This window comes from Actinotignum urematis, from assembly GCF_051264595.1.
GTDB classification, from domain to species: domain Bacteria; phylum Actinomycetota; class Actinomycetes; order Actinomycetales; family Actinomycetaceae; genus Actinotignum; species Actinotignum timonense_A.
The window spans coordinates 1-57,671 of the sequence record NZ_JBOZBG010000007.1 but is presented as its reverse complement, the minus strand read 5'-3'; the positions used below and the strand labels follow the sequence as shown (position 1 = coordinate 57,671).

Below are 57,671 nucleotides of genomic sequence, written 5' to 3'. Positions count from 1 at the left end.
ATGGTCGCGGCGGAGTACCGCGTGGTCCACTATCGCGCCGCGGTACGGCTCCCGCGCCAATACTGATGGCTTTGACCCGCTCCAGCTCAGCGCGCTCCGGAACTTGTACGAGGCAGCCCGGCGGAATCCCTATTCCAACCCCAATATTTCCCTCCGGGACCTCGGCACCGCCGCGATGGCGTACCTGCGTAACGTCCACGATGCCGGCGTTGAGCTTTACTGCGGTGATGTTGATCAGCCCTTGCGCCTGGCTCATGACCCCTGGGGTGTGCAGTTGAGCCTTTCCGCCCGCGAACCTGATAGTAATGACCTGCTTCTGCGGGTACTCCCGGAAACGCCGAACGGTACCCCCGCCGAAGTTCTTGCGGGTACCACCCCGCCTCTCGCCCTCAGTTACGAGGACGGTGCTTATATTCTGGGGCGCCTGCGCTCCACGATCCCCGATTATCTTTTCCAAGCCGCGGAAGATGCCCATCCTCTCACCATCCCGGCGGCGGATGTTCCTGTTTTTGAACTCAATCTCCTCCCGGAACTCCCGGAGGATATCCCCGTTGTTTCCCCCGACGGCGCCTTCACGCCGCACCGCTTCGCCGAACCGAATCTCCACGCGCTTATTCGCCGCCCTTCCGCTGAGGACGGCGCGCACTATCGGCACAGCGCTTTCCTCCTGGAGTGGTACTTGGGGCGGCGCATGCTGCCGGCCGATGGCAGTGAGAACCCCGCCGAATCCGAAGATCCGGAGAGCACATCCCTCTATACGGAACTGACGGTGCACCGTCTCCTGCATGAGGCGCCTCGGGAACAGCTGACCGCGGTGCGTGAAATCTGGACGAAGGCCACGAAGCTGCCACCGCTTGACCTTCTAACAACCCAAAGTTTGGACCTCAGCATCTATCAGACCCTGCGCGAAGTCGTTATTCCGGCCTGGCGCGAGGCAGGTATCACCACTACCGTCATGGAGGATGCCGATCTCACTATCGTGACCGATGCCCCGGTGTTGAGCACCAGCGTGAGCGAGGAGAACGACTGGCTTGACCTCAATATCACCGTCGACGTCGGCGAGCATCAGATACCACTCAACGTACTCTACGAGGCACTGACCAGCGGGCACGACCACCTCATCCTCGGCGATGTGCTGATCCCGCTGGGCAGCGACTTCGATGCGCTGCGCCAGCTTTTGCACGACGCCGCAGCTCTCGGCACCGTCACCCCCGAGAGTATCTCCGTGCCCAGGGCGCGTGCCCACGCCCTGGATCTTTCCGCGCTGGCCAATCCGCAGGCGCTCACCGATGCGCTCACCCAGCTTGATCACCTGGGCGAGCCGGTGCCGGTTCCCGAAACGTTCCAGGGCACCCTGCGTTCCTATCAGGAAGCCGGCTATTCCTGGCTCACCCACCTGGCAAGGGCTCATTACGGCGGGATCTTGGCCGATGATATGGGCCTGGGCAAAACCGCGCAGATGCTCGCCATGATTAGCGGCGCACGGGCGGAGGGCAAGTTGGAAGGCCCGGTGCTCGTGGTGGCTCCCACCTCCGTGGTGCCGGTCTGGCGCAGCGAAGCGGAGCGCTTCACCCCGGAGCTGCGGGTACACACCATTACCGGCTCGGGTAAACGCCGTTCACTGGCCCTGGCGAATATTGCCGCGAGCGCGGATATTGTGGTGACTTCCTATACCCTGCTGCGCCTGGAGCGCGCGGAGTACGCGAAGGTTGATTGGGGCGGGGTGATCCTCGATGAGGCCCAGGCAGTGAAGAACCCCAGCACGGTGGGTTACCACGCCGTCGCCGCGCTCACCCGCCCCTGGACCTTCGCGGTCACGGGCACCCCGGTGGAAAATAGCCTCTCGGATTTGGCGGCGCTGCTGGCCCTCACCAGCCCCGGCCTGCTCCCCGGGCACGCGCGTTTCACCGAGCAGTTCCAGAACCCCATTGAGAAATTTAATGACGAAGAGGCTGCCGCGCTGCTCACGCGCCTGGTGCGGCCCTTTATGTTACGACGCCGCAAAGCCGAGGTGGCCAAGGACCTCCCGGCCCGCACCGTGACCGAGCTGAGTGTGCCCCTCGCACCCGCCCACGCGCAGCGCTATCGCAAGCAGCTGGAACGTGAACGCCAGGAAATCCTCGGGCTTATCGATGACCCGAATGCGAATCGCATTTCGATTCTGGCTTCCCTCACCCGGTTGCGGCGCATGGCTATCGACCCGGGTCTGGTGGACGGGCGCATTACCACCCCGCCGGCGAAAACCAATCTGCTCCTTGAGCACCTCCAGCAGATTATCCCGGAAGGCCACCGGGCCCTGGTGTTCTCCCAGTTCACCACCTATCTGGAGCGTATTGCCCACCAGCTGGATCGGGAGGGTATTACCTATAGCTACCTGGATGGTTCCACCCGGGATCGCGCCGGAGCAATCGCGGCCTTCCGCGATGGCAGCGCCCCGGTGTTCCTTATTTCCCTCAAGGCGGGTGGTACCGGGCTTACCCTCACGGAAGCGGATTATGTGTACATTATGGACCCGTGGTGGAATCCGGCCGCCGAAGAGCAGGCCATTGACCGGGCCCATCGTATTGGCCAGGATAAGCCGGTCACCGTCTACCGGCTCGCCTCGGCGGATACCATCGAGGAGAAAGTCATCGCACTCCAGGCGCGCAAGCGGGAGCTGGCCGGCCTGGTTGATGAGGCGGCCCGCGGGCCCATTTCAGGGGCGGATATCCGTTCCCTTCTCGAGCTCACCGGGCCGGAGGGCCGCTAGCTGCGCCGTCGTACCGCGGGCCCGTGCCCGGCATCGCCGCGGCACGGAGCGCGGGGCGCGGCGCCGTCGTCGTTCCCCACCGAAACGAAGCGCCCGCGCTTAAGCCGAGCGGGCCGGTCACGTTTCCACGCAACCGGCCCGCTCCGCGCAAGCACACAGCCCGCAGGCCCGCTCCGCTCACCCGCGCCACGGGTAAACACCGTTTACCCACGCGGCGCAAGTAAACACCGCATACCTACTACAGCATGCAGGAGACGCAGCCTTCCACTTCGGTGCCCTGGAGGGCGGCCTGGCGGATACGCATGTAGTAGAGCGTCTTGATGCCCTTGCGCCACGCGTAAATGTAATTGCGGTTCACATCGCGCGTGGTCACGGTGTCCGGGTAGAACAGCGTGAGGGAAAGCCCCTGGTCCACGTGCTGGGTGGCCACCGCGTAGGTGTCGATGATCTTCTGCGGGCCAATTTCGTAGGCATCCTGGAAGTATTCCAGGTTGTCGTTGGTCATGTACGGTGCCGGGTAGTACACGCGCCCAATCTTGCCTTCCTTGCGGATCTCGATCTTGGACACGATCGGGTGGATCGAGGAGGTGGAATGGTTGATATAGGAGATGGAACCGGTGGGCGGAACCGCCTGGAGATTCTGGTTGTACATCCCGTATTCGGCCACGTCCGCAGCTAGCTGCGCCCAATCTTCCCGGGTGGGGATATGATGCGCGGCGAAAAGTTCGCGCACCCGCTCGGTTTGCGGGACCCACTCCTGCTCGAGGTACTTCGTGAAGTAAGCACCGTTTGCATAGGTGGAATCCTCGAAGCCGTCGAAGCGCTCCCCGCGTTCCTTGGCCAGCAGCATGGAGGAACGGATCGCGTGGTAGGCCACCGTGTAGAAGTACATATTGGTGAAGTCGAGGGCTTCCTCGCTTCCGTAGAAGATCCGCTCGCGGCCCAGGTAGCCGTGCAGGTTCATCTGCCCCAGCCCGATAGCGTGGGACATCTCATTGCCGCGCTTGACGGAGGGCACCGAATCGATGCTGGTCTGGTCGGAAACAGCCGTGAGGGCCCGCACCGCGATCTCAACGGTTTTGCCCAGATCCTCCGAATCCATGGCCTTGGCAATATTGAGGGAGCCGAGGTTGCAGGAAATATCCTTGCCCACGTGCTTGTAGGAAAGATCCGCATTGTATTCGGAGGCCTCGGAGACCTGGAGGATTTCCGAGCACAGGTTGGACATGGTAATCCGGCCCTTAATCGGGTTGGTGTTATTGACCGTATCCTCGTAAACGATGTAGGGGTAGCCGGATTCGAACTGGATCTCCGCGAGGGTCTGGAAGAACTGGCGCGCATCGATCTTCGTCTTCTTAATGCGCTTGTCATCAACCATTTCGCGGTACTTCTCGCTCACCGAGATCTCGGTGAGCGGCTTACCGTAGACCCGCTCCACATCGTAGGGAGAGAAGAGGTACATCGGCTCGCGATTCTTGGCCAGCTCGAAGGTAATATCCGGGATCACCACGCCCAGGGAGAGCGTCTTAATACGGATCTTTTCGTCCGCGTTTTCGCGCTTGGTATCCAGGAAACGCATGATATCCGGATGGTGGGCGTGCAGGTACACGGCCCCCGCGCCCTGGCGCGCCCCCAGCTGGTTCGCGTAGGAGAAGGAATCCTCCAGCAGCTTCATAACCGGGTTCACCCCGGAGGACTGGTTTTGGATGCGCTTAATCGGGGCACCCTGCTCGCGCAGATTGGTGAGGTTGAGCGCCACCCCGCCCCCGCGCTTGGAAAGCTGGAGCGCCGAGTTAATCGCGCGGGCGATGGATTCCATATTGTCTTCCACCCGCAGCAGGAAGCAGGAGACCAGTTCCCCGCGGGCCTGCTTGCCGGCATTGAGGAAGGTGGGGGTGGCCGGCTGGAACCGCCCGCTAATCATTTCTTCCATGAGGTTGGTGGCCAGCTCGGTATCCCCATCGGCCAGCGCGAGCGCCACGATGCACACCCGATCCTCGAAACGCTCCAGGTAGCGGGTGCCATCCCAAGTTTTCAGGGTGTAGGAGGTGTAGTATTTGAAGGCCCCCATGAAGGTGGGGAAGCGGAACTTATGCGCGTAAGCCTTCTTGTAGAGCTCCTTAATAAAGGCCATATCGTAGGCATCGATCACGCGCTTTTCGTAGTAGCCTTCGCGCACGAGGTACTCCAGCTTTTCTTCCAGATCGTGGAAGAACACGGTGTTCTTATTGACGTGCTGGAGGAAGTACTGCCGCACGGCTTCGTGATCCTTATCGAATTGGATCTTGCCCTCGGCATCGTACAAATTGAGCTCGGCATTGAGCGAGTGGTAATCCACGAGCGAATCACCCAGGTTTTCCGAACCGGTATCCGTTAGTGTTGCGTTGCCCAAAACTGTTCCAAACCTTCCTTAACCGTGGCGACGTCCGTGGGCGTGCCGAGCAGTTCAAAGCGATACATCATGGGGACGCCGCATTTTTCGGCGATAACATCCCCGGCGAGTCCGTAAACATCGCCAAAATTGGTATTTCCTCCGGCGATCACCCCGCGGATGAGAGCACGGTTGTGTTCGTTATTGAGGAATTTGATGACGGGGCGCGGCACGGCGCCGCGATGGTTCCCGCCACCGTAGGTGGGGCAAATAAGCACGTAGGGTTCATCCACCACGGGCGTTTCGCCGTGGATGGGGATGCGCACGGCATCGTAGCCGAGCTTTTCCACGAACCGGTGCGTGTTATTTGTTTGAGAAGAAAAATAGACGATACGTGCCATCGGTTCTTTCCTCAGCGGGCGGCACGCGGCCGCACCGCCAGCTTAGGCAGTCACCAGGGTGGGTTCCGCGGTGGCCTGCGCGCCGGCCTTGAGCGCCTTGATTTCATCGGGGCGGTAGCCGGACCAGTGATGACCGTTCGCGAAAACCACGGGCGCCGACTGGTACCCGAGGGCCTTCACCGCGGCAAGAGCCTCCGCATCCTGAGTGAGATCCACGAGCTCGTACTCCAGCCCCGCCTTATCGAGCGCGCGCTTGGTGGCATTGCACTGCACGCACGCGGGCTTGGTGTAGACGGTAATGCTCATGGGGTCTCCTCGGATTCGGATTGTCACGCTGTGTGCGTGGTGGAACGACTACAAGGCTAAACACTACACCTAGTGGCACCTAGAACAAAAGACCACTAGAACTTGTGGTTTTTACGACGACGCCGCCACTCCCACTTTGCGCCTATTTACGCGGTTTTAGGACTTTGGGCCCGCGCTTTGTGAAGCCGGTAACCACACCGCCCGGCGTGTCATGCGGGGTAGTCCGCGAGCGGGGCTGGAAGACACCCGAGGGCCACACCGGGCGCACGGAGTGCGCGGGGCGCCAGCTACATATCTAGGCACCCGCACAACGCGCCGGATCATTTAGCACATTTACTAAATTTCCGCCAGAGTAAGGAGTCCCTTACCCACCTTTTTGTAATCAACCTCACGCGAATTTTGGTGCTCTCAATTTTTATCTTGTGACCTACGTCCGTACGATTCTAATCAGACTTAAGCGGATTCGGATTCGACCGCCGTGACCAACGCTGCTCACCGACCCGTATCCGAGCCAACCTCGTGCGATGAAAAGGAGAACATCGTGGAAGCCTTTACACAAACCGCCGCGCCACTGGGGAGTCTCACCCTCTCCGCCCTCGTGGCCCTCCTGCCGCTCCTCACGGTGTTCTTCCTGCTGGGCGTCGTGCATATGAAAGCGCACTGGGCGGGGGTATGCGGCGTCGTCGTTGCGCTTGCGGTAGCGATTTTCGCTTTCCGTATGCCCGCCGGAATGGCGCTCTCCGCCGGCCTGGAAGGCGCCGTTTTCGGCATCTTCCCCATTACCTGGATCGTTCTCACCGCGATTATCCTCTTCGAGCTCACGGTGGCCTCCGGGCACCATGACACCCTCATGCAGGCCTTCGCGCGGCTTTCCCCCGATCCGCGAGCCCTGGGCATTTTCATCGCCTTCAGTTTCTGCGCCCTCCTCGAAGCGCTGGCCGGTTTCGGGGCGCCGGTGGCGATCTGCGGCGTTATGCTCCTCGCCCTCGGCTTCGCGCCCTGGAAGGCGGCGCTCACCGTGCTGGTGGGTAATACCTTCGCGGTGCCCTACGGGGCAATGGCCACGCCCGTGCTCACCGGCGCGAACCTCACCGGCATCGATGCCGCCACCCTTTCCGCCCAGATCAGCGAACAAACCAGCGTGCTCGTCTGGCTCATCCCCTTCGCGCTGCTCCTCATTATGGACGGCTGGCGCGGCCTAGCTCAGGTGTGGCCCTTGGCCCTGGCGGTGGGCGCCTCCTACGCGCTGAGCACCTGGCTCGCCGCCCGCACCCTGGCACCCGGCCTGGTCAATATGGTTCCCGCCCTGGTGAGCCTGGCGGTCGGCATCGCGCTGCTGCGCATCTGGCAACCGCGCGGCAGCCGCGCCGCGGCCGAACGCCTCACCGGCGCCGCACCCCAACCGGCCACCGAACGGATCCGCCCCGCGGCCCTGGCCTGGGCCATCTTCCCCTACGTGCTTATCGTGGCCGTTTTCGTGACCACCCAGATGGTGCCGGCAATCCGCAGTGCCCTCGCGGCCACAAACGTGACCATCCACTGGCCGGCCCTGTGGGCCGGGGGTGAGAATCTGGTGCGCGCCGCCGATGGCACGCCCGCCGCCTCCACCACCTACACCTTCGCCTGGCTGAGCTCCCCGGGCACCCTGCTGCTCCTGACCGCGCTGGTGCTGGCCGCCTGCTACCGGATGCGCCCGGGCGCGGTGGCGCGCCTCATGTTCGCCCAGGTCTACAAGCTGCGCTGGACCTTCCTCACCATCGGCTCGGTGCTCGCCCTCGCCTACGTTATGAACCTTTCCGGGCAGACCCTCACCATCGGCACCTGGATTGCCGGGGCCGGTTCCGTCTTCCCCTTCCTCGCCCCGATTCTGGGGTGGATCGGCACCGCGGTGACCGGTTCGGGAACCTCAACGACGGCGCTCTTTGCCAATCTGCAGCACACCGCCGCCACCCAGATCGGGGCGGATCCGGGGCTGCTGGTGGCCTGCAATACCGTGGGCGGGGCCGTGGGCAAAATGATTAGCCCCCAAACCCTGGCAATTGCCACCGGCGGGGTGGATATGGTCGGCGAGGAATCCGTGCTGCTGCGCAAGTCCCTGCCCTGGGCCTGCGGCCTGCTCATCCTCCTGTGTCTGCTGGTTGGGTTCCTCGCCTAAATAAATTCCCGCCCTGCCAGAGTTCCGCGGGTGGCCGGGCATAGCGCCGCGCAGCGGCGGCGTCGTCGTAATAACAACGAAAGAAAAGAGTTGATATGACCCTGATTCCCGGGCCGGAACCGCGCAAGAAAGTTGCGGTTTTCGCCACCTGTATTAACGAGGTGATGTTCCCGAATACCGTGAATAACACCGCGGTGCTGCTCGAGCGGCTCGGGTGCGAGGTGGAATTCCCGCGCGCCCAGACGTGCTGCGGCCAGATGTTCACGAATACCGGATATTTTGACCGGGCGCTGCCGAGCGTGCGGGCTTTCCTCGAAGCTTTTGAAGACTACGACTATATCGTGGGGCCCTCCGGATCCTGCGTCGGTTCGGTGCGCGAACAGCATGAGATGCTGGCCCTGGATGCCGGTGAGGATGAGCTGGCGCGGCGCGTCCACGAAGTGCAAAAACGGGTCTACGACATCAGCGAGTTCATCGTGGACGTGCTGGGAACCGTGGATGTGGGCGCGTATTTCCCGCACACGGTGACCTATCACGCCTCGTGCCATTCGCTGCGGGTGGCCGAGGTGGGCGACCGGCCCATTCGCTTGCTGCAGGCGGTGCGCGGGCTGGAATATATTCCGCTCGAAGATATGCGCCAGTGCTGTGGCTTCGGGGGCACGTTCTCCGTGAAGAACTCGGATGTATCTATCGCGCTGGGGCGGGATAAGGCCCGGCACGTGATCGAAACCGGGGCGGAATACGTGGCGAGCCTCGATAATGCCTGCCTCATGAACTTCGGCGGGATCCTGCATCGCGAGAAGAAACCCGTCCGCCCCATTCACATGGTCAATTTGCTGGTGCAGACCGCGCCGGTTGGCGCCGGTGCCGTGGGCGCGTCCGTAGCGGGTGCCGCCGGTGCCGTGACCGCAACCGGAACCGCTACCACCCCCGCCGGGAGGATCGCATGAAAACTTTGAAATTGGAACGCCTTACCCCGGCTCCGCCCGAAGGGGATCTGCTTGATTCCCCGGCCTTCCCCAAGGCCGCGGTGCGCGAGCTGGGCAACGAAACGCAGGCGAAGAATCTCCATCACGCCACCCACACGATTCGCGCGAAGCGCCAGGCGGTGGTGAGCGAGCTGGATAATTGGCAGGATATTCGCCAGGCCGGTGCCGATATTAAGAACCGGGTGGGCCGCCACCTCGATCATTATCTGGCAGAGTTTGAAAAGAACGCCACCGCCGCCGGGGCGCATGTGCACTGGGCGCGCGATGCGGAGGAAGCCAACCGGATCGTGATCGACCTGGTGCGCGCCACCGGGGAAAGTGAAGTCACCAAGGTCAAGTCCATGGTCAGCCAGGAAATTGACCTGAACGAACACCTGGAAGAGGCGCGGATCGCGGCCTGGGAAACGGATTTGGCCGAGCTTATTGTGCAGCTCGGGCACGACCGCCCCAGCCATATTCTGGTTCCCGCGATTCACCGCAATCGCAGCGAAGTGCGCGAGATTTTCCTGCGGGAGATGGGCCAGTACGGCACCCCCTGCCCGCCCGATGTGACCGACGAGCCGGCCGAGCTGGCCGCCGCGGCCCGCGTGCACCTGCGCGAAAAGTTCATGCGCACCAAAGTCGGGATTTCCGGCGCGAATTTCGCGATTGCGGAAACCGGTTCCCTGGTGGTGGTGGAATCCGAAGGCAATGGCCGCATGAACCTCACCTTGCCGGAAACCCTCATCTCCGTGGTGGGTATTGAGAAGATTCTTCCCACCTTCCAGGATCTCGAGGTGTTCTTGCAGCTGCTGCCGCGTTCGTCCACCGGCGAGCGCATGGCCCCCTACGGAACCATTTGGACGGGCGCCCGCAAAGGTGACGGCCCGCGCGATGTTCATATTATTTTGCTGGATAACGGGCGCACCAAGGTGCTCTCCGACCCGATCGGGCGCGCGGCGCTGCGCTGCATTCGCTGCTCGGCCTGCCTGAATATTTGCCCCGTGTATGAGAAGGTGGGCGGGCACGCCTACGGCTCGGTCTACCCCGGACCCATCGGCGCGATTCTCAACCCACAGATTCGCGGCCTGGAATCGGTGGTGGATCGCTCCCTGCCCTTCGCTTCCACCCTGTGCGGGGCGTGTAATGAAGTGTGCCCGGTGAAAATTCCGATCTCGAATATCCTCGTGCACCTGCGCCGCAAAGCGGTGGATAAGAAACGCGCGGAGGCCGGGCTGCGCCCGCACGTGGAGCCGATTCTCATGGCCGGCGGCGGTTGGGTTATGGGCAAGGGCTGGCGCCTGGGCGCCGCGGCGCGCATGGCCAGCGTGGGCGGGAAGATCATGGGCCTGTTCATGCATCACATCGGGAATTGGCATATTCCCGGCGTGCATCGCTGGACGCGGGCCCGCGACGTCCCGATGCTGCCCAAGCGCAGCGCCCGCGCCACGTTCGCGCGGCGCAAGAAACGCGAAGCGCGGCAGCTCAAGCGCATGCAGAAGGAGTTGCAGGGTCAGCTCGGTTGCGATCCGAGTCTGATCGACGGCGCAGCCAATTCGCCAACTGCCCCTCAGCAGTTACCGCAGCTGCCGCCCGCGGCGGGGCAAAGCGCGTCGGCGAATGCTCCGCAGCTGCCGCCGAACCCGACCTGCGCACCTGATATTTTCGGCCGCCCGACCACTGAGGAGCTGTCATGACCTCGGCACGTGATGAGATTTTCGCGCGGATTCGCTCCGCGCTCGGCGATGTGCCCAGCCAGGATCCGGAAGAATCCGCGATCAGCTGGGAATACAACCAGCCCACCGCCATCGAGGGCGACATCGTGGATTATTTCCTCGAGCTCGTGGCCGATTACAAGGCCGAGGTGGAGCGGGTGGAACCGGAAGCGGTCCCGGCGGCTATCGTCGCACACCTACACGCGATTGGCGCGCGTTCCGTGGTGCTTCCCGCGGGGCTGGATTCCGCGTGGCGCGCGGCTATTGCGGCGGATGGTTTCCAGATATACGACGACGATAACCTGACCGCCCGCCAACTCAACGAGATTGATGCGGTGGTGACGGCCGCCGCTGTCGGGGTGGCCAATACCGGCACGTTCGCCATGGACCATCGCGCTGACCAGGGCCGGCGGGCGCTCACTCTGGTACCCGATGCGCATGTGTGCATACTGCGTGCCGACCAGGTTGTTTCCAATACTCCCGAGGCGATGACTCGGCTCCAGGATTCGGTACGCGATGGCCAGCCGATTACTTTCGTGGCCGGGCCGTCCGCCACCTCGGATATCGAGCTGAGCCGCGTGGAGGGCGTGCACGGCCCGCGCCAGCTGCACGTGCTGGTCGCCGGCTAAGCAGGCGGCACTGCCCGCCAACACGGCGGCCGGGTGGCGGCGAGCGGTGCACCGCGCCGCCACCCGCAAGCCGTCAGCGCTACGCCGCCATCAGCGCGGGTGCCCATCAGTGCAGGTACCTATCAGTGGAGGCACCCATGAGCACGACGCGGCCACCCGCACACCAGGGCCCGGCCGGGATCACAATCCCGACCGGGCCCTGCGTGCTGTATGCGACTCAGCTGCGTTCCGTCACGTTAATGGTGCGCTTAGCTGGCGTTCTCTCGCCGCCGCAATGCGCTACCTCCAGCCAGGAGGAGAATCGCGAGAACGATGGGCGCCGTGAGCTCAGCACCTGTATGGCTCAGCCGCTTCGTAGATGCTGGGGCGGGTGGAACCTTGGTGTCCACGCTCGCCGTGACACCCGTGAGTTTCTCCCCACCCGGAGTCACTGCGGTGACGGTTGCGGTATTGGTTACCGTCGTTCCCTGCATCGGTGCGGTGATCTTCGCCCGGGCGTGTGCTAGAAGCGCTTCTCCCGGAGCCAATACCCCGGACGCACCCGGCCAGCTGTACTCGATGGGGCCCAGCCCGGCCATTGGATCGTCGATGGTGATGCCGGTGAGCGTCGTTGTTCCAGTATTGACCACCTCGAAACGGTAGATGATGACATCCCCATCCACCTTCGCGGTTTTCTCCATCGTCATCCCCGGGTGTCCGGTGATGGTAATGTCACCGTGGCCGCCACTGCCTGGAATTTCCGGGTCGCCCGGCTTATTCGTGATGGTATCCCCGCCCGGAGTCACCCCGGTGGCGCTGGCATCGTTGCGAACGGTACCCGCATCCACCTGCTCCTGGGTGAGCACCGAGGTTGCACTCGCACTGGCCTTCTCACCCGGAGCGAGCACCCCAGCCTCACCCGGCCAGCTGTACTCAATCTCGGACAGTCCCGGGAAGTCGTCCTGAATAACAACGTTGCGCAGGGTGGTATTTCCGGTGTTCTCCAGCGCGAAAGACCAGGTGACAATATCACCTGCGCGCGGGTTTTCCTTCTCCACGCTGCCCGTTTTCACCAGAGCGAATGAGGGACTCTGCGGGAGCACCACGGTTTCTGTGGCACTATCGCGCACCTCCAACCCACGCGGCGATGTCGCGCTCACCTTCGCGGTATTCTCCACCACGCCAGCATCAAGCAGCCCCTGAGTGACCGGCGAGGTTGCACTGGCGGTCACCGACTGCCCCGGAGCGAGGACCCCGGCCGCACCGGGCCACGCACCGAAGCTCACCGCGCTCAAGCCAGGAAGCTCATCGCGCAGTGCCACCCCACTTAGCGTGGTGGTACCGCGATTAGTGATGGTAAAGGTCCACGTGACTTCGTCACCGGCGCGCAGCATCTCGCCCGCGCGCTCCGGTACGCTCCCCTGCTTGATCACCTGGATCTGGGCGCCGTCCGGGATGCTCACGGTAGCGCTATCACTGGCTGTAACCGCTGTTCCGTGCGGATCCGTACCGGTAGCCGTGGCGGTGTTTTCCAGGCTGCCGCGGTCCACATCCGCTTGCGTCAGCGTATAAGTTCCGGTAACACGCTGAGAGGCACCGGGTGCCAGCGTTGTGATAGTACCCAGTTCCCCTCCCAGCAACGGATCAGATACGACGACGCCGCTGAGGGTCACGTTGCCGCTATTACTCACCTCAATGGAGTACTCCACGGGTTCGCCGGCACGCAGCTGGGCGGGCGTCGTCGCCGTTTTCACCAGGCGCAACACCGCGGTCCCGGGCAGCGGGGTCGTAATCGTGGCACTACCCTCCACCGCGGTACCGTGCGGGGATGCACCCGCGGCCGTGGCGGTGTTCTCCAGGCTGCCGCGGTCAATATCCGCCTGGGTGAGGGTGTAACTGCCGCTCACCGTGCCGATAGTTCCCGGGGCCAGGGTGGTGATGGTGGCAAGTTTCCCGCCGAGCAGCGGATCACTCACAACAATTCCATGCAGGGTCACATTGCCGGTATTGCGCACTGCAATGCTGTACTGCACCTGCTCACCGGCCGCGATAGTTGCCGGCGGCGTAGCGGTTTTGGTGACCGCGAGCGCCGGGGCTTCGGGGAGCTGGACGGTGGCGGTTCCCTGGGCGCTCACCGCTGTTCCGCTCGGGTCGATGCCAGTAGCCGTGGCGATATTATCCACGCCGCCGCGGTCAATATCCGCCTGGGTAAGGGTGTAGCTGCCGCTCACCTGCTGGCGTGCTCCTGGTGCGAGCGTGGAAACCGCCCCCACGGTGCCGCCGAGCAACGGGTCCGTCACCGTCACGTCACTCAGGGTGACATTGCCGGTATTGCTCACTGTAATGCTGTACTGCACCTGCTCACCCGCCGAGATAGTTGCCGGCGGCGTAGCCGTCTTGGTCACCGCGAGGGCGCCGGCTGCGGGCAACGGAGTGGTCACCGTAGCCGTGGCCTGCACCGGGGTATTCTGCGGCGAGGTTCCGGTGACTGTCGCGGTATTGTCCACGCGGCCCGCGTCGATATCGGCTTGGGTGAGAGTGGCGTGCGCGATTCCAGTGGCGACGGCGCCCGGCGCCAACGTGCCCGGTTGGGCAGCATCAGGCCAGGTCATGGCAAGGCCGCTTACCTTCGGGTCACTCAGGGCAATCTCCGTAATGGGAACGTTCCCGTTATTCGTGATGGTGAAGGTATAGGTCACGGTATCTCCGGCCGCCGCATTCGCGCCTGCATCACCGTCGGCAAGCGCAGCTGTCTTGGTGAGAGCAAGGGCGGGCTGGGCGTGGAAGAAACCAAAGTCTTGGCCGTCCAACTTGGCTGCCCGCGCCACCGTCACCACGGCACTGGTGGCTCCGTCTTTACCGGCCGGGGAGTAGCTCGGCACGTAGCTCGCACTGCCTCCCGGGGCCGGCGGGGTGACCGAGATGCGGTAGGTTCCGGCCAGTACATTATCGAAGGAATAGGTGCCGTCGGCTGCCGAGGTTGTTTCTACCGGAGCGCCGCTGGGGCTGAGGATCGGGTCGCCTGTGCTGGCATCCAGGAGGCGCACGGTGGCACCGGCCAGCGCGGTGTCATCCGCGCTTGCGCCGTCGTCGTTAATATCCACGGCAATCCGCCCGCTCACGGTTGCGGCGACCACGGTAGCGCTTTGCGGTTCGGCGGCGGTGAGCGGGAGCGGGGAATGCGAGGTGGTGCGCAGCAGGCCGGTCATGGTGTTGGCGATGACCGCGCCGGCCGGCGCCTGCGGAGCTTCCAGAGTAAGGGCGTAGCGCGCGCCGCCGGCCGGGCCGGTAGCGAAATCGTTGATGATGAAACGCAGTGCCGTGACCTGGCTAAGGTCCGTGGAAGCCGTCAGTTCCTGCCAGGTGACGCCCTCCGCCGGGGCGGCCCCGATGGTGCCGTGCGGCGCCGTCGTATATTCGGCACTCACATTAGCGGCCTCTCCCTGGAGACGTTCCACCCCGGTAAGGATCGGGGTCACGGTAGTGCCGCGCCCGTCGCCCGCGTAGGGCAGTTCGTCCACGAAAATCGCGTGCCCCATGGAATCCATGGTGGTGTTATACATTTCCAGGAGGTAGGATGCCGGCTCATTGCGCTGGATGCTGGGGGTGCGGAGCGTCTTGAGGTAGTTCGCTCCGGCAACCAGGACCATAGTGACATCGGTGGAGGTTTGGGCCTGCCAGCCGGCCTGATCGATCACATCTCTCCAATACCACTTCCGAAGGTCATCCCCGCGGAAATAGGAATCCAGATTGAGCTGGCCGGATTCGGGTAAATAGGGCCCTATGTGCAGATTGATGGGAATCTCGGGCAGCTGCTGGCCCACCGGAAGTTTGCCGCCATTGGCCACGTAATCGAAGAGGTACGGGGTGCGCCCATCCGCGCAGAGATTCGCATCGGAAGCCTTGCTCCCCCTCCACGTGGCGGCATCCACGGGAGACAGATCCACATCCACTACTTCCGCGGGAATGCACATAAGCACCTGAGCGTGTGCGGCTGTCGTTTGCGGAGAGTTGGGGACGAGGAAGGTTTCCGGGCGGACAGTGTAGCGATACTTATTATTTGTTTTCGCTACCGTGACGCGGTTGCCAGCAGATCCGTCCGAATTAATATCGGTGAACAAAGATGACCTAAAACGAGCTTCTCCAACCGCGACGAAAATGCGCCCTCCGGTGCCTTTATATTGATTTCTTCCCTGGTACTTCGACCGCATATCCACGGAGAAGCTAATACCGTCATCAACAAAAACCGCGTCCGAGCTTGCCACCGCTTGGACTGTGAAGTACATATGGTAGCGCTCTCGCGCAGCGGATGGGCCTGTGCGCATGGACAGCAAATTGCCATTATTCACTTTGGGGCGGGCTTGCAACGCATAAACGTCGCTAAAATCGCCCGAATACTCGGATAGTGGGCGGAATTCCCGCAGCTCCGGACTACCTGGTGCACCAGCCCGCACGTACAGGTCATAATCCGATTTTGGAATCTCATAGTAGCCGTTCGCTGTTTCGCCGGGCATGCCCTTGGGGTAGGGGTCCCCGGGGATATCGCTGGTTTTTACGAACAGGCGCGCGGTGCGCGGATCCATGCGTTGGTAGGCCGGATTGCCCGCGTTGAGGGTGACCTGGTTATCGACCGAGCCCACGCTTTCATACTGACCGCCCAGGCGGGTGTTATCCAGATACTGGTAAGCAACGCCGATGAGTGCATACGGAGTATTCGGCGGCACAACGCCGTTGTGCCCCAAGCTCGGCCTTGCCCGCATCGCGTCCGGGTCGGCTCCCTCTGGATGCCTGCCGTAACGCTGATTGGTATCTGTGAGGAGCCGCCCTTCCGTAGGCCGGTCGATTGTCCATGTGAGGGTTTCAGTATTATTGAGCGGGTTTGTTTCGTGGAGAGGTTGTGAGGGCGACGACGCAGAGCTGCCCCGCGGGTTTACCGGAGTGACGGAACTGCTGAAAGTAACCACCGTCTTATTAGCCAATTTCGCAAACTCAGAAGCGGGAATCCACACTCGGTATTGCACATAAGCCGCGGAATTCCCATCCCGAGCTTGGGCTCCCGTGAGAGTGAATTTTCCGAAGGAGTCCCCTTTTTCGGCAGTTATCCCCGACCGCACCGGCGCAACTGCCCATCGCTCCGGAATGAAGGGACGCGGAGCATTAGCGCCGGGTTCTTGCACCATGATCGTAAATGTGACCGCGGTGGTGAGGGGTTTCTCAAACGTCCACCTATCGGAGAAGGGGAAACTGTACTTCGGCGTGAAACCGAAGAGATTGCCTTTTTCCGTGCCGGAGCCGAAATTATAGGGGCCTTCCCCGCGGTAGGTACCCGTATCATCAACTGGATCACGGCCGTGCCCAAGATCGAAGTCGAGCTGCCCAACAACTTCAACGGAGGTGAGATCACCAGATACCGGAACAGTGCGCTCCCCCTGCGCGTCGGTCACCAGCAGTTCGGGACTGTAGGTGCTGCCCGGGCCCACTCCGGTGCCCGGCCGCGCAATAATCGGTTGGATGACCACAGCAGCGGTGCCGGAACCGCCCTCATTACTCACGGTGGCGGTGAGAGTGCGGCCATCTGCGCTCACGGTGTAGGAGCGTTCCACACCGTTCGCGGTTCCGCCCAGCACGGCGTCAAGCCCGGGGCCGGTTTCCCAGCTCCAGCCTTCCGGGAGAGTCTGCGAGATGGTGGCGGAGGTAGCATCAGATGCTACGAAAGCCCACTGGAATGAGACGCGCGATCCGTACCCAACTTTCCCGTTCTTCGGGTCGGCATCGTAATCGCCGTAGGTATCATCGCCGGTGATGCCAACGGATACATTGGTAAGAGCACCTGTTGCGGGAGCGGCGGAGGCTTGCGGGAGCGCTCCCCATCCCAAATTCAGAAGAAGGACGGTACACAGCAGCGCAATAAGCGACCGCCGTGACGCCCGTGGCATCGTGAAATGTCGATTCATCGAGCTTCCTTGCGTGAAAATGTGATGGCATATTCCATCATGATGTGACTTGTTGCTATAACAGCAATGATGAGGACCCCTGCTATAACAATCTGTAATGAATCGTATCGATGTTTTCCGAATTTTTGGCAAACTTTTATTGTCCACTTTGTGGCATCGGGCATATTTTTTGCGCATACCTAAGTCCTGAGCGCGAAACTGCTCAAAGTACTAAAATAAATAATAATATTGTTCCGGTTTTCAACTTGAAGTATCGTCGCAGCATCGCAGCTGCCTATTCCAAGGAGTGATCATGCCGCAGCCCTCCACCCGCCAGCCGCGCTCCCGCGCGCTCCTGAGTTTCCTGGCGGTTCTCTTCCTTATTCTTGGCTCGCTGATATGGATCACTCCGGGGCCGGCCCGCGCGGCTGATGCCGGCGATGCCAGCGCCACGGCCGATGCCAGCACCACGGCCGATACCAGCCCCGCGGCTGATGCGGCGTCGTCGCCGCGCGCCGTCGTGCAATGTTCGCAAGATCCCAATGACTTGACCTGCCCCGAAGCCCTCCTCACCCAGCGCATTAGCGAGGCCGGAACCACGCCCACCCGTATTATTTTGGGCGCCACGGACACGATGCTCACGCAAACCCTGAAGATTCCCGCCGGCGCGGATATCGAACTCGTCAATGGCGCCCGCGCCCCGTGGGGCACCACCACGTCGGGCCTCAACCGCGAGGACGGCTTCACCGGCACGATGGTGCAGGTGCCGGCCGGTTCCTCCCTCACTTTCGATAATTACGACGGCGGCACTTTCCACCTGCTCAGCCGCGGCGAATGGGTCCCGGGCGGCGGCACCCTTCTGGATGTGCGCGGCAGCCTCACGATTAACGGCGGGGAATTCTCCGGGGTGCGCGGGGCGAAGCAGACCTACCAGGGCGCGATCACCGTCAGCGGGAAAGACGCCAGTTTCACCCTCAATGGCGGGAAAGTTACCGATAATCATCGTGAGCTAGGTAATCCCGGCGCCGTCCAGTACGGCGCGGCTAATATCGCGGTGACCGAGGGCGCCACCTTCGTGATGAACGGCGGGGAGGTCAGCAAGGGCAAAGCTCGCGTTATCGACTCTCAAGGTTACGGTGAAGTCGGCGGGATTGGCCTCTACAAAGGTGGGAACGTCACCATTAACGGCGGAACCATCACGGAAAATTCCGGTTTCGCGGGCGGGATGGTCGCATTCACGTGGCTGTGGTCCAAATCGGATGCCACCCCCGAAAACTCTGCTCGCACCCGCGGCTATATCACGGTCAATGGCGGCACCATTTCGCGTAACCGCGCCTCTTTCTCCGGCGGTGGCATTCTTGCTTTCGGCAACGCGGATATCACTATGAACGGTGGCACCATCGATTCCAATAACGCCCCCAACGGTGGCGGCGTGGGAACGTTCAACCTCTACACCTGGGGTGCTGATGGCACTTGGCAGGAAATCCCCGGCGACGGCATGAACTGGGGTTTCACCCGTGAACAATGGTCCGAGCTTTCTCCGGGCGGTTTCACCATGAACGGCGGCACCATTTCGAATAATTCCAGCTGGCGCACCGGCGGCGGCGTGAACGTGGTGTCCAACAAGGTGCTACTCAACGGCGGCACGATCAGCGGCAATAGGGCAGGTCAGCAAGGCGGCGGTGTTTACGTTGCTACCGCCAATTACACGCTGCACCTCGCCGATACTCTGGTGACAGAAAACGCCGCTTCAGGAATTGGCGGCGGGATCTGGACCTGCCCCACCGGCAACGTGGAAGTCCACGTGGATAACGGCGCCGCTGTTTTCGACAATACAGCCAAGCGCTACGGCGCGGACCTCGCCCACGATAACCTCGGTTCGGTCAGCTCCGCACCAGTGTGGCTTTCGGATAGCATCATCGGCGGCGGCCTGGTGGATTACTACCAGGACAACGAAGGTGCCCGCTTCGATCCGGCGCAGCTGGGCCTGCCCCCGGACCAGCGGCCCTACCCACAGCTCGTCAAGGGGCGCCGTATTTCAAACGAGGGCTTCGCCGCCGTGGTTTCCGATCCCGCTAAGGACGCGGCCCGCGGCGCCGCGCGCCTGATCATTACGGGTAACGCCGCGCCGCGCGGTGCGGGTATCGGCACGAATGGCTCGGTTATTTTCGGCACGTGGGGTCGCGCGCAGGCAACGGTCACGAAACAGTGGTTCTATGAAACGACGACGACGCCAGCTGGCAGCGTGCCCAGTCCGGTACCGGCACGTCCTTCGGATATTGCCTCATCGAGCGTGCCGATGCGCCTGGTCTCCGATACGTCCGCTGAGCTCCTGAATCCGCAGGTGGTGCATGAATTCAGCGTGACGGCTGGCGAGGAGTGGACGAAGAGCTTCACCGATTTGCCCATCCGCAACGATGCCGGGGAGTTTTATGTTTACGCGGTGCAGGAGCTGGACGCGGCCGGTAAGGTCCTAAAAACCAAGGTGCTGGAGCCGTCGCAGCTGCTGGTGCAGCGTGGGGAAGAGTTGCCCGCGCGTCCGAAGTTGGCGGAAGGCATGGCCCCGCCCGAGGTGTGGTTCCTCGGGAAGGTGGCTAATGAGGTGCCCGTGCCGGTGGATATTACGGTCACGAAGCAGTGGGCCTACCGCGATTCGAGCGATCCGGTGCCGGGCGCGGCACAGCCCGAGCAGGTGGAATTCGAACTGCTGCGCGATACCAGCGCGGAGTTCACCCACCCCGAGGTGGTGCAGAGCTTCACCGTGACGAAGGCCGATAACTGGACGCGCACCCTCACCGGGCTGCCCCGCGCCAATGCGGAAGGCGTGGCCTACATGTACGGGCTACGTGAGAAGGGAGCTGGCGCGGGTGATGCTGGCGGTGCCGATGGCGCTGCCGCACCGAACGCAGGGGCGATTGTGCCGGTTCCGGCCGGGCCTGGCACACCTGGACAGCCCGGCACTCCCGAAGCTCCTGGCGCGGACGGCATTATTCATCGCGCGGTGACGGTGGTCAATACCCTGACCCCGCCCCCGCCTACTACGCCACCCACGGTGCCGCCGACGGAGCCTCCGACTCCTCCAACCACGCCGCCGTGCCCGCCCACAACTGAGCCGCCGGTACCGCCGACTACTCCCCCGGCGCCGCCAACGACGCCGCCGGCTCCCCCGACGACTCCACCTACAACGCCGCCGGTGCCGCCCACTCCGAGTGAGCCACCGACGCCGCCCACGGTTCCGCCGAGTACACCTCCGGTAACTCCGCCGGCTACACCGCCGACCGGCACACCTCCAGCTACGACTCCGCCGAGCACTCCTCCCGGAAATCCGCCGCGGATTGTGCGCACCGGCAGCGATGCCCGCACCGGAGCAGCCCTCGCGGGCTCAGCACTCCTCGCCGGCCTCGGAATTCTGGCCTGGCGCCGCATCCGCACAGACCGCTAGGCAAGCCCTGCGCCTAAGCCACGGGGGTGGTACATCGCACGCGATGTACCACCCCCGTCGTCGTTCTTCCAGATAGCCACCCAAGCCCGGCACACCCAAAGTGGTACCAGAACTACATTAACTAGATGATTTCCTGTCGTGGAGTACCACTTTGTTGGGTCACGACCGAGCCGGCTCAGTAGGTGGCAGTGTGGTTGTGAATCGTATCCTTAGGAATGGCCATAATAACTACGACACAACTACTCGGGTCTGTTTTCCACAAAAGATTCGAGGTGATCAAATATGACCGTGCCGTCAACCGTGATAACGATACGTGCCGATAGCGAATTACCGTTAAAGGGGTCTTTCTCGTCTTCGCCGAACTCGTCTCCATACCATGTTACTTCGATATCATCAGCAGTAAGCTCTCGGGGAGACATTACTTTGTAGCGGTGAGGTTCGTCAGGCTTAACATCCACTTTGGAGTACGTCAAGACATGAACATCATCCGCATCTTGCCATATAGAGACAGTGTCGTAAAAGGATTCAATGGAGCATATAAAATCTCCCGGAATAGGTTCTCCCGGCGAAAGTCGAAATGGACCTTCCTGGGTGGAGCACGAGGCAAGGAGACCGGCGAGGAACATAAAACCTGCGGCAATCAGCCTTCGTTTATATTGCTTCACCGCGGTCTCCTTACCCCTAGCATGTGACACTCAACTCGTTGGTATATTTTTACCCCACCGGCCCGAACGAGGAAATGCCATGAAGAGGATCGTGCTCCTTTTTATATCCGCGGGGGCCGGGGCGTAGGCCGCCGGATCCGGTATGTATTTTCCGAGATGTACTGCCGATGTCGTACATACGAAGTACAGCTCAGCAAACACATAGGGCCCCCGCAGGTGCTGGTGTTACTCCTGAGGTTCGACTTATGGATCCTCGGCTTACGGAACCCTTGGAAGGACCGGGGCTAAATGCGCGTTTTAGGAAGCAATTTTATGGGCGTATTTTTGGAAAGCGCCCTGCCGGGAAAGATGGAGATGTTCCCCGATCTGCTCCCATGTAAGACCGTCTTCGCGAGCTTTACGCACGGCCTCAAGTGAGGCTATTTGCGCTTGCTGAGTTGCTATGCGAGCTTTTTCCAGTGCAATAGCAGCCGTATTGGCCTCCATGGTATCGAAGTCGGCCAGCGTGCAGTTCTCAAACCAGTTCGCCATTTCTTCAATGCTCATTTGAGTAGAGTCCATGATTCCTCCTCGCCCTACGTTAACACTTGTTTACCCCAGGGGTCATGGATGGTTTAATCTAGCGGCCGCCACCGCGAAATTATGCTCGCTGGCCGGCGGCGTAGAGGCGCAGGGCGCGCTCGGCGGCGTTTTCCAGGTTCGCCGCGCCCTCCGCGAGCGCCTCATCAAGCGTGCAGGGCCGATCAACAATCGGCACCAGGCCAACGAAACCATGCTCGTACAGGTCCTCGACGCCTTCGCCGAGCTTCCCCGCGAAAGCAATAATCGGCACACCCGTATGCGCGCCCGCGCCAGCCGCCGCGGCGAGCCGCGCCACCCCGGAAAGCGTTTTACCCATGAGGGTTTGGCGATCCATGGCGCCCTCCCCGGTCAGGACCAGATCCGCGCCGGCCATCGCCTCGGCCAGCCCCACGGTTTCCATCACCAGATCCACCCCGGATTCCAGGCTGGCGCCCAGCAGCAAAAACGCGAAACCGAGGCCGCCGGCCGCCCCCGCGCCCGGCGTCTCCTGCACGTCCATCTTCCCGGCAACGGTCGCAAAATTACGCAGCACTCGGTCCAGGAATTCCACGTCCTCCGGCGAAGCGCCCTTCTGCGGCCCGTAAATCGCGGAAGCCCCGCGCTCGCCGAGCAGCGGATTATCCACATCACAGGCCACCCGGATGGTCACGCCAGCCAGGCGAGGATCCAGACCGCTGAAATCCGCCCGCGCCAGCCGCACCATTTCCGCCGGGGTGGTGCCCAGCTCGGTGGCGGCGTCGTCGTAAAAACGTGCGCCGAGTGCGGCGAGCATCCCGGCACCGCCGTCGTTCGTGGCGGAACCACCCAGGCCCACCAGAATTTCGGTGGCGCCCTCGTCAAGCGCCCGCGCAATAAGTTGCCCCACCCCGGTGCTATCCGAGCGGCGAATATCGCGTTCCTCGGGGCGCAGCTGATCCAAGCCCACCGCGGCGGCGCTTTCAAAAATGGCGCGCTCCCCCGCGAGCGCCAGCTCGGCCGTCACGGTAGCCCCGCGCACCCCGGCCACCGGAAGCGTAATCACGCGGGCGCCCAGCGCATCGGCAATGGCGCGGGCGAAACCTTCGCCGCCGTCCGCCATGGGAACCTCCACGCATTGCGCATCGGGAATAGCCCGCCGCGCCCCGGCCGCGAGCGCCGCGGCCGCCCGGGCCGCCGTCATGGATTCTTTGAAGCTATCGGGGCAGCACACAATTTTCATGGCAGAGCCTTTCACACTGGTATCTACGGTTTCGCCGTGCTGAGTCACGCTGATGCTAAAACTATCGAAAGCTACAGAAGCGCTCTCGAAACGCTATCGAAAAATACGCGGGGCACGCGAACGCGAGGAAATGGAGAAAACCCGCGCCCGCGCACCCCGCGCGATAGGAACACTGGTCGCTAGGAACTAGCGTATGCGGTCGCCGACTTAGCGCACCAGTGCTGGCTTCTTATTGTCGAACTTCCAGCCGGGGATGAGGTACTGCATGCCGATGGCGTCGTTGCGCGCCCCGCCGCCTTCCACCTTCTCCTTGTAGAGTTCGTGCGCCGCGAGGATCTGGTCCATATCGGGCTCGATGCCCAGGCCCGGGCGCTGCGGGATCGTGAGCTTGCCGTCCACGATCTTCAGCGGTTCCTTGGTGAGGCGCTCCACGCCTTCCTGCCAGATCCAGTGGGTATCCAGCGCGTTGTATTCGCCCGGGGCCGCCGCGCCGCAGTGGGCGATCTGGGCCAGGGAAATATCGAAGTGGTTATTGGAGTGGCAGCCCCAGGTCATGCCCATATCGTGGCAGAGCTGGGCCACGCGCACCGAGCCGCGCATCGTCCAGAAGTGCGGGTCGGCCAGCGGGATGTCCACGGATTGCAGGGTCAGCGAGTGGGTCATCTGGCGCCAGTCGGTATTAACCATATTGGTGGCGGTGGGCAGGCCGGTGGCCTTGCGGAACTCGTTGAGGATCTCGCGGCCGGAGAACCCATTTTCGGCACCGCAGGGATCCTCGGCGTAGGTGAGGATGCCGACCTTGTCCTTGCACAGCTCGATGGCTTCCTTGAGGGACCACGCGCCGTTGGGGTCAAGGGTGATGCGGGCCTCGGGGAAGCGTTTCTTGAGGGCCACAATCGCCTTCATTTCTTCGGCGCCTTCCAGCACGCCGCCCTTGAGCTTGAAGTCCTGGAATCCGTAGAGATCGTGGGTGGCTTCCGCGAATTTCACGATCGCTTCGGGGGTGAGGGCTTCTTCGTGGCGGATGCGGTACCATTCCACATCCGAATCCTTTTCGCGCAGGTAGGGCAGGTCCGTTTTATCCGGGTCGCCCACGTAGAAGAGGTAGCCGAGGGCCCGCACCTGGTCGCGCTGCTGGCCTTCGCCCAGGAGCGCGGCCACCGGCACGTTGAGGAACTGGCCGAAAAGATCCAGAGTGGCTGCTTCCAGCGCGGTGACGGCGTGGACGGTGGTGCGCAGATCGAAGGTTTGCAGGCCGCGCCCGCCGGCATCGCGATCCGCGAAGCGCTCGCCCACTTCGCGCAGGAAATTATTGTAATCGGCGAGGGAACGCCCCAGCACAATATCTTTGGCGTCCTCGATGGTGCGGGTAATTTTCTCACCGCCGGGGACTTCGCCGATACCAACGTTTCCGCTGGAATCTTCCATCACCACCACGTTACGGGTGAAGTAGGGGCCGTGCGCGCCCGAGAGGTTGAGTTCCATGCAGTCGTGGCCGGCAACCGGGTAAACATCGATTTTCTTAATTGTGGGAACTGACATCGTTGTCTTTCTTGTTTGGGCGCTGCGCGGATTGTGCGCGCGGCGCGGGTGGGTACGTGGGTGGTACGTGTAGTGCGGGTAATACGGGTAGTACGGGTAGTACGGGTAGTACGACGACGCCGCCAGCTGGCCGCCGGCCGGCCGGTCAGGGGAGGTTCCTTTCCGGCCGGGCCGGCGCGGTAGCCAGCCGCATCATGCCGGCCGCGCGGCTAGGAGTCACATTCCCGCGGCCAGCGGGGGCTTTACTCGGGCAGGCCCGGGTGCAGCTCGATATTCGCGAGCTTCTCGTAGAAGCGCACGAGGGAGGAGTGGTCCTCACCGGCATGGTCATCGCCCTCGAGTACCGACATCATCTCGCGCACCTGGGCGGTGAGCGGAAGCGCGGAATTGACCCCGTGGCCGGTGTCCATCACGTTATTGAGGTCCTTGATATGCAGGTTGATGCGGAAGCCCGGCTTGAAATTGCGGGCCAGCATCATGGGAACCTTGGCGTCCATCACCGTGGAGCCAGCCAGCCCGCCGCGGATGGCGCGGTACACGGCTTCCGGATCCACCCCGGCCTTCTGGGCCATGGTGAAGGCTTCGGCGCAGGCGGCAATATTGATCGCCACGATGGCCTGGTTGGCCAGCTTGGCAATATTGCCGGCCCCGATGGGCCCCACGTAGGTAACATCCCCGGCCATCACGCCGAGCACGTCCTTGACCTCGTTGAAGAGTTCTTCTTCACCGCCGACCATCACGGACATGGTGCCGTCGATGGCCTTCGGTTCGCCGCCGGAGACCGGGGCGTCCAGCATCCGCACGCCGGCCTTTTCCAGGCCCGCGGCCACTTCGCGCGAGGCGAGGGGCGCGATGGAGGACATATCAACGTAGATGAGCCCTTCGCGAGCGCCTTCGATAATGCCGCCTTCGCCCAGGGCCACCGCCTTGACGTGGGGGGAATTCGGAAGCATGGTGATGACCAGGTCGGCCTTCTCCGCCGCTTCCTTACCATTGGCAACGGCGGTCGCTCCGGCTTCCACCACCTCGGCAACAGCTTCGGCATTGTGGTCGTTCACGAAGAGTTCGTGGCCGGCCTTGAGGAGGTTCTTCGCCATGGGCTTGCCCATAATGCCAAGACCGATAAATCCGATCTTCATGGAGTTTTTCCTTCCTTTTTGTATGATCGTCAGGTTGGTGTTTCCAACGGGCGGAGCGTGTCACGTGGGGTGGGGCGCTCCGTTTTTATGCACACCATTCCTCGCGAGGGTGGGCCGACGACGCAGCTGCGCCGTCGTACCCCCTATTTCTCCAGCGTTAAGCCGGAACCACGAGGCTCAGCAACAGGCAGGCGCCCAAGCCGAGCACGGAGAGCAGGGAGGTGTAGGTGGTGCGGACCTTGATGGTTTCCGCCACCGAGAGCCCGAGGAATTCCTTGAACATCCAGAACCCGGGGTCGTTCACGTGCGAGGCCATAATGGAACCGCACGCGGTCGCCAGGGTCATGATTTCGGGGCTCACCCCGCCGCCGGCGATCATCGGCACCGCGATACCGGCCGCGGCCACCACGGCCACCGAAGCCGAACCGAGGGCCACGCGCATAAGCGCGGCAATAAGCCAAGCGATAATAATCGGGGAGAGGCTGAGGTTTTCGGTAATGGAAAGAATGTAATCGGAAATGCCGCCGTTCTTGAGCACGGCCGCGAAGGCGCCGCCACCGCCGATGATGAACACAATCATCGCGATGGACTTCACCGAAGCCGCGCAGGACGCCATGATCTTATCCATCGGTACCTTGCGGACCAGGCCGAAGTAGGCCACCGCCACCAGCAGGGAGATCATGAGGGCGAACCAGTCGTGGCCGATGAAGGCCATCACTTTGGTGACCGCGTGCTCGTGGCCCAGGGTCACTTCGAGGATGGCGTGCCCGCCGATGAGGATAACCGGGAGGGCGGTGATGCACAGCGAGGCCCAGAAGCCCGGCATTTCTTCGTCGGTCCATTCCTTTTCGTTGACCAGGCCGGCCGGCGGGCGGGCGGTCACGGACTTGACGAAGGGCAGGCGCGGCCACATGATCGCGACCACGGCGCCCAGCGGAATGGCGAAGATAAGGCCGTAAAGCATGGTCAGGCCGATGGAGGCGTCGTACATATTCGCCACGGCCGAGGGGCCCGGGTGGGGCGGAAGGAAGGAGTGCATCGTGGACAGCGCGATCGCCATGGGCATCGCCAGCCACATGACCGGGATCTTGTAGGCCCGGCACACGGCGAAGACGATGGGGATGATGATGACGAAGGCGGTCTCGTAGAAGAGCACAACGCCCACGAGGAAGGACACGATAACAATCGCGAGCTGGGAATGCTTGATTCCGAACTTGTTAATCATGGTGGTGGCGAGGCGGTTCGCCGCGCCCATATCCGCCATGAAAACGCCGAGCATGGCGCCGAAGCCGAGGAGCAGCACGAGTTTACCGGTCTGCCCGCCCACGCCCGATTGGATGACGTCAAGGAGTCCCTTGACCTTCTCACCCTTATCGTCGACGGTTGCCAGGAGAGGCATACCCTGCGCCATGCCCACCACGACCGAGACGATGACGAGGGCAATAAAGCCATTCATCTTCAGCACGATCATGAGGAACAGGAGAAGAGCAATGCCAAGTGCGAGGATTACTAGTGGCATGGTTTTTCCTTAGTTTCCAATCTCATCACTGAGAGAGCCGGATGCGGCGCTGCGGTTTTCCCGCGGCGAGGCGTGCTACAGGCACAGCTACTCCGCAGGCACCGGCAGAACCGCGCGGCATGTTGAGCCGCGAGCGGCTTAGATATTGGTGACCGCTTCGACGGCCTTTTCGAGCGCCGGGCGGAATTCGGGGGCAAGTTCACGGGCCGGTGCGAAGCAGTAGCCCGCTTCCACACCAGCCATGCGCAGGCCTTCCTTGAGGACCACCGGGAAGGTGGCCACGTCCACGAGGTTGCGCAGCGGCGAGAGCGCATTTTGCAATTCGAGGGCGCGTTCGCGGTTGCCGGCGCGGTATTCGTTGTAAATGCTGGAAACGAGCTTGGGCGCAATATTCGCGGTGGAGGCGATGGCGCCGGCGGCTCCCAGGCACAGGGCCGGGTAGATGAGGGTATCGCGGCCCATGATCACATCGAAGTCATCGGGGAGTTCGCGGATATAGTCCCCGGTCAGGGTTAGGTTTCCGGCGGAATCCTTGATGCCGATGATATTGGGGACATCCACCAATTCGAGCATGGTCTTCAGGGCCACTGGGACCTGGGTGCGCCCCGGATTGGAGTACACCAGGATGGGCAGATCGGTTTCCGCCGCGATGTTCTTATAGTGTTCGACCAGTTCGGACTGGGTGGGGGTCATGAAGTAGGGGGTGAGGACCGAAAGAGCGGATACCCCGCCCACTTCCTGGACCATATGCGCGGTTTTAATGCAATCGCGCGTGGTAATTTCCGAGGCGCCGGCGTAGACCGGGACCCGGCCATTGGCTTGCTCCACGGCGATTTCAACAACGCGGCGCTTTTGGGCATTATCGAGGCCGTAGATTTCGCCGGAGCTGCCGAGCACGAAAATACCGTGCACGCCGTTGGTAATCGTGTAGTCAATGACGTCGCGCAGACCCTGCTCCAGCAAGTTTCCTTCGCGATCTAAGGGAGTGACGAGAGCGGGAATCACGCCTTCTGCATGGAACTCCATAGTTCTCCTTGGTTGCGGCTTCAGTTTCGACTTCAGCAACGAAGTTCGAAACTTTGTGGACAGTCAGCTACGTATGTAGACACTAGTATTAAAACGCGATTGCGGTACTACAGGCTGGGACTAACGTCTGAGGTATGCAGAGCGACACAGGCGTGCAGCGGCGCAGTTCCGGGGAACTTGTTGCGCTGTCCTTTACTATGGAACCTAGAGAAATGGAAGAAATCATCGTGGTACCGTGGCATCCCTGAGGTACCCCACAGCGCGTGGCGTTTTACCGCTCGCCGTGGTACCGCGGCTACGAAGGTGTTGGATTCGTTTGAGAGCTACAAGCACACATAGTGGCGGTGTTCGCCCCGTAAAATCTGCCTCGCGCACGGTTGACCTGCTCGAATTCCTCGGCAGGCGCATTGCCGACCCGCCGCGCTTGGCGGAAATCTGCACGGAGTTAGATGCGCCACGCTCCTCCACCTACGCACTGCTGCGCACCCTCATCGACGCCGAATGGGTGCAGGCTACCTCCACGGATCGCTATATGCTGGGCATTCGCGCGCTCACCGTGGGCACGGCCTATATTGATGCGGATCCCTACGTGCGGATTGTGCGCCCGATCCTGGTGGACCTGGCGAAGGAGCACGGGGAAACCTTCCACATGGGCCGTTTCGATAACGCGGAAATCGTGTATCTGCTTACTCAACAATCCGATCGGTCCACCCGCACCTATTCGCGCGTGGGGCGCCGCCTGCCCGCCGCGGCCACCGGGCTGGGCAAGGCCGTGCTGGCCCACCGCCCCGAGGACATTCCGGAGGAGTTGGTGGAGCTGACCGCGCGGACGATCACTTCGCCGGCGCAGCTGCGCAAGAACCTCAAGGAAACCGCCGCGCGCGGGTACGCCATTGATAACGAGGAAAATACCCTCGGCCTGCATTGCGTGGCATTTTCCCTCCCTTACGAAAGCCCGGTGCGCGACGCCATCTCCTGCTCGGTTCCTAGCGCGCGCTGGAGTGCCGAACGCGAAGCGGAGATCGCGGCCGCCATGCGCACGGCCGTCAATCGGATTCTCGATTCCGCGCCGATTGCGTAGCGGGAGTTCCGCGACGCGGTAGTGTTGCGGCGTTTGCGTAGCGCAGATTCAGCGGCGCGGTAGTGTTGCGGCGATTGGGTAGCGCCGATTTAGCGGCGCGGTAGTGTTGCGACGCGCGTTAGCGTAGCGAGCGCTACCGCGCGTTTTTAACGACGCCGCCAGCTGGCTTTCTCCCCATTAGCCGCGAAAGTGCGCCGCCTGGGGACTTATGTCACATTTGCCCCGGTCTACATGTGTAGATACTTGTACTGCCCGCAAATATGATGGCGTCGTGTGTATACCACTGCACGGGCGTCTTTCCGGCATATCTCAGGCAGACCCCAAGGCAAAGGAGCATATTGTGAGCCGGGATACCATCGCACACGTGAAGCTTTCTCACGTTATTTTGCCACTGAACAACCCGATTTCTGACGCAAAGGTGTTCACCGGGCGGCAAAAGCCCATGACCGAGGTGAATTTCCTCTTCTGCGAGATCGAAACAACCGATGGCCATTCCGGAGTTGGTTTTTCGTATTCGAAGCGGGCGGGTGGACCGGCCCAATTCGCCCACGCTTCCGAGGTCGCCGATAACCTCATCGGGGAAGATCCCAACGATATTGACCGGCTGCGCGTGAAGCTACTGTGGGCCGGGGCTTCGGTGGGGCGCAGCGGGGTGGCGGTGCAGGCCATTGCCGCCATTGATGTGGCTCTGTGGGATTTGAAGGCGAAGCGGGCCGGGCTGCCGCTCTCCAAGCTTATTGGCGCCCACCGGGATTCCATCCGTACCTACAACACCTCCGGCGGCTTCCTCTCCTCGCCGCTGGAAGAAGTGATCGAGAATGCGCTGACTTCCAAGGAGAAGGGCATTGGCGGTATCAAGATCAAGGTGGGTCACCCGGATCACCAGGTGGATTACACCCGCGTCAAGGCGGTGCGCGAGGCGCTGGGCGATGACTTCCCGCTCATGGTGGATGCGAATCAGCAGTGGGATCGCCCCACCGCGAACCGCATGTGCGAGTGGCTGGAAGAATTCAATCTGGTGTGGATTGAGGAACCGCTGGATGCCTACGATTACGAAGGCCATGCGGAGCTCGCGCGGCGTTTCATCACCCCGATTGCTACCGGTGAGATGCTCGCTTCGGTGGCCGAGCACGTCAAACTCATCGAGAACCACTCCTGCGATTTCATTCAGCCGGACGCTCCGCGCGTGGGCGGCGTTTCGGAGTTCCTCAAACTGACGAAGCTGGCCGAGCATGCCGGCCTACAGCTCGCCCCGCATTTCGCCATGGAGATCCACTCCCACCTGGCGGCCACCTATTCCCTGGAGCCGTGGGTGGAGCACTTCACCTGGCTCGATCCGCTCTTCAATGAGCACATGGAAATCAAGGGCGGCCGCATGATTGTTTCTGACCGGCCCGGCCTGGGGGTGACTCTTTCCGATCAGCTGCGCGCCTGGACGGTGAATACCTTCGAAGTCGGTAAGCGGCGCTAACGGGAACGCGCCCCTCAACCGTTCGGCAACTGCGAGCCGCATCGAGATGAACAACAGTTCATCTCGCAGTCGAACCTAGAGAAAACTGGGGCGTGATTGACGGCTATACGCTGACAATCACGCCCCAAGGGTACTAATTTTCGCTTCCTATAGCGAGGTTTTCCCTCCGATATTTATAGCCGACCGCATAGCCCACTACGAGGATAACGACGGCGAATCGCGTCCATGACGAATTCTGTATTACGAGCAGTGCTATTGCACTTGCCATATAGAATCCCGCGTGGAGGATTTCCGTGAGACCTTCCCGCCGCCGCCAAGAAAAACTCCACAGCGTTACAGGAACCAGAAGAACGGCCTCAAGAATAACCGGGATGTCAGTCCATCCCACCTGCTCAAGATTGGCAGCGAGGGCTACCAGGATTCCGCCCCACACCACCTCTGGGAATAGACGCCACCACATCGTTCCCCTCCTTATTTCACGGAGCTTCAATTCTTGCCACATTCGGAGTTCCGTCATCAGCGACGCAACTTGGCGAAATTCTTGCGGAGAAGCGTATCTCATATTAGATACATTATTAACATACACGTCAGTGCAGTATTTGAGCAATGTTTCAATCGGAGGGTGGGCTATTTTTCGACCGTCGATTCTGCGTTTTTGTGACAGTCGCCGATGACTGCGAAATACCCGAGCAACGGCGTGGGCAAGGAACACAGTGGCCGGTTGGCCCCGGGGGGGGCGGATTTTCCACCCACCCCGGGCGTCGTCGTATTTAATGCGCGATATTTAGTGCACGGTACTTAACGCGGCACTTAATGCGCGTTTATTTATGCGCGTACCTCGCGCAGCAGCGTCGCGATTTTCTCCGAATCCTCCGCGCTCAGCGGGACCTGCGGGGCACGCATCAACGGCGAGCACTCCACCCCGCACAAACGCACCCCCTCCTTAATCGCAGCAATGAAAATATCACCGATCTCATACACCGCAGCCAAACGCGTAATCTTCCCCAACTCCACAGCCGCGCGCGTAACATCCCCGGCCTCATACGCCGCATGCATCGCCGCAAACACCTCAGGAATCAAATTCGTGAGACCCGAGAGCACCCCAGCCCCGCCACACACCCGATTCCCAATGTAATACTCATCAAAACCAGAAAGCACCGCGAAATCCGGGCGCGCCTTCTTCACCTCACGAATCACCCGGCGCGTATGACTCTGGGTATCCACCGTATCCTTGAGCGCCACAATATTTTCGTGCCGGGCAGCCAGCTCAGCCACCAACTCCGGACTCAAATCCGCACCCGTACGCTCCGGGAAGTTATAAAGCATCACAGGAAGCTGCGTCGCGCCCGCAACCGCGTCATAAAAATCAAGCGCCCGCCCGTGCGAATGCCCGAAATAGAAGGGCGGGAGGGCCACCACGCCATCCACACCAGCCGCCTCAGCAGCCGCGATATTCTCCAGCACCTCACCCAAACGCGCCGCGCTCACCCCGGCCAGCACCTGGAAACGCCCCGCGGCCTGCTTGACCGCGAACTTCAAGAACTCGGCCTTCTCCTCGGTAGAGAAAGAGAAAAACTCCCCAATCGAGCCGAAGAAGAGCACCCCGTTGAGCCCGGACTCGGCAAGACGATCAATATGGGCAGCCATCGCCGGATAATCAATCGCACCCGAATCGTCGATCAACGTGACCGACGGGCAATACACACCAGAAAACATTCCAACCCCTTGTCAGTGGCGCGCGGCCGGCCACCCCGAATGGGCGGCATGCCGCGGCAGTCGTTCATACATCTATTATGGAACTAAGTTCCACCTAATGGGACTGTGCGGGGCTTGCGCTACGTCACATTTCGGGGATGCCGCACGGTACGGCTAGCACTCCACCACGTTAACCGCGAGCCCGCCCTCCGAAGTTTCCTTATATTTGGAGAGCATATCCATCCCGGTTTGGCGCATGGTTTCCACCACGGTATCAAAGGAGACGGTGTGGGAGCCGTCGCCCCACAGCGCGATATAGGCAGCATTAATGGATTTCACCGCGGCCATGGCGTTGCGTTCAATGCACGGAATTTGCACCAGGCCACCCACCGGATCGCACGTGAGGCCAAGAGAATGCTCCATAGCAATTTCCGCGGCATTTTCCACCTGAGCAGGGGTGCCGCCCAGGGCTTCCGCGAAACCGGCAGCCGCCATTGCTGATGCTGAACCGACTTCACCCTGGCAGCCCACTTCCGCCCCGGCAATGGACGCATTTGTCTTAATAATTCCGCCGATGGCCGCCCCGGCGAGCAAAAAATTATACATTCCCTCACGGGTGGCCCCGGGCACGAACCGTTCATAATACGTGAGGACCGCGGGAACGACGCCGGCCGCGCCGTTCGTCGGCGCGGTGACGATCCGGTGGCCGGCCGCATTTTCTTCGTTGATCGCCAGGGCGAAAAGATTCACCCACCCGAGGGCTTCCAGCTGGTCCGCGCGATGCCCCGCCGCGGTTTTTTCCTCCAGCTCACGGGCCAGCCCGGGGGCGCGCCGCTTCACGCGCAGCCCGCCCGGAAGCGTCCCCTCCGTGGCAATCCCGGCTTTAATGGCCTCGTCCATGACCGCGTGCACCCGATCCATATGGGCAATAACCGCCGGCTGCGGGCGCAGCGCGGTTTCGTTAGCGAGCGCGAGTTCAGAAATGCGCATGCCAGTTTCGGAACAGAGCTCCAGCAGCCGAGCGGCGGTGAAAAAAGGATAGGGGACCGCGGTCTGGGCGGCCTCGGCCTGTTCTTCCGTGGCGAGCGGCGCCACCCGCGGTTGGGCCGGATCGCCCAGCTCTTCCATCACGAAACCGCCACCCACCGAATAATACGTATGTTCAGCGAGGAGCTCCCCTTCCGCCCAGGCGCGCAAAGTTAACGCATTTACGTGGTAGGGCAAAATATCACGCGGGCGAAAAATAATATCGCGGTCGCGCACGAAAGGCGTGGGCTCGAAACCGGGCACGGTGAGGGTGCCGGAAGAATCGATAGCAGCTTCCATGCCGTCCACCACCGCGATGGACACGTTTTCCGGGCTGTACCCGGACAGCCCGAGGAGGACCGCGCGGTCGGTATTATGCCCGCGCCCGGTGGCGGCCAGGGAACCGAAGAGATCCACGCGCAGGCTCGTGATGCGGGCGCCCGGGGCGCGGGCGGCCAGCAGCGTTGCGAAATGCAGCCCGGCGCGCATGGGCCCCACCGTATGCGACGACGACGGGCCTATCCCCACCCGGAACATATCGCATACCCCCAGGGGATTCGCGCGGGTTTCCTCCTCTCCGGATTCGCCGGTGGTCCCGGTTACTTGCGTTTCGCCGGCGAGGATGGCGGCGGGCAGGGCGGTGTGCGGGGTGCCGGGGTGACGTTCGCTGAGGGAAACCGGGACGGTATGTGCGGCGTCGTCGAAATCAGGATTGAGCCTTAAACGCGAGGTCATACATGTCCTTCCGGTTGCTGGTCACGCACCGTTTGTGATCATACGGCAAGCGGCCGGGAGCTGCGCGCCCCCGGCCACTTTTGTGCTTGCCTGTGTGGCTATCTGGCTACTGCCCTCAGGCTACTTACCCGCCGGGCCTTCCCAGCCGGGAACCAGCTGGTTCGGGCAGGTCTGCAAGTACTGGGCGAAAGCATCGTGCTCGGCCTGGGTGACAGTCAGCCCGTAGGTGGCCTTCACGCCGATCTGCCGCGCGACGTACTGGCAGGTGAAGTTCTTGTTCGCGGGGACCCACTCAGCGGCGGAACGCCCGGCCTTTTCCTTGGCCTGGTCCGCGGAGACGGCCTGCATATTGCGCGGGTCGCTGGCGAAAGCGGCGCGCTGCTCGTCCGTGAACTGGTTGGCGCCCGAAGCCCAAGCGTTATCGAGGCTGACGATGCGGTCCACCACCACGGTCTTGGTGCCGGCTTCCGGGCGCGCGTAATCAACCATATTGCCGGTGTAGCTATCCACCAGGGTGCCGTAGGCGATACCGCAGCCGGAGGTGCCGGGCTGCACACCCACGTTCACGAGGTCGCGGCGCAGAATGTCCGTGTAGACGTTACATTCGTCTTCGTTCAGACCGGCCGCATTGGGACCGAACTTCGCCGGATCGGCCTTATCGGTGGCGGAAGGTTCGGCAACTGTGAGGGTGCCGAGAAGTTCGGTTGCGCTTTGCGGGTGGGCCGGGTTCGGGATGACTGCCGGGAGCTTTTCCGGCGGGGTTTCCGAAGCGCCGGGAGTGACGACGGCGGAGCTAGCGGCAGGTGAGGTAGCGGGAGCGGAGGTGGCGGCAGCCTCATCACTACTCTTGGTGCATGCCCCCATCATCCCCGCGAGAATAGCCAAGGACCCCATGGCGGCGGCGCACTTCGCAAGCGAGGTGCGGGCGGTGGTGGATGCGCCGTGGCCGGCGCTGCCAAAACTAGTGCGTGGCATGACTTCCTTCTCTTTTCGTTCTCTTCTCGAATAGATAAAACTGCACGGCGCCGAAACGCCGCGTGACAATGGTAGACAAGCAACCGCGCGGATTCAAAGGCGGGGCGCATGGTGGAATACCAGGTGGACGCGGTGCCTGGGGTGCGCGGCGGTGGTGGTATGCTGCGGGCCGGTTTGCGGCGCGGGGCGTGTGCGTGCGGTGCAGCGGGGCGGGCGCGGCCGGGCGCGCGTGCGGTACGACGACGCATTCACGACGCCAGGCCGGGCTGAATCCGGCGCGGGCGGACATATATAAGTTTCGAGCTGTACTGCATACGTAACACAAACGAAGTACGGCCCTGAAAACAAGGTGCCCCGCCCGGAGCCAGAACGATACTGACCGAGCGGGGCACCTATTCGCAACAAGTGGCGTCACGTGCCACGAACTAACGCGAGTGCACCTTTACTTCATCGCATGCCGCGCACGGGAACGCCCGAGAACAACCGCACCACCGGCGAGCATGAGAAGCGTTGCCGCACCAATAGCGCCGCTCATATCGCTTCCGGTCTCGGGAAGCTTCTGGGTGGGAGTTGCATTCTTCACCGTCGCTCGCTTCGCCACCGACTTGCCTGCCGGCTGGGACGGCGACGGCGCGGCGGGTGACTGCCCCGGATTCTCGGGAACGGCAGGGTTCTCCGGATTCCCCGGCTGACCCGGCTTCCCCTCGGGCTTCCCCGGTTTCTGCCCCGGCTTCTCCTCCGGAGTCGGGGCCTGCTGACGCGCCAGTTCCAGATCCCGCAGAGCCGCCTTCAAGGCAAGCTCCGCCGCGGTCAGCTCCCGCTGTGCTTCACCCTGGGCTTTCAGTGCGGACTCCTCTGCTTCACGAGCCGCCTCAAGCGCGAGCGTCGCCTTACCGTGAGCATCCTGAGCCTTGAGCAGTTCCCCCTTGGCCGCCTGCACCTTTTCCGTGGCCAGCCGAACATCCCACTGACGCTCATCGTAGATATTCGACGCATCGGCGAGCCGAGTCAATTCGGCTTGCTTCTGGGCAGCGGTCGCACGAGCATCAGTGAGGGCACGCACCGCTTTCGCGGCCACTTCGCGCGCCTTATCCGCAGCAGCCTTCGCCTGAGCTACCGCTTCCTTGGCAGCATCCGCGGCGGCCTGTGCCGCGGTCATATCCTTTTCGGCCTTTGCGAGCCTCTCAGCAGCCTGCTTCCAGGTGGGTTCAAGCTCCGCGACGCGTTCCTTGAGCGCACTCACCTTCTCGGTAGCATCGCTGGCCGTCTTATTAGCTGTATCGCGCTTGCCCTCCGCTTCGCGTACCGGAGCTTCGGCTTGCTCAAGCACTTTTTGCTGGGCAGCAACAGCGGCATTCATTTTCTCTTCCGCGGCTACCCGAGCCTCCTGCGCGGAGGCATATTCTTTCGCCACCGCCGTTGCTTTTTCGCTAGCCTTATCGGACTCCGCCTTCGCAGCCACGAGCTCCTGCGCCCGCTGCACCGCCGCGGTCGTCGCCAGCTGTACTTGCCGCTCTGCTTCTTCCTTCGCGGTTACGGCCTTCGCCTGCTCAGTCTTTTTCTGTTCCGTTTCCTCGCGCGCAGCTACCAGCTTTTCCTCGGCCGCAGCACGCTCAGCCTTTGCTCCCTCAAGAGCCTGCTTCTTTTGCTCCGTGCTCTTTTTAGCTTCCTCAACTTTTTCTTTTTGCTGCTGGACCAGTTTCTTCACATCGTCATCGGTCTGGTCCAACCCCTCGAGATTTTTGAGCTGTTCACTCAGAATATTTTCCCGGGTTTTGGCATCCGCAAGCGCAGCCTCTGCATCTTTCTCAGCCGCTTTCTTTTCGGTTTCCTCTGTTACGAGCCGACCCTCTTCTTTTTCAAGCTCCTCGATCTCCGATGCTAGCCGCGCTTCCTTCTGCTCAGCTTCCGCCTTAGCTGCCTGCGCTTCGGTCACGACTTTCTTCGCGGTTTGGTCAGCTTCGGTGGCGGTGACCATCGCATCTTCTGCCTTGCGAGCCTCCGCTGCCGCAGCATCCTTCGCCGCTTCCTTCGCCTTCACCTCAGCCTGAGCAGCCCGGACCGCGTCCGATTCCTTGCGAACTTTCGCAGCCTCAGCATCGATGACCGCATCGCGCTTAGCCTTGGTCTGTTCCAATGCTTCCTCAGCCTGCACGAGCGCCTCCAGCGCCGCGGCTTTCTCCTGCTCGAGCTGCGTGACTTCCTTGCCCAGCCGCTCCTTATCCGCCCGCGCCGCCGCGTCCACCTCACGAGCCGTCGTCAGTTCGGCATCGGCCGCCTGCGCAGCCGCGGCCTTTTCCTTGAAGTCCGCTTCTTTTGCGGCGACGCCGCCCGCGGCTTCCCGCGCGCTCGCCTCCGCTTTCTCATGGGCAATCTGCGCAGCTGCGGCTTTGTCGGCAGACTCTGTGGCCTGCTCAGCCGCCTGCGGGAGCTGGCCCTTCGCGGTCTTCCCCGCCTCGCTGACCGCGTCCGCTGCCTTCTGGGCGGCCTTCGCTTCCTTCGTGGCATCCGCGAGCTTCTGCTCACCCTGCGTTACTCCAGCTTGAGTTTGCTCCGCCGCTTTTTCGGCTTCCGCTGCCTTGGCTTTCGCTTCCGCGGCGGCCGCGGCGAGCCGGTCCACGTCAGCTTGGCGCGCCGCCACTGTTTCTTGGGCAGCTGCCACGTTCTTTTCCGCTTCGGCAAGGCTGGGTACGGTTCGCGCGGCGGTAGCCGCGCCGGCGTCGTCGTTATTCTGCACCGGCTGCGCAACGGCAGCGCCGGCGGGGAGTAGCGCGACGGCGACCCCCGCGGTGAGGGCGGCGGCGAGGGCGCGGTGAGTGTGGGTCCTCATGGTTATCCTTTGGTCTTGGAGTTAATTGAGATTTTTTATGAGTGGGCGCGGCGGCCGCGAGCGCGAACGGCCATCGCGGCGCCGCCGGCCAGCAGCAAGAGCGAGGCCGCGCCGATGGCACCGCTGGCGTCACTGCCGGTTTCGGGGAGTTTCTGGGCCGGCGCGGGTTTTGCGGTAACGGCATTCTTTGCCGCGGCCGGGTTCTTCGCGGCGGGCTTGACCGTCGGCGCCTCGGGTTTGGCCGGCGCTTCGGGTTTCGGTGCACCTGGCATCGATGCACCAGGTTTCGAGGCGCCCGGCTGCGACGCATCTGGCTTCGGGGCCGGGGCCTGCTGACGCGCCGCCGCAAGTTCCTGTTCGGCCACGTGCAAAGCCACACTCGCCGCGCCGAGCTTCTGCTGCGCCGCCGCCTGTGCGGCCTGGGCCTGCCGCAACGCCTCCTGCGCGCCCGCAACCGCGGCACTCGCTTTCTCGTGCGCGACCCGCGCGGTTTCCGCTTCCGCACCGGCGAGCCGAGCCGCCTCGGTAGCCTGCTGCAGCTGCGCCACGCGCTCATCGTATTTCTGCGCCGCGGCGATCAAACGCTCCAGCTCAGCCTGCTGGTGGGCGGCGACCTTCTGAGCATTCTCCGCGGCTTTCACCTTTTCCGCTTCCGCGGTTCGCGCGGCTTCGAGCTGCGCATTCGCAGCCTGCACGCCCTGTTCTGCCTGCACCTTCGCTTCCTGAGCCGCCGCGAGATCCCGCTTCGCCTCGGCGTGCTTGGCCGCCGCCTCCGTGTGGCGCGCCTGCGCCTGCGTGGCCTGGTCTTTCGCCCCGGCGAGCTGCGTGGTCGCGTCCGCGTGATGCCCCTGCGCCGCGTCCCGCTCCGTCTTAGCGTTCTGGGCGGCTTCCTTCGCGCCGGCCGTCGCCGCATCCGCATCCGCCTGCACCGCGGCGAGCTTCTCCTGCGCCTCGCGCACGGCCTGCTCCGCCTGGGCGGCCTCCGTGGCAGCGTCCCGTGCTGCCGCTTCCTTGCGCTGGAGCTCCGCCTTCGCGCTGGTTTCCGCCGCGGCCCGCTGCGCGGTCGCCTCTTGTGCCTCCTGCAGCTTTTGCTCAGCCTTATTCTTTTCGACGACGGCGCTATCGTGTTCCGCCTTCTTTGGCGCACATTCGGCAATCGCGGCATCGCGGGCGATCACGGCTACGTCGTGATCCTGTTCCGCCTTGTTGTACTTCTGCTCTTTGACTTCCACGTCTGCCTGGAGGGCTTTGAGTTCCCGACGTTCCTTTTCCAACTTATCTTTGAGGCCCGTCGGATCGAGCTTCGCAGCGCGTTCCACCGCCTGAACCCACAGTTCACGCTCCGCTGCGTCGTTCTTCGCCTTCTCCCACAGTGCCTTCGCCCGCTGCTTCGCTTTCTCAAGACGATTCGCCTCGGCGGTCTTGGCCGTTACATTCGCTTCGAGCGGTTCGAGCTCGGCGACCAGCTGCTCTACCTTCTTGGTAGCGTCGCTGACATCTGACTCCGCAGCCGCTTCGACCTTCTTGGATTCTTGCAGGTCTTTGGCTGCTGCGACTACTGCGTCCTGGGCGCGCAGGGCTTCCTGCTGGGTGGTTTCGCGGGTGGCGATTTTCCCTTCCGCGGCCTTAGTGGCCTGCGCCAGGTGGCTAGCGGCGTCGTCGATCTTTCGCTGCTCACCCTGAACCGCAGCGTCGCGTGCCCCTTCCGCCTTGCGTAGGTTTTCCTCCGTCTCGGCCAGCTTGGCCTTCGCTGCCGCCTCCGCGGCGCTGAGCTTCTCCACTTCCGCAGCCAGGCGAGTCTTGTCCGCCTGCGCGGCAGCTTCGGTAGCTTCCGCTTGGGTGAGGGCCTGCGCGGATTTCTCTGCAGCGGCGGTCTTCTCTTGGAGCGTTTCCTGCTGGGCTTTCAGATTCGCGGCGGCCTGCTGGGTTTGCTTGGCTGCGGCGTCGCGCTCGGTGGCAGCGGTCTCGGCCCGAGCCGCGGAATCCTTCGCGGTTTCCTGGGCCGCGGGGAGCTGGTCTTTGGCGGCGGTACCCGCTTCTTTTGCTTCATCGACGGCACGCTGGGCAGTCGCTTTCTCGGCTTCGGCAGCGCTGAGCTTGTCCGCGGCGTTCTTCGAGGCCGCGGCAGCTGTGGCCGCGGCGGTTTCCGCTTCTTTCAGGTTGTTGTGTGCGGCGGCGGATTCGGCGGCGAGGCGATCCACCTCAGCCTGCTGGGCCTGGACCGCGGCGCGCGCGTCAGCGACTTTCTGCTCCGCCTGCTCGATATTTCGCTGCGTTTGCGGGGTACTGGCGGAGGTTCCCGAGCCGGAGAGCGGCTGGGCCTGCGCGGCGCCGGCGGGCACGAGGGCGACGGCGACCCCGGCGGTGAGAGCGGTCGCGAGAGCGCGGTGAGTCTGGGACCTCATCGTGATCCTTTCGGAATATGTGTAGGTGAGCCTGGCGCGCGGGCCAGATTGAGGACGTACGGGACTAGTTAAGAGCAGAAAATCCGGATCGGGCTTGGATTTTTCTGGAATTTCCTCAGGAGCGCTGCCCCGTGTCTGCCAGTGCGAGGCAGCGCTCCTTCGGTTGCGCGCGGCGCTGTGTTATTTCGGCTTTTTGCGGTTATTTCGCGGCGTGCAGGGCACGCGAGCGGCCCATGACCACCGCCCCACCGGCCAGCAGCAGGAGGGTCGCCGCGCCGATGGAACCGAGTGCCTCGCTGCCGGAAGCGGCCAGGGCCGGTTTGGCGGGTGCCTGGGCGCGCGCTGAAGTGTCCGGGCGCGCGGCCGGGGCAGCAGGGGCCTGCGGCTGTGCCGAAGGTGCAGCGGGCTTCGCAGCCGGAGCCGTGGGAGATCCGGGCTGCGCCGGTGTGCTCGGCTTGGTATCGGGCTTGGTCTCCGGCTTCACGCCGGGCTTGATCTCGGGTTTCACCTCGGGTTGGCCGGGCTTCACCTCAGGAGTGCCGGGTTTCGGAGCATCCGGCCTCGGAGTGGGTACATCCGGTTTGATCTCGGGCGTACCCGGCTTTGTTTCCGGCTGATCGGGCTGTTGCGGTTGTTCCGGCTGCGGAGCCGGCTTCACACCCGGCACATCGGGCTTGGGCGCGTCCGGCTTTGGCACATCGGGCTTCGGTGCCGGGGCCTGCTGGCGAGCCAAGGTGAGTTGCTGCTCGGCGGCATGCAGGGCGACCGTCGCCGCGCCAAGCTTCTTCTTCGCTTCGGCCTGCGCGGACTGCGCTTGCTGCGCTGCTTCGCTCGCCGCAGTGACGGCCTGGGTTGCTTTCTCATGCGCGGCCCGGGCCTGCTCTGCTTTTTCACCGGCGAGCCGCGCCGCCTCGGCAGCCTGCTGCAAGTGCGCCACGCGCTCGTCGTACTTCTGAGCCGCGGCGATCAAACTATCCAGCTGAGCTTGCTGCTGGGCGGCAGCCTTCTTCGCACTATCCAGGTTGCGAGCGGTTTCCTTCTCAGCTTCCCGTGCGGCTTCCAGCTTCATCTCCGCGGCACGCATATCCTTCGTTGCCTGGAGAGCCGCTTCGCTCGCGGCGCTCACATCAGCTTTCGCCGCGGCGAGCTTCTTTTCCGCATCAGCCCAGCCCTGCTTTAGCCCGTCTACCTGGCCCTTGACGTCAGCGAGCTTTTTCGCGGCTTCCGCGTGCTTATCGCGCTCAGCATCATGTGTACCTTGCGCGGCCGTCACCTTCTCATCCTGTGCGGCCTTGATTTTCTCTGCCGCGGCGTTTGCCTCAGTCAATTTTTGCTGAGCATTTTGCAGATTCGTAGTCGCCTGCTTAGCAGCGGTATCCGCCTGCTGCGCGGCAGTTTTCGCCTGAGCAACCGCCTCCTTTTTGCGCGCTACTTCCGCAGTGAGATCTGTAGCCGACTTCTGAGCGTCCTTTAGCTTTTGCTTAGCCTTATCGAGTTCACCGACAGCACTAACGCGTTCCTCTCGCTTCTCCTCTTGCTTGGCGAGAGCCTCATCGCGCTGAGCAGCCATAGCATCATATTTTTGCTTCGCTTCGGTGTAGCTCTTCTGCTTTTCGGCCACCTGCGCTTGCAGTGTAACGAGATCTTTGCGGTGTTCTGCAAGACGCTTATTCAGGGAGTCTTTTATGTTATCCGGAGCGGTTCGCAACGCGAACTCAACCTGTTTTATTTCCTGCTGTTTCGCCGCTACTTCCTTTTGGGCGTTATCAAGCTCCTTTTTCGCATTATCCATAGGAGCCTTGAGTTTCTCCGCAGCTGAGACCTTCTGCGCTGACTCTTGCTGTAACGCTTCAAGTTCGGTAGCCAGCCGAGCTTCTTCCTGCTTCGCCTTTTCAGCTGCAGCTTCGGCTTCCGCCTGAGTTTTCTCGGCTTCCTGCAACTTCGACTCAGCGGCTGCATGCTCTTTCTGGGTGCGTTCCATTTCTTGCTGAGCGGCATCCCGCTCCGCAGCCTTCTCCTCAGCGAGCTTCTTGGCCGCGGCTACCGCGCCGATTTCTGCATCAACCTTGGCCTTGTCCTGCTTGAGCGCCTCGTCGCGCTCGGCTTCGGCCTTGCTCAGTTTCTCCTGCGCTTCGGCCAGCCTAGCCTGTGCGGCTTTTTCTGCTTCTGTCAGCTGCTGGACTTCCTCGCCCAGGCGCTTCTCTACAGCCTTAGCAGCAGCTTCGGCTTCCTCAGCCTTCGTCAAGGCTTGATTGGCGGCCTCCAACTCCGCGGCCTTTTCCTGCGCCAGCTTCTGCTGCTCGCTGAGTTTCTCCGTTGCGCGCTCCAGCTCGGCGGCGGCTTCGTCATGCTTGGTTTTCGCGGCATCGGCGCGCTTGGCAGAATCCTGCGCCTGAGCGCTGGCTTCCTGCAATTGGTTCTTAGCAGCCTGGCCCTCTTCTTTTACCTCATCGACAGCCCGCTGCGCGGCATCGCGTTCTTTCTGCGCAGCGCCAAGTTTTCCTTCGGCTTCCTGAGTAGCAGTAGCAGCGGTGGCCGCCGCATTTTCCGCCTTCTTGAGGTCATCCTGCGCGGCGGAATTCTTCTTGGTGGCCTGATCGAGTTCCGCCTGGCGATTCTGGACTTCCACCTGCGCCGTGACCACATTGCGCTCGGCTTCCTCCACGCTCAGCACGGGACGCGCGGCATCGGCAACGGGCACCTCGCCCGCTCCGGAAACCGGCTGGGCCTGCGCTGCGCCGGCCGGAACAAGTGCAACGGCTACCCCAGCGGTGAGAGCGGTAGCGACGACGCGGTGAGTCTGGGACCTCATCGTTATCCTTTCAAGGAATATACATCTAGGTGAGAGTGGCACCCTTTGCCTGGGCCACGATTTTACGGGGAACAGTTAATGGCAGAAAAGCCAGATTCGGCTTGGAATTTTCTGGGATTTTCTCGGGAATGCCACCGCATTTTCGCCATTCCGCACCCACAAGCCCGCAAATAAGCGGATTATTGGTTAATTGCTATTATTTACATATACCCGCATTATTATTCCTTTAACTAGCGGTCGGGCCTTCTGGCCCATGCCAACCTCACCCCAACCACCACATTTTGTGGCGCAGGTTACTAGAACGCCGTAGACTGGCGGTGGTGCAGGTTCGCTCGTGGGCCGGGTGGCGCCCCGCTGCTGCGGCGTCGTCGTACCAATAACCACGCGGGTACGCACGCCTGCATGAAGGAGGTAACCATGAAACGTTTCGCGCTTGTGCCCGTGGCCTGCGCCGCGGCGTTACTCTTCGGCGCGTGTTCGGGCAGCGCCACGCAATCCGCGCCACCGAACGCCGCGAGCGCACCCGCGAACGCACCCGCAGAAACCGCGAGCGCGGATTCACCCTCGCGCTGCGCGCCGGCGGAAATGGCGACCACGCTGGAGTATCAGGACGGCGGCGCCGGGCATCGGTATTACGTGCTGCGGGTGGAAAATACCGGCCGGGTGCCGTGCTTCATTCCGGCGCAGCTCGAGGTGACGCCCATCAGCGCCAACGGGAATATGTTTACCGAGCCGGCGCCGGCGACCAGCGCGACCGGAGCGGATGTGGTGCTGGAGCCGGGCGAGCGGATCGCCATGGAGGTGGACGCTATTAATCCCGGCGCGCTGTGCCCGGAGAGGACGGTGTCGGGTCTCGATCTTGCGGTGGGGTACACGGGCACCAGCGTGTATTCCGTTTCCCACGGGGAGAAGATGAATTCGTGTTCGTCCGGGGAGGCCACGGTGAAGGTTGGGGATTTTGAGGTGGAGTGAGCGCGGTTGCGACGAGGCTGCGGCGCGGGAACTGGAGCGAAACCGGCGCGTGGGAAACGGCGCGAAACTACTTGGCAACCTCGCACAGTGGATGGTCGGTTCCCCCGCCCGCCTCAATTTGTTCCATCGCATCAAGCAAGCGCCGAGCATTGCGCGGCGAACGCATGGGGTAGACCGTTTCGCGCAGGGAGGTGTACTCGTCCAGCGCGAGGATCACCACGGACGGCTGGCCGCTGCGGGTGATGATCACCGGTTCGCGGTCGTCTACCGCGGATCGCAGAACCTCCGCGTAGTTCGCCAGCGACTCTGAAGACGTCATTGTTTTCATTGCGCACCCCCGGGTACATGCGTGCTATCTACCCGTAGAATAACAGCTGTGCAGCGTTGCACACGCGGGCGCCGCCCGCCGATCCGCGAAGGAGAACCCATGAAACGATTCACTCCCGCAGCCCTGGCCCTCGCGAGCGCCTTCGCGCTCACGCTCGCCGGGTGCACGAATTCTGGCGGTTCGGCCGCGTCACCCGATTCCAGCGCGCCTGCCGCGAGCGCCGCGCCCGCCACCGCTGCTCCCGCACCCGAGTTCGCGGCGCTGGCCAGTTCGGAACTCGCCCTCCCCGATTACCTGGCACGGGCGGTGCGCGACGGCGATGGCACTTACCCTGGCAAAGAACCCGCCCAGGTCACCGTGCCTTTCACCAAGGGCACCGCACTCCTCTACGACACCGAGCGCGGCACCCCCGCGCGCACGCCCGTCACCGCGGGAGGCGCCGGCGCCACCCCGAGCACAAACCTCTTCGAAATCCGCATGGATGATCTGGGCGCCACCACCCTGGGCGGGGTGCCCGTGCGCGGCGTGATTTTTACGAGCAGTATCCGCAGCGCCGATGCCGAAGCTGCGCCGGAAACTCCGTCGGTCACCTTCGCGTGGTACGACGGCGCCAACCGGCCCGTCGCCCAGATCATGCCCGAGGATTACCGGCACGGCAGCGCGCATGCTCCCCGAATCGACGTGGTGGATATGCAGGCGGACCAGATCTCCCTGAGCTGGGCGCCGCTGGATAGTTTTGGCGGGCAGGCCAGCGTACGCGGACGTTTCACGTGGAACGGAAACGAGTGGGTCCAGGATCAGGTCGAGTACACGCTGGCCGATGGCAGCGTCGTCGTGCAACCGAAAAACGCCGAGCTGGAAGCGCTGGCAACAGCAGAGAAGGCGCGGGAGGCTGGAATGCCCGGCGAGCTCGCCGGGCGTGTGTTCACGGCGGATACTCGGATCGCCGGGTGTTCGCTGCGCGGGCCGGACTCGATCACGTACTTCCCTTACGCCTCGTTTATTGCGGATAACCGGGCGGATGCGGCGGCGGGCGATGCGCAAGCTGCGAGTGGCGAGCGCGGGCGCTCCTACTGGATCGGGGAGCCCGCGGAAACCAAGCCGGCCGCGGCCACCGATATTCTGTGTGCGCTGGATGGAAATGAGTTCGCCATTTTGGGCGGCAACCGGCGCGAGGCCGCGCAGCTGGTCCCCGAGACCCCGACCAAGCGTTTCGATTCCTACCTGGTGTTGGAGGGCAACCCGGCCGGTGAGGCGCGGCTGAAGGAAATCGTTGCTGCGGAGAACGAATCATGAGTACATACACTGCACGCGCTACCCTCGAGGACGGCTGGTGGGTAGTCGAGGTGGACGAAGTTCCCGGGCTCTTTACCCAAAGTCAAAACCCGGAGGATATTCCGGATATGGTGCGTGATGCCCTTGCGCTCTTCCCCGAAGTGGAACGTAATCCGGCCAGCGCCCGCGTTCGCGTTATCCTTCCGGACTGAGCCAGCCCGCAGCAGACATGGCGAAGGCCGGGGGTCCACGCTCCCCCGGCCTTCTGAAGACTCTCGCGCTAGAACAGCGGATGAAATGGGAACCATCCGGGTTCATCTTGGCTGCGACTGAGCCTGTCCCCAGGAGATAACCAGTCTCCCGGCAGCGGAACGGGTCCACGCCTCCCGTTGCTTTCCGCTGACATGTTCTATATAACCCGAGGTTCCCTAAAATACCATGCACCAAGGCTGGAATTTTCCTGGGAATCTGAGACCGCTTCACCGCACTTGTTAAAGCTAGATACAATAGCCGTTGTTTGTAATACGCCGGGCGGACCCGGCCAGGCCAGCAAAGCCCAGCGCGCCTCGCCAGGCCCAGCAGAGCCCAGCGAGGCCTCGCCAGGCCTCGCCAGGCCCAGCCGAACCGCGCGGGCCCAGCACAACCGGGCCCGCACCCCGGCCCACACATATCGCGTTCCAAAGAAGGGAAGAGCCGTGCCGCATATGAACGTCGAGTCCTTCAACCTCGACCACCGGAAAGTTTCCGCACCTTACGTGCGGGTTGCCGATATCAAACACCTGCCGCACGGGGACGTCCTCACCAAATACGACATCCGCTTCTGCCAGCCCAATAAAGAACACCTGACCATGCCGGTTATCCACTCCATCGAGCATTCCTTCGCCGAATACTCCCGCAATCACAGCGACGCCGTGGTCGATTTCTCCCCGATGGGCTGCCAAACCGGCTTCTACCTGCTGCTGGCCGCCGAACCGGACGTGCCCGCCACCTGCGACCTGGTGGAACAAACCTTCCGCGATATCCTGGCCGCCACCGAAGTCCCGGCCGCGAACGAAGTCCAATGCGGTTGGGGCGCCAACCACAACCTCAAAGCCGCCCAGGAAGCGGTAGCCGCCATGCTCGCCGGGCGCGAAACCTGGGAACAGGTGATGGCCAAGTGAGCCCTACCCGCACCCGCTCCCTCGCCCCCGGCAAGACCCGGGCACGCGCCCTCATTATCGCAGCTCAAGACGAAGAAATCGTGCCGGTCCTCGCCGCCCTGCGCGCCGAACCTTTCTACGCCACCACCCCGGCCACCGCCGAATCCCTCCAGCCCATCTTCCCCACCGAACTGCGCGGGGCATCCGGTGTGAACGTGCCCACCGCCCTCGGCCCGATTCTCTGCATGCGCACCGGTGTGGGCCTGGTCGCCACCGCCTGCGCGCTCGGCTGGGCACTCTTCCGCTACCGCCCCGAAGTCATTATCTCGGCCGGGTCCGCCGGTGGCCTGGCTGCTGATATCCGGGTGGGCGACGTCGTCGCCGGAACCCGCTACCGTTACGGCCGCGCGGACGCAACCGTCTTCGGATACGCACCCGGGCAGGTCCCCGGCGCCCCCGAATTCTTCGAAGGCGATGCCACCCTGCTCGCCGCCGTCCCCGAGAACATCCGGCGCGGCGAAATCCTCTCCTCCGATGCCTTCGTCACGGCCGCGAACGTGGAAGACACCCGCACCCGCTTCCCCGATGCGCTCCTCACCGATATGGAATCGACCGCCGCCGCGCACACCGCCGCGCTCGCGGGAATTCCCTTCCTCACGATTCGTTCCGCCTCCGACCTGTGCGGCCCGCAGGCCGGGATCGACTACCACATCGGCATCGACGAAGCCGCCGACCTCTCCGCCCGCGCGGTCACGGCCACGCTCGCGCGCCTCGCGGAAATCACGCCGTGGCTCGGCACCTCCGCGGGTGGCTCGCGCGCCCGCCGCCTCACGCCGCGTTTCTCCCACCTCGCGCTCGAAGCCGCGATTCTCTACATTTTCGGCCGTGTCCACACCCCTGAGGGCGACGACGCCGCGGCGCCCGCCGCCTCGCTTGACGCGGATATGGTTGCGGATGTGCGCACAGCGCTCGAAGATTCTGAGTTGGACGTGGAGGAGGTGCTCGCCTGCATTGCCCGGGCCCAGGGCGCGATTGCGGCCGACCCGCACCTCACCCTCACAGCAAAGCAGTACGACGCCGAACGCCTGGCCGTCACGGAACTTGCGGGAGCGGAATCCGGGCGCGGGAAACTGACCTGGCCGCCCACTTCACAAACCGTCATTAAGCGTTTCTCCGGATATTGGAACGAGGCACTCCAGGCGGTTGGCCTGGCGGTGAGCAACGGACGCAAGCGCGGGGCCTTGAAATTTGACCGGGAGGACTACGTGGATGCGCTGCGCAGCCACGCCATCGCGGCGCGGCGGAACGGCAAAACCGTCAGCTACAACGGGTACGTAGAGTGGCTGGCCGATTCGGGCAACCAGGGCACCTACCCCTCCGGGGCCGCCATCCGCCAGCGCTTTGGTTCGTGGTCCGCGGCGCTGGCGGAAGCCGGGATTAGCTAGCCGGCGCGGCCGTGCGGCGCGCGGCAACGTGGCCCGGCCGTTGCCGGAACTGACCGGGCCGTACGCGCGCTTAGTACACCTCGGTGGCGCCCACTTGGTCCAGCATCCACGCCACTTCCTCGGCACGCTCGCGCCAGGCGTCGTAGCGCCCGGTTTTCCCGGCGTGCCCGGCCACCATCTCGATGCGCTCCAGGATGGGGCGCTCCGGGTTGGGCTTCGTTTTCTCGCGCAGCACCTGGACCCACTTGGTGGGCTCCACGTACAGCACCCGAATATCGTTGAGGGACGTGGTAGCCAGCACCGCCGGGTACTCCACCCCTTCGCGTACATTCTCCACCGGGCTGTACTCCTTCATATAGGCGTACACCTCCGGGGAAGCCACCGGGTTGCCCCATTCTTCCCACTCGCCCACCGTGAGCGGGAGTTCCGGCTTGAGGATGGTGGTCAGCGCATCCACGAAAGGCACCGCGGCATGCACGGCCCGGAATAGCTCCGGGGCCTGGTTGATCGCCGCGCCGATGAGCAGGCCGCCGGCGCTCCCGCCTTCGGCCACGAGCCGGTCAGGTGCCACCCAGCCGGAGTCGATAAGCCACCGTGCCGAATCCACGAAATCGTTAAATGTGTTTTTCTTGCGGAGGAGTTTTCCGTCGTCGTACCACTGGCGCCCCAGTTCACCGCCGCCGCGGATATGCGACCACCCGATAACGACGCCGCGATCCAGCAAACTCAGGCGGTAAATCGAGAAATAGGGCTCGTTGGACACTTCGTAACTGCCGTAACCGTAGAGGTAGCCGGGGTTGGTGCCGTCCGGGTGTATATCGGCGCGGCGCACCACCGTGAGCGGGATTTCCACGCCATCGCGGGCGGTCACCCACACCGCGTCCTGGGTGTAGAGCGAGGGGTCGTAGCCCGGGATGTCGAGGGTGCGCAGGACTTCAATATCGCCAGTGAGCGGGTCGAAGGCCTTTTGGGTGGGCGGTTCCAGAATGGACTGCTCGGTGAACACCACCCGGGAGGTGAACCAATTGCCCTCCGGGTAGGTTTCCACGAAGCTGCCCTCGCCGGTGGGGATGGCCACCGGGGTGGACCAGCCGTGATTGGTAGCCGGTGCGGCCGGCGTTTCCGCGGCCGGTTGGGCGGGCGCCACGGTGGCGGCGTCGTCGTTCCCGGAAACGGTCCCGGAATCGGAGGTGACCGCTAAGGGCGGCGTCGAACCGATGGCGCTGGCGGCAGAAAGTGGACGTTCCCGGCGCATGACCCGCAGCTGCGTTTGGCCTTCGGAGCGCATCGAGATGACGGCGTGGCCGGCGTAAGCCTCCACGTAATCGACGCGCTCGCCTTCCTCGGGCACGAAAATGGGGTCCCATTCTTCCGGGGTGGAGGTGCGCAGTGGCGCGGAAGCGACCTCGAAATCGGGGCGGTTGGCGTTGTGGACGATGAGGACCTGGTCGCCGGCCGGTTCGGCGGTGTATTCCAAGCCCTCGCGGCGGTCGAGGATCTTGACGCGCTGCTCGATATTCTCCGTGGAAATAAACCGCACATCCGAGGAGGTCACCGAGGCGGAGCGGATAATAATCCACTTGCCGTTGCGGGATTGTTCGTGATCGACGGAGAAGCGCTCGTCGTTTTCCTGGAAGAGGATCGTGTCGTTGAAATCGCCGATGCGGTGGAGGTTGACCTGCCACTGGCGCCACGAATCGTCCACGCGGGAATAGGCCACCGCGCTGGAATCGGCCATCCAGGCCAGGCCGTAGCCGATATTGCGCACCGAATCGTCCACGATCTGGCCGGTTTCGATATCGAAAATGCGCAGGGTGAAATGCTCATCGCCGGTGAAATCCACGCTCATCGCGCCGAGCTTGCCGTCCGGGGAGGGCATGAAGCCGCCGCAGAGGAAGAATTCTTCCCCGAGGGCGAGTTCGTTGCCGTCCCAAACCGGGAATTCCGGGAAAGACGTGTTGAGGTCCGGGCGGGCGGCGCCGCGCGCGGGGGTGCGGAACATCGCCGGGTACTGCCGGTCCTGGAAAGTGCGCCGGTAGTACCACCAATCCCCCACGCGGTAGGGCAGGGCGCGGTCGGCTTCCTTGGTGCGCGCCTTGAATTCGGCCACTAGGTTATCGCGTAGATCGCCAAGCCCCGCGGTTTGCTCCCGGAAATAGGCGTTTTCAGCGTCGAGGAGCGCGCGGACATCCGGATCGGATTTATCGCGCAGCCACTCGTAGTTATCGACGTAGGTGTCGCCGTGGAAAGTACGTTCGGTAGGGATCTTCTTCGCAATCGGGCCGATAGTCATGGAGGGATTCTACTGGAGATGCGGGGGTTGTTGCGCGCGGGCGGTTGGTGGGCGCGGGCGTGAGGTACGACGGCGCAGCCGCCGGCCACCGCGGACCCCGCCACGTTAGTGGACGGAAGAGAGTGGGGACCTCACAAACCTCAGCAGTCACACCAGCACCTGGGGAGGGGGCACGTGTTGTCAGAGATGTACTTCGCATGTACGACATTTGCAGTACACTTCGGAAAAACACCCCGTGCCCAGCGGAGAAAACGAGGACCGGCCCTGGACTACTCCGAGGAGCAGCGGTACCGGTCTTGGTGGAATAACCCTACCAGATCATTAAGGAAACGCAAGCCCCTGTGGATTCTAGTCAGAATCTAGGAGCTTTGAGCAGGTCGCGGGCGGTTGAGTAGCTTTCTCCGCTGCCGGTTTTCCGGCTTCCGAACGGAACTACGCGCGGTCAGCCGCGGCGGGAGAATTCGCGGGAGCGGGCGACGGCGAGGGAGTCGACCAGCTCGTTGGCGGCGTCGCCGGCGTGGCCCTTGACCCACTCCACTTCGGTGCGGCCGGTGCGGGCTTCGTAAAGATTAAGGAGGCGCTCGACGAGATCACGGTTCTTCACCGGTTTGCCGTCCGCCTTCTTCCAGCCCTTCGCACGCCAACCGCGCGCCCACTTCGTCATCACATTAATGACGTATTGCGAATCAGCACGAATAAGCAGCGGAGCCTGGGGTCCGTGCTGAGCCGCCACATATTCCAAACCCTCGATGAGCGCCGTCAGCTCCATAATATTATTCGTGGTGCGGGCCGCGCCTCCACTGTTCCGCGCCCCGCTGAGCTGCTCCACCCAGGCCCAGCCGCCCGGCCCCGGATTACCCGAGCACGCCCCATCGGTGGCGAGCACCGCGGCAAAACCCGGGCGGGGGCTGCCGACCGGGCTACCGCCACCGGCCGGCTGGGCCGGAGCGGGGCTGGCTGCGGCGTCGTCGTACCCCTCAACCTCTTCACCCACGCCCGCGAGCGGCAACACGCCCTGCACCTCGTTATCCACAGGCTCCGCAGCGCCGGTGCCGCTCGCATCGGTATCCACAACCGCGCGCAGCAAGCGCTCAGAATCCGCGTGCCACAGCGCCCCGCTTTCGCGCCCCACATCAGCTAAACCGTGGCGGGAAGCGAGCGGCGAGGGCGCGGCGCCGTCGGCCAAACCTAAAAGTTCGAGGGCGGCGAGGGTAGTGAAGGTATCCGTGCCGCAACGTTCGGCCAATTCAGCGGTTGTTAACCAGGTTGTCATAGCTTTAGGTTAGCGTGCCGGGCGGCGCGGCCACGCATTCCCCGGGGATACCGCGAAGTTATCCACAGGGGCGGGCGCGGGCGCACGCGGCCACGGGCCCTGTGCATACGCGCACGAAAACCGTTTCTGCCCGGTACCCTTGTACTAGGGAACCCTGTTCGGACCCAGAATAAGGAGAATAATGCTCAACCTAGCTGAATATCGCGACGCCCTGAAGCTCGACGACGAGTGGCCCGCGCCCGCCGCCTCGAAGCGCACCGACCGGGAACTTTTTGAGATTGCCTTCGGCGGCCTGGAAGGCAACCTGGCGAAAATGACCGACCGGGAGCTCTTCACCGAACTCAACCACCGCCTCATCCAGCGCGATCCTGAAGAAGTCAGCGAGGAGGTCTCGCGCGCGATTGACGTGCTGCTATACCGGCTGTCCGGCTACCTGGGGCGCACCGAGGCCCGCCACCTGGCTCGTATTTCTGACATGATGCCCGAATCCGAATACCCGGCCCGGGATAAGACCGTGATTTGGCGCGGGGATGCGCGGGAACTCGTGGTGGACGCGGTGGTCAACGGGGCGCGCCCCAATCTGCTGGGCTACCGCGATTACAATAAGCCCTCCATCGACCAGGCCATTCACGGCCAGGCCGGCCCGTGGCTGCGCAATGATTGCGCCACGCTGTACTCGATGTCGGATCGCGAACTGGAACCGGGCGAAGCGGCGCTCACTCGCGGGTATCGCCTGCCGGCGCGCTACGTGCTCCACACCCTGCCGCCCACGGTGGAAGGTGAGGTCACGGATGCGGATCGTGCGGCGCTGGCCAGCTGCTACACTCGCTGCCTCGACCTGGCGTCAGAAAAGGGCGATATTACTTCGGTGTCCTTCTGCTCGCTGGCCACCGGTCATTCGCATTTCCCCTTCGCGGAAGCCACGCGGATCGCGCTGGATACCGTGGCGCAGTGGCTGCACCAGAATCCGCGCTCGAATGTGAATCTGGTGGTCTTTGATATCTTCGCTGATGAAGATGCGGAACATTTCGTGCGCACGATTGAGCGCTGGGTGGAGGAATAATGAGCCAGGGAACTCCTGACTCCGTGGATCGCGGCCAATCTGGGTTCCAGGGTCAGTACGGTACGCCCGCAGCGGCGGGTTCGGGTGCGGGCGTGGGCCCGGATCCGAGCGTCGGTGCAGCCGCGGGCGCTGGTACTGGCCCGGTTTCTGGAGCCGGCTCAGCTTCTGGCACGGGCGCTGGTACCGGCGCCGCCCCGGCGTGGCCGCCTTCCACACCTCCCGCGCCTGCTGGGGAAGAAGAACAGCATCCCAGCAGCCGCGGATTCTGGGTGATGATCACCGTGCTGGCGATTATTGCCCTGGTGGTTTTCGCGGTGCTGCTTACCCTCGGTTCGTCCAACGGGCGTTTCGGGGGCAGCGCCGCGCCGCATCCCACCGCAACCGCCACCGCGCCGGCCAAACCCGGCGCAGGGCAAGACGCTCCGGGGCAGGGCGGGCTGAACACCACGCCCGGCCCCATCGAGACGCGCTACACCCAGCTCGCCACGGACCGCGGTTGGGTGGCCGGGCAGGATTACATTCCCACCCAGCCCGATGAGATTCGCACCCAGCTCCAGGCCCTGCCGCAGCTAGAAACTGCCTCCGGGCAAACCGCCGGGGACCCGAAGGCCCCCGTGCACGTGACGATCTACTCCGATTACGCCTGCAGTTTCTGCAATAAACTCCACGCCGAATCCGTGCCGCAGCTCCTGGAGCTGGCCAAGAAGGGCGATATTTACCTCGCGTACGTGCAGGTCCCGATCTTCAAGGACACCGTGTCCAGTGACCGCGCAGCCGCCGCCGCGCACGCGGCCGGATTGCAAGGCAAGTTCTGGGAGTATTCTTCTCTTCTTTTCGACGGCGCAGCTGCCGCGGGTCACGACCCTGACAAAGCACCGTCGATGTTCTCCGATGAAAACCTTGATGCTTACGCCACCCAGCTGGGCTTGGACGTGGAAGCTTTCCGGGCTGCGCGTGACAGCGCGGAAACCACCAGCTTCATTGCCGCCCAGGAATCCTTGGGGCTGGAAACCCTCGGCCTGCGCGGCACCCCCGCGATTATTATCAACGGCACCGCGAGCACCGGCTACCAGCCGCTCACCGCAATCACCAATACGATTGAGCTGGAAAAGGCTCTGGTAGACGCGGCGGGTTAACGGGTTCCGCGGGGCTAACAGGTTCGGCTGGACACCAGCAATCGTAAAAGATGTTGCACTCCGATTTAGAATCCAGGCCAAAGCACCTCAGTGGGCTAAGCAAGCTACACTTAACGAAAGCATCATAAACAACTGATAGAAAACGGAGTATCCGTGGTACGTGCCCGACGCTAAGCCTTCCCCTTCCGGCGAGGCCGCGCTCCAGTAACACACGGCGTCTCGGTAACTAACCGAGACGCTCCGTTTGGGCACCTTTATTCCTAGCGTGCGCGATTTTTCGGGCATTACCGACACCCGGGTACTCCTCATATCCCCGGTATTCCTGGTATCCCAGCGCCTCATTATCGAGCACCGCTATTGTCACGCTCGGCGCCACTTGCTCCCGGTGCCGTGCGCTCTGCGGACTCGGCCTCTCCGGTATGCACATTCCCTATGGCAGTCTTTGCATATTTTGGAGGTAAGCGTTCATGGATACCCCTATCCTTGAAGCTATCGGGGTAGAAAAAATCTACCCAAAGAAATCAACACCGGCCCTGACCGGCGTGAATCTTGCCCTGCACCCGGGCGAGCTGGTTGCCGTTATCGGCCATAACGGAGCGGGAAAATCCACGCTCTTCGATATTCTTGGTGGGCTCATCAAGCCCACCCGAGGCACGGTCACCAATTCGGTGGCTGAAAGCGCTATCGGCTGGTGCCCGCAGCGCGAAATTATCGACTGGTCCCTCACGGTCACCCAGAATATTCTTTTGGGTCTCGATCTGCGAGTGGGCCGCTGGCATCGCCGCGCCGATATTGAGGGCGTTGCGGAGGTTCTGGGCCTCTCGCAGCTCCTTGACCGCACCGCGGAGACTCTCTCCGGTGGGGAATTGCGTCGCACCCAAATCGCCCGCGCGATTATCGGCCACCCCAGTCTCATGATTCTGGACGAGCCAACCACCGGCCTGGATCCCGCCGGCATCGACACCGTGTTCGGCTACCTGCGCTCCCGGGTGGAGGAAGGGCGAACCGTGCTGGTCAGCACGCACGAAACCTCGAAGTTTTCCGAGTACTGCACCCGCGTTATCGCTCTGCGCGGCGGTCGCATTATTGCCGATATGCCGGCCGCGAGGTTCATGGCGTACCGCCCCGGCAGCACCGACCTCTGGGCAGCCCTCAAAGCATACGAAGAAGGAACCCCGCTCCCATGAAAAAATCACTTATTCTCACTAAGTACCATATTGCTTCCCTGTGGAATTGGCGCGGCGTCTACCTCGGTCGCATCGTCGAGCCGTTGGCCTATTTCGTTTTTCTAGTTGTCGGCATTTCCGGAATGCTCGGCACCGCGCACAGCGGGAGCTACCTCAGCTACGCCTTCACGGGCATAGTCTGCCTGCTCACGTTCCGCGCTTTCGGCTACGCCTCTTCCGACGTCGCCAATGACAGAAAGTGGGGCGTCTACGCGATTTTCATGATGCAGGGCGGGAAAGTGTGGACCTACCTTGCGTCGATTTTCGCGGTGATTTCCCTGGTGTTCCTCGTGCAAGTCGCCGCGGTCTCCCTCGCCTACCTGGGCCTCTCGTTTGCGGGCGGAACCAGCGTAAACGGCACCGCGCTCCTTTCGGGAACGTTCATCGCACTCCTCGTTGTGTGGGGCTGGGTGAGCCTCGGCGCGGCGGTAGGCGCCCTGGTGAATAGCTACGCGGCACGCGATATGCTCGCCACCTTCACCACGCTGCCGGTGGTCCTCTCCGCCCCGCTGTTCTACGAGCTCAGCTCCGCGCCCACGTACCTCCAGCTCATCGCGCGCTGCAACCCGCTCACGTATCACGTGCAGTGGATGCGCGCACCGGCGGCTGCGGATATCGTGTACGCGCTTCTCTGGGTTGGAACGACGACGGCGCTAGCCCGCTACGCCCTCAGCCGCGCAGATAGGCTCAGCTCCGAGCGGTAACTCCCCGGCCCGGCGGCGCGGGCATCCACGAATGCGCACGAGACCACACGTCTCGCGCAACGAGCGCTACGCCGCCGGGCTACCCCTTCCGTACCGGATCAGGCTTCCGCACAGCCCAATGCAGCGCGGGCAGCGCGAAGAGGATACTGACCAATACAACTATCCACAGCAAGCCATAATCGTGGTGCACAATAGCAGGAGTGAATGGCAATCGATCCATAACCACCAGCCTGCCCATGACCCCAGCTGCCGCCACCGTCACAACATAGGATCCCAATAGCGGAGCGATAAGCCTGACTCGGGCACGGATACCGCCTCCGCCCAAGTCAATCAAACGCCGCTCAATTGCTTGATCAGAGACAATAGCAATCGTCATACTGCAAAGCACGATTCCCGCTGTAAGGAGTGCTACAAGAACCCGGGTTATCGCCTCTGCTCGCAGCTGCCTGTCCTCCGGCGCATCCGGATCGGTAACAAAAGCGAAAGGCGCCTGGGTCAAAATCGTTGAACGGACACCGTCCCGAATGTCATCAGATAGCTCACCAAAGCCAAAAATCGTGATGCGGAAAAGGCTGGGATCCGTGAGTCCCATTTGACCGACTACCGGATCATCGGGCGCCAAAATAAGCCCGCGGAAAACGTTGTTACTCAGCTTCTCGTCTGGAATAACGTTATCCACAACCCACATATTGGTGACCGTTGGGTCAGATGCACTGAATTCGACGACAACCACTTTTCCGTCCGGGCTGACCATATGCGCCGGCGCGTGATTGACAAATTCGCGGTCTTTCATATTTCCGGAAGCGAGGAAAACACCGTCCATATCGATCCGGTTACATTTATCCAAGCGCTCACCAATATCGAGGCAATCCGCACCGTCCAAGGTCACCAAACGGTACATTCGTTCCCCATTTTCAGGTTCACCAAAAATGCTTGTCTGGGACGCGATCTCCGGGAAACGCGACTTTAGGCTCACCACCGAGGCTTTCGAGGCATAGGCTACTTGCAGATAACTATCTTCACCGGCAATCTCGCGCGTAATCCAGTTATTTTGGAGGGCGACGGCGCTACTGAAAAGCGCGGCCGAGTAACTCGTAACAAAAACTAATCCGAGAGCAACCAGCGCAACCTTATGCAAGCGCGCACTGAGCTTCGCGAAAATCGTGCGCCGCTGGAAAGCGAGCGCAAGGTAATAGCCCAATGCCGGAATGGATAATGCTCCCGATACCAACGCAAGCTGATGCCCCCAGGGCAGAATATAAAGCTGCCGGCAGGCGATGAAAACCACGGTTACCACCAGTCCACCCACCCCTAAGATCCCGAGCTTTCGGTAGGAGAGTTCTTCGTAGTGGTCACGCTGCTGCCACCTATGAGCAAATAGGGTTGCGGCCGAGAGTGTCTAATGGTTTGTGTGTGAGGGTGAAAACCACCTAGGAGATAAACCAGAATGACTACCGTGAAACAAGAC

At 62.7% G+C, this 57,671-nt stretch carries 39 protein-coding genes (1 of these 39 running past the window's edge); 17 read left to right on the top strand and 22 right to left on the bottom strand.

Annotated features, from left to right (window positions below):
• Window positions 1-2,749, top strand: partial view of a DEAD/DEAH box helicase gene (locus tag ACRQDJ_RS04855; RefSeq protein ID WP_435717849.1) — the 3' portion only. It extends 440 nt beyond the left edge of the window; 2,749 of the gene's 3,189 nt are visible here — the last part of the coding sequence; its start codon lies off the left edge, out of view; it ends in the stop codon at window positions 2,747-2,749.
• Between the two features lie 238 nt (window positions 2,750-2,987).
• Here the strand turns inward: ACRQDJ_RS04855 and nrdE are convergent, their stop codons facing one another.
• Genes nrdE through nrdH form a run of 3 tightly spaced genes read right to left on the bottom strand, consistent with a single transcriptional unit; the run spans window position 2,988 to window position 5,827 of the window.
• On the bottom strand, window positions 2,988-5,141 hold the full coding sequence (gene nrdE, locus ACRQDJ_RS04850) for a class 1b ribonucleoside-diphosphate reductase subunit alpha (protein ID WP_435717848.1): 2,154 nt from the start codon (window positions 5,139-5,141) through the stop codon (window positions 2,988-2,990).
• Complete coding sequence (nrdI, locus tag ACRQDJ_RS04845) at window positions 5,123-5,521, bottom strand: class Ib ribonucleoside-diphosphate reductase assembly flavoprotein NrdI (protein WP_026429160.1); 399 nt, start codon at window positions 5,519-5,521, stop codon at window positions 5,123-5,125. Before nrdI ends, nrdE begins: the two co-directional genes overlap by 19 nt.
• A 42-nt stretch (window positions 5,522-5,563) precedes the next feature.
• Complete coding sequence (gene nrdH / locus ACRQDJ_RS04840; RefSeq protein ID WP_026429161.1) at window positions 5,564-5,827, bottom strand: glutaredoxin-like protein NrdH; 264 nt, start codon at window positions 5,825-5,827, stop codon at window positions 5,564-5,566.
• 541 nt (window positions 5,828-6,368) lie between these two features.
• Between nrdH and ACRQDJ_RS04835 the strand changes: the two genes are divergently transcribed.
• The 4 genes from ACRQDJ_RS04835 to ACRQDJ_RS04820 all read left to right on the top strand — a co-directional run bounded on the left by ACRQDJ_RS04835 (window position 6,369) and on the right by ACRQDJ_RS04820 (window position 11,294).
• A complete protein-coding gene (locus tag ACRQDJ_RS04835) occupies window positions 6,369-7,982 on the top strand; it encodes an L-lactate permease (protein WP_284895990.1) in 1,614 nt (537 codons plus the stop codon).
• A gap of 95 nt (window positions 7,983-8,077) precedes the next feature.
• Window positions 8,078-8,932 (top strand): (Fe-S)-binding protein, encoded by an 855-nt coding sequence (locus tag ACRQDJ_RS04830; RefSeq protein ID WP_435717847.1) that lies wholly within the window; start codon window positions 8,078-8,080, stop codon window positions 8,930-8,932.
• Entirely contained in the window at window positions 8,929-10,647 is a 1,719-nt protein-coding gene (locus ACRQDJ_RS04825; RefSeq protein WP_435713495.1) for a LutB/LldF family L-lactate oxidation iron-sulfur protein, read from the top strand. Before ACRQDJ_RS04830 ends, ACRQDJ_RS04825 begins: the two co-directional genes overlap by 4 nt.
• Window positions 10,644-11,294 carry a LutC/YkgG family protein gene (locus ACRQDJ_RS04820; RefSeq protein ID WP_435717846.1) on the top strand — a complete coding sequence of 217 codons (651 nt, stop codon included), beginning with the start codon at window positions 10,644-10,646 and terminating at the stop codon, window positions 11,292-11,294. Before ACRQDJ_RS04825 ends, ACRQDJ_RS04820 begins: the two co-directional genes overlap by 4 nt.
• Before the next feature lie 248 nt (window positions 11,295-11,542).
• Here the strand turns inward: ACRQDJ_RS04820 and ACRQDJ_RS04815 are convergent, their stop codons facing one another.
• Window positions 11,543-17,227, bottom strand: coding sequence for a DUF7507 domain-containing protein (locus ACRQDJ_RS04815; protein WP_435717845.1), 5,685 nt, complete (start codon window positions 17,225-17,227; stop codon window positions 11,543-11,545).
• Window positions 17,228-17,519: 292 nt separating this feature from the next.
• On the opposite strand from ACRQDJ_RS04815, the gene ACRQDJ_RS04810 reads away from it, so the two are divergent.
• The gene (locus tag ACRQDJ_RS04810) at window positions 17,520-20,648 is read left to right on the top strand and encodes a Cna B-type domain-containing protein (protein ID WP_435717844.1); all 3,129 of its coding nucleotides are present in this window, start codon (window positions 17,520-17,522) and stop codon (window positions 20,646-20,648) included.
• 239 nt (window positions 20,649-20,887) lie between these two features.
• On the opposite strand, the gene ACRQDJ_RS04805 is transcribed toward ACRQDJ_RS04810, so the two are convergent.
• From ACRQDJ_RS04805 to dapA, 7 genes are all read right to left on the bottom strand, one after another.
• Window positions 20,888-21,313 carry an alpha-amylase family protein gene (locus tag ACRQDJ_RS04805; protein ID WP_284895978.1) on the bottom strand — a complete coding sequence of 142 codons (426 nt, stop codon included), beginning with the start codon at window positions 21,311-21,313 and terminating at the stop codon, window positions 20,888-20,890.
• A gap of 297 nt (window positions 21,314-21,610) precedes the next feature.
• Complete coding sequence (locus ACRQDJ_RS04800; RefSeq protein WP_284895975.1) at window positions 21,611-21,874, bottom strand: hypothetical protein; 264 nt, start codon at window positions 21,872-21,874, stop codon at window positions 21,611-21,613.
• 79 nt (window positions 21,875-21,953) lie between these two features.
• The gene (locus ACRQDJ_RS04795) at window positions 21,954-23,093 is read right to left on the bottom strand and encodes a glycerate kinase (RefSeq protein WP_284895973.1); all 1,140 of its coding nucleotides are present in this window, start codon (window positions 23,091-23,093) and stop codon (window positions 21,954-21,956) included.
• A gap of 207 nt (window positions 23,094-23,300) precedes the next feature.
• Window positions 23,301-24,635, bottom strand: a complete 1,335-nt coding sequence (locus tag ACRQDJ_RS04790) for an enolase C-terminal domain-like protein (RefSeq protein WP_284895970.1) — start codon at window positions 24,633-24,635, stop codon at window positions 23,301-23,303.
• Between the two features lie 242 nt (window positions 24,636-24,877).
• Window positions 24,878-25,774 carry a 2-hydroxy-3-oxopropionate reductase gene (gene garR, locus ACRQDJ_RS04785; protein ID WP_284889828.1) on the bottom strand — a complete coding sequence of 299 codons (897 nt, stop codon included), beginning with the start codon at window positions 25,772-25,774 and terminating at the stop codon, window positions 24,878-24,880.
• Between the two features lie 157 nt (window positions 25,775-25,931).
• Window positions 25,932-27,293, bottom strand: coding sequence for a gluconate:H+ symporter (locus tag ACRQDJ_RS04780; RefSeq protein ID WP_435717841.1), 1,362 nt, complete (start codon window positions 27,291-27,293; stop codon window positions 25,932-25,934).
• Between the two features lie 138 nt (window positions 27,294-27,431).
• Entirely contained in the window at window positions 27,432-28,319 is an 888-nt protein-coding gene (gene dapA, locus ACRQDJ_RS04775; protein ID WP_016442120.1) for a 4-hydroxy-tetrahydrodipicolinate synthase, read from the bottom strand.
• Between the two features lie 316 nt (window positions 28,320-28,635).
• On the opposite strand from dapA, the gene ACRQDJ_RS04770 reads away from it, so the two are divergent.
• Window positions 28,636-29,400 (top strand): IclR family transcriptional regulator, encoded by a 765-nt coding sequence (locus tag ACRQDJ_RS04770; RefSeq protein ID WP_284903864.1) that lies wholly within the window; start codon window positions 28,636-28,638, stop codon window positions 29,398-29,400.
• Between the two features lie 340 nt (window positions 29,401-29,740).
• Complete coding sequence (locus ACRQDJ_RS04765) at window positions 29,741-30,871, top strand: L-talarate/galactarate dehydratase (RefSeq protein WP_434736382.1); 1,131 nt, start codon at window positions 29,741-29,743, stop codon at window positions 30,869-30,871.
• 133 nt (window positions 30,872-31,004) lie between these two features.
• Here the strand turns inward: ACRQDJ_RS04765 and ACRQDJ_RS04760 are convergent, their stop codons facing one another.
• From ACRQDJ_RS04760 to ACRQDJ_RS04730, 7 genes are all read right to left on the bottom strand, one after another.
• A complete protein-coding gene (locus ACRQDJ_RS04760; protein WP_435706371.1) occupies window positions 31,005-31,331 on the bottom strand; it encodes a hypothetical protein in 327 nt (108 codons plus the stop codon).
• 365 nt (window positions 31,332-31,696) lie between these two features.
• A complete protein-coding gene (locus tag ACRQDJ_RS04755; protein ID WP_284903868.1) occupies window positions 31,697-32,587 on the bottom strand; it encodes a dihydrodipicolinate synthase family protein in 891 nt (296 codons plus the stop codon).
• Between the two features lie 153 nt (window positions 32,588-32,740).
• Complete coding sequence (locus ACRQDJ_RS04750; RefSeq protein WP_284903869.1) at window positions 32,741-34,327, bottom strand: L-serine ammonia-lyase; 1,587 nt, start codon at window positions 34,325-34,327, stop codon at window positions 32,741-32,743.
• A gap of 120 nt (window positions 34,328-34,447) precedes the next feature.
• Entirely contained in the window at window positions 34,448-35,302 is an 855-nt protein-coding gene (locus ACRQDJ_RS04745) for a GmrSD restriction endonuclease domain-containing protein (RefSeq protein ID WP_284903870.1), read from the bottom strand.
• Between the two features lie 442 nt (window positions 35,303-35,744).
• Complete coding sequence (locus ACRQDJ_RS04740) at window positions 35,745-38,132, bottom strand: LPXTG cell wall anchor domain-containing protein (RefSeq protein ID WP_284903872.1); 2,388 nt, start codon at window positions 38,130-38,132, stop codon at window positions 35,745-35,747.
• 35 nt (window positions 38,133-38,167) lie between these two features.
• The gene (locus tag ACRQDJ_RS04735) at window positions 38,168-40,537 is read right to left on the bottom strand and encodes a hypothetical protein (protein ID WP_284903874.1); all 2,370 of its coding nucleotides are present in this window, start codon (window positions 40,535-40,537) and stop codon (window positions 38,168-38,170) included.
• Between the two features lie 199 nt (window positions 40,538-40,736).
• The gene (locus ACRQDJ_RS04730; RefSeq protein ID WP_435717839.1) at window positions 40,737-43,349 is read right to left on the bottom strand and encodes a hypothetical protein; all 2,613 of its coding nucleotides are present in this window, start codon (window positions 43,347-43,349) and stop codon (window positions 40,737-40,739) included.
• Between the two features lie 417 nt (window positions 43,350-43,766).
• Here ACRQDJ_RS04730 and ACRQDJ_RS04725 point away from each other — a divergent pair, with 417 nt between their 5' ends.
• Entirely contained in the window at window positions 43,767-44,321 is a 555-nt protein-coding gene (locus ACRQDJ_RS04725; protein WP_284903877.1) for a DUF4232 domain-containing protein, read from the top strand.
• Window positions 44,322-44,388: 67 nt separating this feature from the next.
• Here the strand turns inward: ACRQDJ_RS04725 and ACRQDJ_RS04720 are convergent, their stop codons facing one another.
• Window positions 44,389-44,640, bottom strand: coding sequence for a type II toxin-antitoxin system Phd/YefM family antitoxin (locus ACRQDJ_RS04720; protein WP_350309592.1), 252 nt, complete (start codon window positions 44,638-44,640; stop codon window positions 44,389-44,391).
• A 108-nt stretch (window positions 44,641-44,748) separates the two neighbouring features.
• On the opposite strand from ACRQDJ_RS04720, the gene ACRQDJ_RS04715 reads away from it, so the two are divergent.
• From ACRQDJ_RS04715 to mtnN, 4 genes are all read left to right on the top strand, one after another.
• Complete coding sequence (locus tag ACRQDJ_RS04715; RefSeq protein WP_435717838.1) at window positions 44,749-45,945, top strand: hypothetical protein; 1,197 nt, start codon at window positions 44,749-44,751, stop codon at window positions 45,943-45,945.
• Window positions 45,942-46,136, top strand: coding sequence for a type II toxin-antitoxin system HicB family antitoxin (locus ACRQDJ_RS04710; protein ID WP_284903883.1), 195 nt, complete (start codon window positions 45,942-45,944; stop codon window positions 46,134-46,136). The genes ACRQDJ_RS04715 and ACRQDJ_RS04710 overlap by 4 nt, the downstream gene beginning before the upstream one ends.
• A gap of 492 nt (window positions 46,137-46,628) precedes the next feature.
• On the top strand, window positions 46,629-47,084 hold the full coding sequence (locus tag ACRQDJ_RS04705) for an S-ribosylhomocysteine lyase (protein ID WP_434736383.1): 456 nt from the start codon (window positions 46,629-46,631) through the stop codon (window positions 47,082-47,084).
• Entirely contained in the window at window positions 47,081-48,508 is a 1,428-nt protein-coding gene (mtnN, locus tag ACRQDJ_RS04700) for a 5'-methylthioadenosine/S-adenosylhomocysteine nucleosidase (RefSeq protein WP_284903887.1), read from the top strand. Before ACRQDJ_RS04705 ends, mtnN begins: the two co-directional genes overlap by 4 nt.
• Before the next feature lie 70 nt (window positions 48,509-48,578).
• Here the strand turns inward: mtnN and ACRQDJ_RS04695 are convergent, their stop codons facing one another.
• The gene (locus ACRQDJ_RS04695) at window positions 48,579-50,801 is read right to left on the bottom strand and encodes a S9 family peptidase (RefSeq protein WP_284903889.1); all 2,223 of its coding nucleotides are present in this window, start codon (window positions 50,799-50,801) and stop codon (window positions 48,579-48,581) included.
• A gap of 442 nt (window positions 50,802-51,243) precedes the next feature.
• Entirely contained in the window at window positions 51,244-52,074 is an 831-nt protein-coding gene (locus ACRQDJ_RS04690; protein ID WP_284903891.1) for a ribonuclease H family protein, read from the bottom strand.
• 181 nt (window positions 52,075-52,255) lie between these two features.
• On the opposite strand from ACRQDJ_RS04690, the gene ACRQDJ_RS04685 reads away from it, so the two are divergent.
• The 4 genes from ACRQDJ_RS04685 (at window position 52,256) to ACRQDJ_RS04670 (ending at window position 56,203) form a co-directional block, all read left to right on the top strand.
• Window positions 52,256-53,137 (top strand): macro domain-containing protein, encoded by an 882-nt coding sequence (locus ACRQDJ_RS04685; RefSeq protein WP_284903893.1) that lies wholly within the window; start codon window positions 52,256-52,258, stop codon window positions 53,135-53,137.
• Window positions 53,137-54,273, top strand: coding sequence for a DsbA family protein (locus tag ACRQDJ_RS04680; RefSeq protein WP_435717837.1), 1,137 nt, complete (start codon window positions 53,137-53,139; stop codon window positions 54,271-54,273). The genes ACRQDJ_RS04685 and ACRQDJ_RS04680 overlap by 1 nt, the downstream gene beginning before the upstream one ends.
• Before the next feature lie 467 nt (window positions 54,274-54,740).
• Entirely contained in the window at window positions 54,741-55,460 is a 720-nt protein-coding gene (locus ACRQDJ_RS04675; protein WP_284897552.1) for an ABC transporter ATP-binding protein, read from the top strand.
• Complete coding sequence (locus tag ACRQDJ_RS04670; RefSeq protein ID WP_284897551.1) at window positions 55,457-56,203, top strand: ABC transporter permease; 747 nt, start codon at window positions 55,457-55,459, stop codon at window positions 56,201-56,203. The genes ACRQDJ_RS04675 and ACRQDJ_RS04670 overlap by 4 nt, the downstream gene beginning before the upstream one ends.
• Before the next feature lie 79 nt (window positions 56,204-56,282).
• Here the strand turns inward: ACRQDJ_RS04670 and ACRQDJ_RS04665 are convergent, their stop codons facing one another.
• The gene (locus ACRQDJ_RS04665) at window positions 56,283-57,512 is read right to left on the bottom strand and encodes a hypothetical protein (protein WP_435717836.1); all 1,230 of its coding nucleotides are present in this window, start codon (window positions 57,510-57,512) and stop codon (window positions 56,283-56,285) included.
• Window positions 57,513-57,671: the final 159 nt, after the last annotated feature.

Bases quoted from the DNA above. Each gene is read 5' to 3' on its own strand.
- nrdI (WP_026429160.1), bottom strand. From the start codon at position 5,521: ATGGCACGTATCGTCTATTTTTCTTCTCAAACAAATAACACGCACCGG.
- nrdH (WP_026429161.1), bottom strand. From the start codon at position 5,827: ATGAGCATTACCGTCTACACCAAGCCCGCGTGCGTGCAGTGCAATGCC.
- ACRQDJ_RS04830 (WP_435717847.1), top strand. From the start codon at position 8,078: ATGACCCTGATTCCCGGGCCGGAACCGCGCAAGAAAGTTGCGGTTTTC.
- ACRQDJ_RS04825 (WP_435713495.1), top strand. From the start codon at position 8,929: ATGAAAACTTTGAAATTGGAACGCCTTACCCCGGCTCCGCCCGAAGGG.
- ACRQDJ_RS04820 (WP_435717846.1), top strand. From the start codon at position 10,644: ATGACCTCGGCACGTGATGAGATTTTCGCGCGGATTCGCTCCGCGCTC.
- ACRQDJ_RS04815 (WP_435717845.1), bottom strand. From the start codon at position 17,227: ATGAATCGACATTTCACGATGCCACGGGCGTCACGGCGGTCGCTTATT.
- ACRQDJ_RS04810 (WP_435717844.1), top strand. From the start codon at position 17,520: ATGCCGCAGCCCTCCACCCGCCAGCCGCGCTCCCGCGCGCTCCTGAGT.
- ACRQDJ_RS04800 (WP_284895975.1), bottom strand. From the start codon at position 21,874: ATGGACTCTACTCAAATGAGCATTGAAGAAATGGCGAACTGGTTTGAG.
- ACRQDJ_RS04795 (WP_284895973.1), bottom strand. From the start codon at position 23,093: ATGAAAATTGTGTGCTGCCCCGATAGCTTCAAAGAATCCATGACGGCG.
- ACRQDJ_RS04790 (WP_284895970.1), bottom strand. From the start codon at position 24,635: ATGTCAGTTCCCACAATTAAGAAAATCGATGTTTACCCGGTTGCCGGC.
- garR (WP_284889828.1), bottom strand. From the start codon at position 25,774: ATGAAGATCGGATTTATCGGTCTTGGCATTATGGGCAAGCCCATGGCG.
- ACRQDJ_RS04780 (WP_435717841.1), bottom strand. From the start codon at position 27,293: ATGCCACTAGTAATCCTCGCACTTGGCATTGCTCTTCTCCTGTTCCTC.
- dapA (WP_016442120.1), bottom strand. From the start codon at position 28,319: ATGGAGTTCCATGCAGAAGGCGTGATTCCCGCTCTCGTCACTCCCTTA.
- ACRQDJ_RS04760 (WP_435706371.1), bottom strand. From the start codon at position 31,331: ATGTGGTGGCGTCTATTCCCAGAGGTGGTGTGGGGCGGAATCCTGGTA.
- ACRQDJ_RS04755 (WP_284903868.1), bottom strand. From the start codon at position 32,587: ATGTTTTCTGGTGTGTATTGCCCGTCGGTCACGTTGATCGACGATTCG.
- ACRQDJ_RS04750 (WP_284903869.1), bottom strand. From the start codon at position 34,327: ATGACCTCGCGTTTAAGGCTCAATCCTGATTTCGACGACGCCGCACAT.
- ACRQDJ_RS04745 (WP_284903870.1), bottom strand. From the start codon at position 35,302: ATGCCACGCACTAGTTTTGGCAGCGCCGGCCACGGCGCATCCACCACC.
- ACRQDJ_RS04740 (WP_284903872.1), bottom strand. From the start codon at position 38,132: ATGAGGACCCACACTCACCGCGCCCTCGCCGCCGCCCTCACCGCGGGG.
- ACRQDJ_RS04735 (WP_284903874.1), bottom strand. From the start codon at position 40,537: ATGAGGTCCCAGACTCACCGCGCTCTCGCGACCGCTCTCACCGCCGGG.
- ACRQDJ_RS04730 (WP_435717839.1), bottom strand. From the start codon at position 43,349: ATGAGGTCCCAGACTCACCGCGTCGTCGCTACCGCTCTCACCGCTGGG.
- ACRQDJ_RS04725 (WP_284903877.1), top strand. From the start codon at position 43,767: ATGAAACGTTTCGCGCTTGTGCCCGTGGCCTGCGCCGCGGCGTTACTC.
- ACRQDJ_RS04720 (WP_350309592.1), bottom strand. From the start codon at position 44,640: ATGACGTCTTCAGAGTCGCTGGCGAACTACGCGGAGGTTCTGCGATCC.
- ACRQDJ_RS04715 (WP_435717838.1), top strand. From the start codon at position 44,749: ATGAAACGATTCACTCCCGCAGCCCTGGCCCTCGCGAGCGCCTTCGCG.
- ACRQDJ_RS04710 (WP_284903883.1), top strand. From the start codon at position 45,942: ATGAGTACATACACTGCACGCGCTACCCTCGAGGACGGCTGGTGGGTA.
- ACRQDJ_RS04705 (WP_434736383.1), top strand. From the start codon at position 46,629: ATGAACGTCGAGTCCTTCAACCTCGACCACCGGAAAGTTTCCGCACCT.
- ACRQDJ_RS04695 (WP_284903889.1), bottom strand. From the start codon at position 50,801: ATGACTATCGGCCCGATTGCGAAGAAGATCCCTACCGAACGTACTTTC.
- ACRQDJ_RS04690 (WP_284903891.1), bottom strand. From the start codon at position 52,074: ATGACAACCTGGTTAACAACCGCTGAATTGGCCGAACGTTGCGGCACG.
- ACRQDJ_RS04685 (WP_284903893.1), top strand. From the start codon at position 52,256: ATGCTCAACCTAGCTGAATATCGCGACGCCCTGAAGCTCGACGACGAG.
- ACRQDJ_RS04680 (WP_435717837.1), top strand. From the start codon at position 53,137: ATGAGCCAGGGAACTCCTGACTCCGTGGATCGCGGCCAATCTGGGTTC.
- ACRQDJ_RS04675 (WP_284897552.1), top strand. From the start codon at position 54,741: ATGGATACCCCTATCCTTGAAGCTATCGGGGTAGAAAAAATCTACCCA.
- ACRQDJ_RS04670 (WP_284897551.1), top strand. From the start codon at position 55,457: ATGAAAAAATCACTTATTCTCACTAAGTACCATATTGCTTCCCTGTGG.